Source organism: Arcicella sp. GW822-FHT02H01 (assembly GCF_058802005.1).
Genome location: NZ_JBXANT010000001.1, coordinates 2,605,929 through 2,663,599 on the forward strand (window position 1 = coordinate 2,605,929; position 57,671 = coordinate 2,663,599).

At 35.6% G+C, this 57,671-nt stretch carries 43 protein-coding genes and 1 tRNA gene (1 of these 44 only partly in view); 18 read left to right on the forward strand and 26 right to left on the reverse strand.

What is annotated here, in order from left to right:
- From AC1RNE_RS11175 to AC1RNE_RS11185, 3 genes are all read left to right on the forward strand, one after another.
- Positions 1-212: the final stretch of a 2OG-Fe(II) oxygenase gene (locus AC1RNE_RS11175; RefSeq protein WP_492801047.1), read on the forward strand. Its footprint begins 403 nt before the window's first position; only the last 212 of its 615 coding nucleotides appear in the window; the start codon falls outside the window, past its left edge; its stop codon occupies positions 210-212.
- 287 nt (positions 213-499) lie between these two features.
- Positions 500-1,843: a toll/interleukin-1 receptor domain-containing protein gene (locus tag AC1RNE_RS11180; protein ID WP_492801048.1), complete on the forward strand. Its 1,344-nt coding sequence runs from the start codon at positions 500-502 to the stop codon at positions 1,841-1,843.
- A complete protein-coding gene (locus AC1RNE_RS11185; protein ID WP_492801049.1) occupies positions 1,840-3,615 on the forward strand; it encodes an nSTAND1 domain-containing NTPase in 1,776 nt (591 codons plus the stop codon). Before AC1RNE_RS11180 ends, AC1RNE_RS11185 begins: the two co-directional genes overlap by 4 nt.
- Before the next feature lie 46 nt (positions 3,616-3,661).
- Here AC1RNE_RS11185 and AC1RNE_RS11190 read toward each other — a convergent pair whose 3' ends face one another.
- The 3 genes from AC1RNE_RS11190 to AC1RNE_RS11200 all read right to left on the reverse strand — a co-directional run bounded on the left by AC1RNE_RS11190 (position 3,662) and on the right by AC1RNE_RS11200 (position 6,346).
- Positions 3,662-4,126 (reverse strand): DUF4231 domain-containing protein, encoded by a 465-nt coding sequence (locus tag AC1RNE_RS11190; protein WP_492801050.1) that lies wholly within the window; start codon positions 4,124-4,126, stop codon positions 3,662-3,664.
- A 221-nt stretch (positions 4,127-4,347) separates the two neighbouring features.
- On the reverse strand, positions 4,348-5,082 hold the full coding sequence (locus tag AC1RNE_RS11195) for a tetratricopeptide repeat protein (protein ID WP_492801051.1): 735 nt from the start codon (positions 5,080-5,082) through the stop codon (positions 4,348-4,350).
- A 259-nt stretch (positions 5,083-5,341) separates the two neighbouring features.
- Positions 5,342-6,346, reverse strand: coding sequence for a hypothetical protein (locus tag AC1RNE_RS11200; protein ID WP_492801052.1), 1,005 nt, complete (start codon positions 6,344-6,346; stop codon positions 5,342-5,344).
- Positions 6,347-6,851: 505 nt separating this feature from the next.
- Here AC1RNE_RS11200 and pbpC point away from each other — a divergent pair.
- Positions 6,852-9,179 carry a penicillin-binding protein 1C gene (pbpC, locus tag AC1RNE_RS11205; RefSeq protein WP_492801053.1) on the forward strand — a complete coding sequence of 776 codons (2,328 nt, stop codon included), beginning with the start codon at positions 6,852-6,854 and terminating at the stop codon, positions 9,177-9,179.
- Between the two features lie 388 nt (positions 9,180-9,567).
- Here pbpC and rpsG read toward each other — a convergent pair whose 3' ends face one another.
- The 5 genes from rpsG to rnhB all read right to left on the reverse strand — a co-directional run bounded on the left by rpsG (position 9,568) and on the right by rnhB (position 14,479).
- Entirely contained in the window at positions 9,568-10,038 is a 471-nt protein-coding gene (rpsG, locus tag AC1RNE_RS11210) for a 30S ribosomal protein S7 (RefSeq protein ID WP_309921729.1), read from the reverse strand.
- Between the two features lie 139 nt (positions 10,039-10,177).
- A complete protein-coding gene (gene rpsL / locus AC1RNE_RS11215) occupies positions 10,178-10,600 on the reverse strand; it encodes a 30S ribosomal protein S12 (RefSeq protein ID WP_309921726.1) in 423 nt (140 codons plus the stop codon).
- Positions 10,601-10,762: 162 nt separating this feature from the next.
- A complete protein-coding gene (uxuA, locus tag AC1RNE_RS11220) occupies positions 10,763-11,959 on the reverse strand; it encodes a mannonate dehydratase (RefSeq protein WP_492801054.1) in 1,197 nt (398 codons plus the stop codon).
- Positions 11,960-12,317: 358 nt separating this feature from the next.
- Positions 12,318-13,802, reverse strand: coding sequence for a GH3 auxin-responsive promoter family protein (locus AC1RNE_RS11225; RefSeq protein WP_492801055.1), 1,485 nt, complete (start codon positions 13,800-13,802; stop codon positions 12,318-12,320).
- Positions 13,803-13,906: 104 nt separating this feature from the next.
- Positions 13,907-14,479, reverse strand: coding sequence for a ribonuclease HII (gene rnhB / locus AC1RNE_RS11230; RefSeq protein ID WP_492801056.1), 573 nt, complete (start codon positions 14,477-14,479; stop codon positions 13,907-13,909).
- Between the two features lie 287 nt (positions 14,480-14,766).
- Here rnhB and AC1RNE_RS11235 point away from each other — a divergent pair, with 287 nt between their 5' ends.
- On the forward strand, positions 14,767-17,226 hold the full coding sequence (locus tag AC1RNE_RS11235) for an OmpA family protein (RefSeq protein WP_492801057.1): 2,460 nt from the start codon (positions 14,767-14,769) through the stop codon (positions 17,224-17,226).
- Between the two features lie 85 nt (positions 17,227-17,311).
- Here AC1RNE_RS11235 and AC1RNE_RS11240 read toward each other — a convergent pair whose 3' ends face one another.
- The 4 genes from AC1RNE_RS11240 to AC1RNE_RS11255 form a co-directional block, all read right to left on the reverse strand.
- The gene (locus tag AC1RNE_RS11240; RefSeq protein ID WP_492801058.1) at positions 17,312-18,037 is read right to left on the reverse strand and encodes a head GIN domain-containing protein; all 726 of its coding nucleotides are present in this window, start codon (positions 18,035-18,037) and stop codon (positions 17,312-17,314) included.
- A 250-nt stretch (positions 18,038-18,287) separates the two neighbouring features.
- Complete coding sequence (locus tag AC1RNE_RS11245) at positions 18,288-22,241, reverse strand: S8 family serine peptidase (protein WP_492801059.1); 3,954 nt, start codon at positions 22,239-22,241, stop codon at positions 18,288-18,290.
- 334 nt (positions 22,242-22,575) lie between these two features.
- Positions 22,576-22,821 (reverse strand): hypothetical protein, encoded by a 246-nt coding sequence (locus AC1RNE_RS11250; protein ID WP_492801060.1) that lies wholly within the window; start codon positions 22,819-22,821, stop codon positions 22,576-22,578.
- Positions 22,796-23,398 carry an RNA polymerase sigma factor gene (locus AC1RNE_RS11255; protein ID WP_309921688.1) on the reverse strand — a complete coding sequence of 201 codons (603 nt, stop codon included), beginning with the start codon at positions 23,396-23,398 and terminating at the stop codon, positions 22,796-22,798. Before AC1RNE_RS11255 ends, AC1RNE_RS11250 begins: the two co-directional genes overlap by 26 nt.
- Positions 23,399-23,853: 455 nt before the next feature.
- Between AC1RNE_RS11255 and AC1RNE_RS11260 the strand changes: the two genes are divergently transcribed.
- Both AC1RNE_RS11260 and glyA read left to right on the forward strand, forming a co-directional pair.
- A complete protein-coding gene (locus AC1RNE_RS11260) occupies positions 23,854-26,973 on the forward strand; it encodes a serine hydrolase domain-containing protein (RefSeq protein ID WP_492801061.1) in 3,120 nt (1,039 codons plus the stop codon).
- Positions 26,974-27,353: 380 nt separating this feature from the next.
- A complete protein-coding gene (glyA, locus tag AC1RNE_RS11265) occupies positions 27,354-28,646 on the forward strand; it encodes a serine hydroxymethyltransferase (RefSeq protein WP_184131041.1) in 1,293 nt (430 codons plus the stop codon).
- Between the two features lie 431 nt (positions 28,647-29,077).
- Here the strand turns inward: glyA and AC1RNE_RS11270 are convergent, their stop codons facing one another.
- The 6 genes from AC1RNE_RS11270 to AC1RNE_RS11295 form a co-directional block, all read right to left on the reverse strand.
- On the reverse strand, positions 29,078-30,889 hold the full coding sequence (locus tag AC1RNE_RS11270; protein ID WP_492801062.1) for a hypothetical protein: 1,812 nt from the start codon (positions 30,887-30,889) through the stop codon (positions 29,078-29,080).
- 16 nt (positions 30,890-30,905) lie between these two features.
- Positions 30,906-33,386 carry a sensor histidine kinase gene (locus tag AC1RNE_RS11275; RefSeq protein WP_492801063.1) on the reverse strand — a complete coding sequence of 827 codons (2,481 nt, stop codon included), beginning with the start codon at positions 33,384-33,386 and terminating at the stop codon, positions 30,906-30,908.
- A 20-nt stretch (positions 33,387-33,406) separates the two neighbouring features.
- Entirely contained in the window at positions 33,407-34,801 is a 1,395-nt protein-coding gene (locus AC1RNE_RS11280) for a TRM11 family methyltransferase (RefSeq protein ID WP_492801064.1), read from the reverse strand.
- Positions 34,802-35,065: 264 nt separating this feature from the next.
- A tRNA-Asn gene (locus tag AC1RNE_RS11285) sits at positions 35,066-35,139 on the reverse strand.
- Positions 35,140-35,299: 160 nt separating this feature from the next.
- Positions 35,300-35,935: a 16S rRNA (guanine(527)-N(7))-methyltransferase RsmG gene (rsmG, locus tag AC1RNE_RS11290; protein WP_492801065.1), complete on the reverse strand. Its 636-nt coding sequence runs from the start codon at positions 35,933-35,935 to the stop codon at positions 35,300-35,302.
- 169 nt (positions 35,936-36,104) lie between these two features.
- Positions 36,105-37,166, reverse strand: a complete 1,062-nt coding sequence (locus AC1RNE_RS11295) for a glycosyltransferase (RefSeq protein WP_492801066.1) — start codon at positions 37,164-37,166, stop codon at positions 36,105-36,107.
- 257 nt (positions 37,167-37,423) lie between these two features.
- On the opposite strand from AC1RNE_RS11295, the gene tgt reads away from it, so the two are divergent.
- From tgt to AC1RNE_RS11325, 6 genes are all read left to right on the forward strand, one after another.
- On the forward strand, positions 37,424-38,557 hold the full coding sequence (tgt, locus tag AC1RNE_RS11300; RefSeq protein WP_492801067.1) for a tRNA guanosine(34) transglycosylase Tgt: 1,134 nt from the start codon (positions 37,424-37,426) through the stop codon (positions 38,555-38,557).
- Between the two features lie 7 nt (positions 38,558-38,564).
- A complete protein-coding gene (gene wecB, locus AC1RNE_RS11305) occupies positions 38,565-39,665 on the forward strand; it encodes a non-hydrolyzing UDP-N-acetylglucosamine 2-epimerase (RefSeq protein WP_492801068.1) in 1,101 nt (366 codons plus the stop codon).
- A 268-nt stretch (positions 39,666-39,933) separates the two neighbouring features.
- Positions 39,934-40,635, forward strand: a complete 702-nt coding sequence (locus AC1RNE_RS11310; RefSeq protein WP_492801069.1) for a hypothetical protein — start codon at positions 39,934-39,936, stop codon at positions 40,633-40,635.
- A gap of 33 nt (positions 40,636-40,668) precedes the next feature.
- On the forward strand, positions 40,669-42,399 hold the full coding sequence (locus AC1RNE_RS11315; protein ID WP_492801070.1) for a hypothetical protein: 1,731 nt from the start codon (positions 40,669-40,671) through the stop codon (positions 42,397-42,399).
- Positions 42,400-42,653: 254 nt separating this feature from the next.
- Positions 42,654-43,355, forward strand: a complete 702-nt coding sequence (locus AC1RNE_RS11320; RefSeq protein ID WP_492801071.1) for a hypothetical protein — start codon at positions 42,654-42,656, stop codon at positions 43,353-43,355.
- Between the two features lie 31 nt (positions 43,356-43,386).
- Positions 43,387-45,087: a hypothetical protein gene (locus AC1RNE_RS11325; protein WP_492801072.1), complete on the forward strand. Its 1,701-nt coding sequence runs from the start codon at positions 43,387-43,389 to the stop codon at positions 45,085-45,087.
- A gap of 90 nt (positions 45,088-45,177) precedes the next feature.
- On the opposite strand, the gene AC1RNE_RS11330 is transcribed toward AC1RNE_RS11325, so the two are convergent.
- Positions 45,178-45,903: a pyridoxine 5'-phosphate synthase gene (locus tag AC1RNE_RS11330; RefSeq protein ID WP_492801073.1), complete on the reverse strand. Its 726-nt coding sequence runs from the start codon at positions 45,901-45,903 to the stop codon at positions 45,178-45,180.
- Between the two features lie 213 nt (positions 45,904-46,116).
- Between AC1RNE_RS11330 and AC1RNE_RS11335 the strand changes: the two genes are divergently transcribed.
- The 3 genes from AC1RNE_RS11335 to AC1RNE_RS11345 all read left to right on the forward strand — a co-directional run bounded on the left by AC1RNE_RS11335 (position 46,117) and on the right by AC1RNE_RS11345 (position 48,548).
- Positions 46,117-46,569 carry a GatB/YqeY domain-containing protein gene (locus tag AC1RNE_RS11335; protein WP_492801074.1) on the forward strand — a complete coding sequence of 151 codons (453 nt, stop codon included), beginning with the start codon at positions 46,117-46,119 and terminating at the stop codon, positions 46,567-46,569.
- 112 nt (positions 46,570-46,681) lie between these two features.
- Complete coding sequence (locus tag AC1RNE_RS11340) at positions 46,682-47,191, forward strand: CvpA family protein (RefSeq protein ID WP_492801075.1); 510 nt, start codon at positions 46,682-46,684, stop codon at positions 47,189-47,191.
- A gap of 19 nt (positions 47,192-47,210) precedes the next feature.
- Positions 47,211-48,548 (forward strand): dihydroorotase, encoded by a 1,338-nt coding sequence (locus AC1RNE_RS11345; RefSeq protein ID WP_492801076.1) that lies wholly within the window; start codon positions 47,211-47,213, stop codon positions 48,546-48,548.
- A gap of 124 nt (positions 48,549-48,672) precedes the next feature.
- On the opposite strand, the gene AC1RNE_RS11350 is transcribed toward AC1RNE_RS11345, so the two are convergent.
- From AC1RNE_RS11350 to AC1RNE_RS11370, 5 genes are all read right to left on the reverse strand, one after another.
- A complete protein-coding gene (locus tag AC1RNE_RS11350) occupies positions 48,673-49,350 on the reverse strand; it encodes a hypothetical protein (RefSeq protein WP_492801077.1) in 678 nt (225 codons plus the stop codon).
- A 282-nt stretch (positions 49,351-49,632) separates the two neighbouring features.
- Positions 49,633-50,427, reverse strand: coding sequence for an indole-3-glycerol phosphate synthase TrpC (gene trpC / locus AC1RNE_RS11355; protein WP_492801078.1), 795 nt, complete (start codon positions 50,425-50,427; stop codon positions 49,633-49,635).
- Between the two features lie 15 nt (positions 50,428-50,442).
- Complete coding sequence (trpD, locus tag AC1RNE_RS11360; protein WP_492801079.1) at positions 50,443-51,429, reverse strand: anthranilate phosphoribosyltransferase; 987 nt, start codon at positions 51,427-51,429, stop codon at positions 50,443-50,445.
- Positions 51,430-51,480: 51 nt separating this feature from the next.
- Complete coding sequence (locus AC1RNE_RS11365; protein WP_309921626.1) at positions 51,481-52,047, reverse strand: anthranilate synthase component II; 567 nt, start codon at positions 52,045-52,047, stop codon at positions 51,481-51,483.
- A gap of 212 nt (positions 52,048-52,259) precedes the next feature.
- Positions 52,260-53,684 (reverse strand): anthranilate synthase component I family protein, encoded by a 1,425-nt coding sequence (locus AC1RNE_RS11370; RefSeq protein ID WP_492801080.1) that lies wholly within the window; start codon positions 53,682-53,684, stop codon positions 52,260-52,262.
- Positions 53,685-54,059: 375 nt separating this feature from the next.
- On the opposite strand from AC1RNE_RS11370, the gene AC1RNE_RS11375 reads away from it, so the two are divergent.
- Entirely contained in the window at positions 54,060-54,782 is a 723-nt protein-coding gene (locus AC1RNE_RS11375) for a DoxX family protein (protein WP_492801081.1), read from the forward strand.
- Positions 54,783-54,860: 78 nt separating this feature from the next.
- Here the strand turns inward: AC1RNE_RS11375 and AC1RNE_RS11380 are convergent, their stop codons facing one another.
- Complete coding sequence (locus AC1RNE_RS11380; RefSeq protein ID WP_492801082.1) at positions 54,861-55,211, reverse strand: winged helix-turn-helix transcriptional regulator; 351 nt, start codon at positions 55,209-55,211, stop codon at positions 54,861-54,863.
- 90 nt (positions 55,212-55,301) lie between these two features.
- Here AC1RNE_RS11380 and AC1RNE_RS11385 point away from each other — a divergent pair, with 90 nt between their 5' ends.
- Positions 55,302-56,120, forward strand: coding sequence for an SDR family oxidoreductase (locus AC1RNE_RS11385; RefSeq protein ID WP_492801083.1), 819 nt, complete (start codon positions 55,302-55,304; stop codon positions 56,118-56,120).
- Between the two features lie 64 nt (positions 56,121-56,184).
- Here AC1RNE_RS11385 and purB read toward each other — a convergent pair whose 3' ends face one another.
- A complete protein-coding gene (gene purB, locus AC1RNE_RS11390; RefSeq protein WP_309921614.1) occupies positions 56,185-57,531 on the reverse strand; it encodes an adenylosuccinate lyase in 1,347 nt (448 codons plus the stop codon).
- Between the last annotated feature and the right edge of the window lie 140 nt (positions 57,532-57,671).

Sequence of the window (57,671 nt, forward strand, 5' to 3'; positions counted from 1 at the left end):
TATCAGTAATCTATTATTTAAATATCGATTGGCTTCCTGAAAATGGGGGAAATCTTTTGATTTATACCCAAGAAAATAATCAGGAAAAAATCATCAGTATTGCTCCATTAGCAGGCAGATTAGTCTGTTTTGAAAGCGAAAAACTAGACCATGAAGTTTGTGAAACTTTTAAAGAAAGATTGAGTATTACGGGGTGGTTGTTGAATTGCTAAAACAGATTAGACAACTTTTCCTTCCCAAGGCTGGTCTCCCGACCAGTCCTCTTTTTCTGTAATCTAAAGGACTCTTGTGGACTGGTTAGGAAACCAGCCACGGGGCTAAAACAGATTAGACAACTTTTAAAAAGTTGTCTAATCTTATACACCCTTTCTCATGGTAATCTAGCCAGCTTCTAAATAGCCTACCGCTTACTAAGAATCAATTGTTTTTTTTTGATGTAGCTACGAGTTTTGGTATATTTCTATCAAATTTATTATCAGATGCTTAACTCGTATATTTTATGAATGATTCGCTCGTTTTCGAAGACTGGGACTTGATTATTGAAGACATTCAAACTCAGAAATGTATTGTTATCGTCGGTCCAGACATCATTGAATATACGGGGTATCCAAGTTTCTTTGAAGCTGTTTCTAATGAATTAATTGATAATAAATACATTAGTCAATCTTTCGTGGAAGAACAGCTTTTTCAGATAAAAATCACAAATCCTGTAAGAGCCAAAGCCGAAAAAAATGATGGTATTCGCCATATTGCAAAAGCTATGCAAAGAGTTATTGAAACGAATCAATCAAAACTTGATGCTATTGCTCTTTTACTTAAAAAATTGCCTTCTCAGTTAATTCTTTCTTTGATTCCAGAAGAGGCTACTTTCTCTAGAATTTTACAAACTCCTGTTCGCTATTATCATAAAAATAAAACTTCTGAAAAAGAAGTTCTTCCTCCGCTAAGTCCTGATTCGCCAACGGTATATAATATCTTAGGGTCATTAAGCCAGTCAGAATCCTTGGTTTTTACTTACGACGATTTGTTCGAATATATTTTCAGTATTCTAGGAGACAATCGTTTACCACAAGAATTACAAATTGCGCTGAAAAGTGCTGAACGTTTTATTTTTCTAGGGGTTAATTTCAACAAGTGGTATATGCATTTGTTATTAAAGCTATTGGCTTCTGATAAAAACGTGTTAGCGATAGATGCCCATATCCCTGAGGCATCACGTACATTTATTATGAATAGACTATCATTGGAAATGATGGATTATACTCCTGCTGATTTCTTAGATAAGCTAATTTGTAGTTATTACGATACAACAAAAGGGAAGGAAGGCGATACCCCAATTAATGTGGGGAAACCTATCAATAACATACCCACACAGATACAAAAACCCAAAACCAGTCCTGTAAAGATTTTTCTCTCTTATGCACACGTCGATGAAGAGTTTAAAAAGGAATTGCTCATCACTTTATCCCCTTTAATTAATCAATCGAAAGAAATAGAAATTTGGGAAGACCGACAAATTGTGGCTGGTCAAGAATGGGGTAAATCTATCTCTTCAGAGCTAGAGACCTCAGAATTAATGATTTGTCTGGTTAGTCGTAATTTCCTGAATTCTAAGTATTGTATCGAGCAAGAAGTGGCTAATGCTATCAATCAACAAAAACACGTTTTACCTGTCTTATTAAAATCTTGTGCTTGGAAAGACTTCCCTTTTCTGTCTTCACGACAAGTAATTCCCCGAGATAATAATTCCATTATTAGCTTCAAAGACCAAGATGAGGCCTACCAAAGTATTTATGAAGAAGTAAAACGTTTAGTTACATTGATTAAATCTGAAAGAGCATGACAGTCAGTAAAAATCGTTATCCCGGTCCTAAGCCCTTTAGAACAGACGAAAAAGATATTTTCTTTGGAAGAGATACAGACATTGCAGAATTCTATAAGTATATTTTTTTACACCAAAGCGTAGTGCTATTTGGCAAAAGTGGGTATGGCAAAAGCTCATTAATCAATGCAGGAATCATTCCTTTGTTGGCTGAAAAAAATAAGCAAGTACACTATTTTGAAGTAAAATTTGGCCCTTATGTTTCAGGCTCGGATAGGTCGACACCCATCGAAAGGGTAAATGCTATTATCAAAGAAAAATCGACAGAACGTTCTTCTTTAATTTTAGAGAAATACTTCCAAGCAGATAATTCATTTTGGCATACCCTTAAAAACTATCAGATAAGTCATGAAGCCAACGAAATTATCTTTTTTTTCGACCAGTTTGAAGAGCTTTTTACGTATCCTCAAGAACTAATTTTTGAGTTTAAAGAACAACTAGCAGATGTTTTGTACACCACTGTGCCTGCTTTTTTCAGAAATCAAGAAGATTTGCTTGACGAAGAAGGTATCTCAGAGGAATTTAGGCTCAATTTCTACCAAAAACCAGAGATTAAAGTGGTTTTTGCTATTCGTTCTGACAGACTAGCTCAGTTAGAAGAACTCAAAGATTTTCATCCTGCTATCTTAAAAGACTGTTATGAGCTGAAAGGCTTGGATGAAGAAGGAGCTTTGGCGGCAGTGTTGAAACCTGCTACCCTACCCGACGAACCTTTAGGGACATTTAAAACACCAACTTTTGAAATTAAGCAAGAATTAGCCGAACAATTGGTGAATGAACTAAAGGATAAAAATGGACGTATCGAAACCTCTACACTCCAGATTATCTGTTGGCAAGTAGAAGATAAATTTGTACCCGCTTGGATACAAGGCGAAGAGAAATTTGTATTGACTTTTGAACAAATTGATATTGACCAAGACGGGCAAATAAAAGGCGATATCGAAACGGTTTTTGATAATTATTATAAAGATACTATCGAGACTAAAATCGATGCGCAATTTCGTGAAGCTACGTATAGGCTTGTAGAGGAGGTATTGGTGCAAAATGGACAAAGGATTCCTTTTGAACATCATTATTTAATGTATGTAGTGCTGGTGGAGCAACTCGGTATTCCCAACCGACAAGTTGCACAACAAATTTTGGATGTCTTACGAGAAGCGTCTTTATTGAAAGTAGAACAAGATTCACAAAGACGTTTGATGTATGAATTAGGGCATGATACCTTAGTTGACCCTATCAGTAAAGCCGCTAAACTCCGAGAGGAAAGAGACGAACAAATAAGGATATGGCAAGATGCTGAAGATGCTAGAGAATTGGCAGAGAAAGAAAAAACTAAAGAGCAAACAGCACAACTCTTAGTATTAAAAAGACGTGCCGAAGTACGTTCATTTATAGCTACAATTGGTTTTATCATCGCTTTTGTAGTAGCCATTTATGCTTATTATCTAAAAAGAGAAGCCGACGATTTAACCTATCAACTGCAAGCTGCCTATAACACCACCGAACAAGCCAAAACAAAGGTACAAAGCCAGCTAGATACTGCTTTGACTACTATTGCCCATGATGTTATTGATAAAGGCTTGAAAAAGCCAGTATCAGTAAATGAAAATACCAAATCAGTATCAAAGAAATCAAGTTATGATTCTGCTACTGCCATTTTGGCTAAAATTAAAAATACCACTTTGCGCAAACAAGTAAAGCAGAAACTTCAAAAACCAATAATGCCGAGATGAAAGCATATTACGAAAATGGCCCTAAGATTCATAATAAATCATAATATTAGTTTTTGTGTTCTTTTTCTTCTGGATTAGCCTGATGTGTATTATGCTGCTGTTGATGGTTATTTAAGTTAAACCATTCTGCATTTTCTGTAGACATAATCGCTTCAATATTTACCACGAATTGCTGGAAAGTAGCATTCTCCTGATAAGGTCCTGCTTTGGTTAAATACAAGATTTTTTCTCTTTTTAGTACTTCTCGTATTTTACGATAATTCACCCAGCTTTCATGATAATTAAAGAGGGCATCTAGACCACTCAGAATGGCTATTACGACACCTATCAATCCTATGATTGTTGGAAAAGAAGGTACATTACTATAGTTAGTAGCCAATGGCAAACAGGCAGATAGAATAATCACTAATACCTTAATTTTGATATAGTTATCCTTGTTTTTTCTACTTTTTTGGGCAAAAAAATTCATTTGGTCATCCAACCTTTGTTCGATGTATTCTTGTTCTGTCATAGTTATTTATTGTTTGGAGATATTAAACTTAATTTAAAAATAACTTTATGAAAGAACAAATTTCAAATAACATTTAAGCCTTAAATAGAAAAAAAACTCATGGCATGACTGAGGAATTTTATTGAAAATCTAAGAAAATAGTAGTCATGCCATGAGTAAATAGACAACAAAAAAGCCTCTTCCTTTTACAAAGAAGAGGCTTTTAAAATATTGTTTAATGCCTATTTAAAAACGCCCATGGGGTCTTCTTTTTTGGCAAGTAGTTCTTGTAAGAAATTCATATCTAAAAAGGTTATGTCGAGTGTTCTACATTTATGGAAATACTCCCATGCCTTTTCGTAATGTTCTAATTGAAACTCTGCAATGGCATATTTAAGCCAACCGTTGGCATTGGTTGAATCTATCTTTAAAGATTTATCCAATAATAGCAATGCATCGTCAATGTCATTACATTTCTTCTGGTCTTTAAAACAAGCTAGTTGCACAGTAGCTACATCAATCATCAATGTCGGATTATCAGGAGCCAACACTAACCCTTTGCGTAGTAATTTAGCAGACTCTTCGTAGTTCTTTTTTTGATAACTTACAGAACCTAAACCCCAGTAAGCCTCTACATTGTCAGGGTCAAGTAAAAAACTAAGATTGAAGCGATAAGTAGCGGTATCCAACAAACCTTCGCTCAGGTATTCCCAACCTCTCTCTGCAAAAAACTTGCTAGCCTCAGCACGATTTTTAAAGTTTTGTTCGCACTGAGTAAAGAAATCTTTTGATTTCAGTATTTGTTCATCTACAATCTTTTTACTACCAAAAAGAGGGATATACTTAACGTCTTGGCTATCAACGGCAAGTTCTTTCTTGGTGGCTTCTTTAGTACTCGCCAAAGGAATTGGTTGCACTTGCCCTACTATTGACTGTATGCTCGATGAAAAAATAAATAAATATATTAATTGCTTCATAATGGTGGTAACAATACGAATGTTATAACGATGCTTAAGAATAATTATTGCTCTGTGAAAATCTTCTTTAAAAAATCAAGCTATCTAAACTTTCTTTGAGGTATTTTTTAAGTCATGGATTATAAATATCACAAATTTATACATAGTTTCAACCGAATTGAGATTTTTTTTGTTCAATAGAATATAAAAATAGCACTATTGTACAACAAAAAGGGCTGATTCGTTGAATCAACCCTTTCAAATATTAATTTTTTAATAATTAAGGCAATGCTAACAAAAAGCCAATCGTGAAATTAGCATCCCAGTCGAATACGAATTGTTGGCAACCTGTAGTTTCAGCAATGGCTTTATAAATATTTAAACCAGCTTTTGATTTAGCGTTGTCTAATTGGTAAGCCGAAGGAGCATCTAATACAGTATAGCGTTCTTTGCCTTTTCTTACTTTTTTGGCTAACTCAAAAGGCACACCACCAATGATAAAACAAGTTTTACGATTAGCCTCTGGAATCTTTTTCGACTTTTCGCTTACTTCTTTAGCAACTGTTTCGTCATCTACGCCATTCTGAAAATATTTAGCACCATACGATTCCTCAGATTTTAGCTTTCCGTCTTCTTTCCAAGAAATTTTAGTATTTCCCGAACCAATATCTGCTACGAATGAATTATCAGCATATTCAGCAGGCTGAACACATTGTAAGCCCAAAATTCCTTCTTGCTCTGGCGTTACGGTATTCACAAAGTATTTTAATGATTTCAATACTTTGATTATCTTCTGAGTACCTTCAGCTTTTACCGCTCCCGAACTCACCACAAAGTGAATATCTTTTCCACTTACGCCATAATCAAGCATTCCTCCGATATACTTTTTCAAGCCCGCTCTGATATCATCATCACTTGCCATATTTTCTATTACCAAACTATTGCCAAAATCAGCTTTTTCAAGCTTCCAACGTTTATCAGCATCTATTCTGATAATAAACGAATTAAATCCACTAGCACCTAGTTCAACTACACCCTTTAATTTACCTGCGATTGGTCCAGGAGGAGTATAATCAAAGCTCGACTTCTCACCTTCAGTTGCCGAAGAACTATTTTCTTCAGAAGAAGAGCTATTCGAATCAGCAGTATTACTAGCCGAAGCCGTTGTTTCTGGTGCTAACTTTTTCAGGGCATCTTGTCCCCCGAATTTTGTAAAACCATAATAAATTGCTCCTACAATAATGGCGGCAATCAATAATCGTCCCGCTACAGTTAATCTTTGCATTGTTCTTGAGGTTTTAGTTAAAAAATGTTTTGGTTATTTTTTGCTGTAGGCTTTAGGCTGTAAGCAATAGGCAATAGGCTATCGGTCATCGGCTATCAGCTAACTGATTTTAGTTATAGGCTTTTTTGTCTTCGAAAATCTTTACCCGCTGATTTACGCTGATTCGACACGCTGATTTAGGAGATTTTTTTAGTAATAAAATCATACCATGCACAAATTATAAAGTCTAAAGTCTAATATCTTATGTCTAAAAGTCCTCCACTCTTTTAGTCCTAAAGTCCTCCAGTCCACAGAGTCTAATATCTTATGTCTAAAAGTCTAACGTCTAGTCTCCCGTAAAGATATTTAAACCCACAAACCATCCAATTTCAATTTGGTTATGTGGTAAAACAAACCATTGATTTTGTAAAATTTAAGGATGAAGTTTAGAACAATAAAATTGTTGGGTAATACATTAACGATTAAAGACCGAATCCATATCTTTACAAAAATCTCTTTACGCTACATGTTCAAACAAAAAATCAAAAAAGCCTTTCAACGAATCATCAAAACTAAGTTCTTTAAAGGAATTGCTACACTTTTTATGCTGTTTATTTTGCTAGACCTTTTTTTCCCTTTCAAAATTAACCCCAATTATTCTACCCTTATTACCGATTCAGATGGGAAATTATTGCATGCCTTTTTAAATAAAACCGATAAATGGCGAATGGAAACCGAGTTGACGGAAATAACACCAACACTCGAAAAAGCCATTGTTTTTAAAGAAGACCGTTGGTTTCGTTGGCATTTTGGGGTAAATCCTTTGGCAATAGTACGAGCAGGGGCTAGAAATATCTTTACAGGCAGACGAACATCAGGCGCAAGTACTATTACCATGCAAGTAGTACGCTTATTGCATCCGCAAAAAAGAACATACTTCAATAAATTTATTGAAATCTTTAGAGCTATACAATTAGAATTTCATTATTCAAAAGACGAAATCCTACAGTTCTATATCAATCTTGTACCTTATGGTTCCAATATAGAAGGATTAAAATCGGCCTCAATATTATATTTTCAAAAATCGCCAAATGTATTGAGTTTAGCAGAAGTAACGGCTCTGACGATTATCCCGAATCGCCCTTCAAGCTTGCGACTCGGCACTAATAATGCCTATATTCTTCAAGAAAGAAATCGTTGGTTACAAAATTTTAAGAATGCTGGATTATTTAATAAACAAGATATTGAAGATGCCATCAACGAACCCCTCAATGTCACTCGTCACGAAGCACCCCATTTGGCACCGCATTTATCTTTAAGGCTTAAGCAAGAAAATCCTACACAGTCAATTATCAAAACAGTTTTGGTACGACATAAACAATTGACGATTGAGAACATTGTACAGAATTATGTTAGCCGTTTATACGCTATGAACATCCATAATGCTGCCGTGATGGTGATTAATAACAAAACACATCAAGTAGAAGCTTATATCGGTTCGGCAGATTTTAATAACCCCATAGATGGCGGGCAAGTAGATGGTATTCGTGCTATTCGCTCGCCAGGGAGTACCCTAAAACCTTTATTGTATGCTACGGCTTTTGATAAAGGAATTATTACCCCAAAAACTGCGATTAACGACGTACCCACAAATTTCGGTGGTTTTGAGCCCGAGAATTTCGACAAGCTTTTTCATGGGAAAATCACGATTGAATATGCATTGGCTAATTCCTTGAATATTCCTGCCGTAAAAATGCTGAAAGAAATTTCTACCCCTGTTTTGGTAGACAAGTTAAAGAAAGCAGATTTTCAAACAGTAAAAAAGAATTCGTCCAAGCTTGGACTTTCTTTAGTATTAGGTGGTTGCGGGGTTACGTTAGAAGAATTGACTAATTTATTTACTGCTTTTGCCAATGAGGGAAATTTTCAGAAGGCTTCCTATTTATTAAAGTCGAAACAAGTACCTACCGTAAAAAATGAAATTATTTCTAAAGAATCTAGCTATCTGATTACCCAAATACTCTCGCAAATTACTCGCCCTGATTTACCTAACAACTACGATTATACGTATAGAATGCCCAAAATCGCTTGGAAAACGGGTACTTCTTTTGGTAAAAAAGACGCTTGGAGTATTGGTTATAATGCTCAATATACTATCGGTGTTTGGGTAGGTAACTTTTCGGGAGAAGGCGTTCCTGAACTTTCTGGAGCCAATATCGCTACGCCTTTGTTGTTTGATATTTTTAATACTGTTGACTATAATTCCTCTTCTAAATGGTTTAAAGCCCCTGAAAATATCGCTTATAGAAAAGTTTGTGCAGAAAGTGGCGATGTTCCCAGTGAGTTCTGCACACACCAAATTGTAGATTATTATATTCCGAGTGTCTCTAAAATGACCAAATGTCAGCACGCAAAATATATTTATATCAGTGCCGACCAAAAGATAAGCTATTGTTCGCATTGTTTGCCAGAGGATGGAGCTATCAAAAAAATATATCCTAATTATGCCCCAGAACTATTGAGCTGGTACGAAAGCAAGCATATTCTTTATGAAAAAATACCTCCGCATAATCCCAAGTGCGAACGTGTATTTAATACTGATGCTCCGCAGATTGTCTATCCTGTAGATGATTCTGAATATTTTTTGGCAAAAAACGAAAACCAGAAATTGATGCTAAACTGTCAGGTAGGAAATGAAGTGAAAACGGTTTATTGGTATATCAATGACAAATTATTGCAAAAAGCATCGCCTAATGCGGAGGTATTTTTTACCCCACAAGCAGGCAAAATCAAAATATCATGCAGTGACGACAAGGGGCGTAATGCTGATATTTATGTGAAGGTGAGTTATTGAGTGGTTTAGTTTTAGATTAGACAACTTTTAAAAAGTTGTCTAATCTGGTTTCTCCATATAACCAATTACATAACCTCTAAAAACACAAAAGCGAAAACCTTTCGATTTTAGCTAACTCTAACTCCGTGGTTTGTGTGCCACAAACCACAATACTCACGGTCATTTTTACTCATGGCATGACTACGGAATTATTTGATAATAAACAGACTACTGGAAGTCATGCCATGAATGGATATCCTCTCCCATTATTAGATTAGACAACTTTTAAAAAGTTGTCTAATCTGGTTTCTCCATATAACCAATTACATAACCTCTTAAAAACACAAAAGCGAAAACCTTTCGATTTTCGCTTTTGTGCTGTGTGTATCTCGTTGTTGTTAATAATTGATTAGAATCTGAAGTGAGAGAATGCTTTGTTAGCTTCTGCCATACGGTGCGTATCGTCTTTCTTCTTCACTGCTGCACCTTCACCTTTAGCGGCTGCCATGATTTCGTTAGCAAGACGGTCGATCATCGTTTTATCTCCACGCTTACGAGCATAAAGAATTAACCATTTCATACCTACTGATAACTTACGGTCTGCACGTACTTCCGTTGGAACTTGGAAAGTAGCACCACCTACACGACGGCTTTTTACCTCTACCGATGGCATAACGTTGTTTAATGCTTTTTTGAATAGCTCTAAACCGTTTTTCTCTTTGGTTCTATCTTCTACTTTGTCTAATGCACCGTAAAAAATCGTAAATGCTGTTGATTTTTTACCGTCGTACATCAAGTTATTAACAAACTTGGTTACCATTACATCCCTAAATTTAGGGTCAGGTAATACGTATCTCTTTTTTGGTTTTGACTTTCTCATTGGATTGTTAAGATTTTAAGTTTAGCCCATCTTCTGCCCTTAACTAAAGCATACTGGACTGTTTTGTAATTTGATGATTTGAAAATTTGATGATTTGAAAATGTTATACTTTCAAATTCTTCAATTAACGAATGTCAAATTATTTTTTCTTACCGCCTTTTCCGCCTTTTACTGGAGCTGCAACTTGACCTGGTTTAGGACGTTTAGCACCATATTTAGAACGACGTTGACGACGACCATTTACACCTGCAGTATCTAAAGCACCACGGATGATATGGTAACGTACCCCTGGTAAATCTTTCACACGACCACCACGAATCAATACGATTGAGTGTTCTTGCAAGTTGTGACCTTCACCTGGAATGTAAGCATTTACTTCTTTGCCGTTTGTTAAGCGTACACGGGCTACTTTACGCATAGCCGAGTTAGGCTTCTTAGGCGTAGTAGTATAAACCCTTGTACACACGCCACGACGTTGCGGACAAGAATCAAGAGCAGGAGATTTTGACTTCCAAGTCATTTGCTCCCTGCCATTTCTTACTAACTGTTGTATAGTTGGCATTTTGTGTTGTTTTAATAGAGATACACATGACTGATTATGAAACACTTACACAATCATTAATCATTGAATAAATTCAAAGGGTTAATAATATCGTATAATTACCTCAAAATCAGGGGTGCAAAATTACGCAAAGTATCTGAGATACAAAAGGTTTAAGCAAATTTATTTAGTATCTAAACTTCGCTCAATCCCTAATTCTAATCCTCTTAACTCTGCTAGTCCTCTTAATCGACCAATGGCTGTATAGCCTGGGTTTGTTCTTTTCGCTGGATTTAGGTCGTCTAACATTTTATGACCGTGGTCTGGACGGAACGGCAAGCGATAATCTTCTCGTCCAGCTTCTATTCTTTTACGCTGTTCTGTTACCAAGGCTTTCATTACACCATACATATCTACATCGCCTGCAAGGTGGTCTGCTTCATGGAAATTGCCTTCGGCATCACGCTTAGTAGCTCTTAAATGCACAAAATTGATTCTGTCGCCCATTCTTTCTACCATTCCTACAAGGTCATTGTCCTCTCGAACGCCATAACTTCCTGTACAGAAACATAAGCCATTATTCGGACTGTCGTAAGCTTGAAGTATCTGCTGTGCATCGGCTTCTGTACTTACTACTCTTGGTAAACCTAAAATCGGATATGGAGGGTCGTCAGGGTGAATTGCTAAATTAATCCCTGCTTCTTCGGCTACTGGCGTGATTTCTCTTAAAAACTCATACAAGTTTTCTCTTAATTCTTTATCGCCAACTTCGTTGTAGCCTTCTAGCACTACCAAAAACTCTTCTACTGTAAAACTCTCTTCGCTACCTGGTAAGCCTGCAATGATGTTTTTAACCAATTTTGCACGTTGAGCTTCGCTAGAACTTTCAAACCAAGCTTTCGCTTTTTCTACTTGTTCAGCAGTATAGCTTGCTTCTGCATTGGGTCTTTTTAGAATATATATTTCAAAGGCCGCAAATTCTGTGGCATCAAAACGCAATGCTGTTGAACCGTCGGGCATCGGTGCATCTAAATCAGTACGAGTCCAATCTAACACAGGCATAAAATTATAGCAAACCGTATCAATACCACATTTACCCAGATTGATTAACGATTGCTTATAATTGTCGATGTATTCACGATAATTCCCTGTGCGTTTTTTGATGTCTTCATGAACAGGCACACTTTCAATCACCGATAAGGTTAATCCCGCAGCTTCAATCTCATCTTTACGTTTTTGGATTTCTTCTACCGTCCAGATTACGCCATTTGGTAAATGATGTAACGCAGTTACGATACCAGTGGCTCCTGCTTGACGAATATGTGCTAATGGAACAGGGTCTTTTGTTCCAAACCAGCGAAAAGTTTGTTCTAAAGGCATTTTCTTCAGTTAAATATTATATTGATAGATTTTTACTTATAAAGCTATTGAGGGGTTTTTTTTACCCATTATTGATAGCTATAAGCAGCAAGCTATACGTTATATGCTTTATTTTCAACAAATTATATGTTTAAATCTTATCCGCAATTGTTTGATAGTATTAAAATTTTATTTTGTTCTCTAAAGGAAACTATTCCTTCTGCAAGACCTTACTTTTCTTGTCTTGATACAAGAAAAGTAACCGCGGCGGCGGACCGCAAAAGAAAATCAAGAAATTCTAAACTCGCTAACGCTCAAACAGTAGAATTTCGGAAAATGCTTACGCCAGTATATTGCAAACTGTGATTGTTAATAAAATTTAAATCTTATCTGCAATTGCTCTATCGTTTGATAATCTCGGTACTTTATTTTGTCCACCCAGTTTTCCTTCTGATTTCATGTAATCAATAAAGGCATTTTTGGGCAATACTCTTATTTTCAATGGTTGAAGGATATTACCCGTCATCAAATCATCGTAATACACATTTAGTTCTGCTAATTTCTGATTGATGGCTTGTGAAAAAGCTTTTATATTCTGAGGTACTTTAGCAAATTCTACCAACCATTCGTGATAAGGCAAACCACCTTCAGGGGGCGTTACTTGTGGAGCTACCGTAAATTCTACTAATTCAACCTCTGGATGACGTTGCATGGCATATTGCATGGCTTTTTCTACTTCTTCACCAATTACGTGTTCGCCAAAAGCAGAAATAAAATGTTTTATACGCCCTGAAACGATGATTCTGTAAGGGTCTAAGGAAACAAACTTAACGGTATCGCCAATAGAATATCCCCAAAGCCCTGCATTGGTATTCATTACTACGGCATAATTTACGCCTAATTGTACTTCTCCGATATGTAAACGTCTAGGATTAGGCTTGAAATAATCTTCTACAGGAATAAATTCATAGAATACACCCGAATTCAATAATAATAAAAGTCCTTCGGCCGACTGTGAATCTTGATAAGCAATAAAACCTTCAGATGCTGGGTAAGTTTCGATTGAATCTATTTTCTTACCGATAGAATCATACAATTTAGCACGATAGGGTTCAAAATTTACTCCTCCGTACACAAACAATGAAAACTCAGGGAAAACATCTTTAATTTTCTTTCCTGTTCTGGCTTGAATACGGTCGAAGTACATTTGTACCCACGGTGGAATCCCCGAAATCAACGACATGGGCTTATCGATGGTTTCATCAATAATTTTTTCCAGTTTTGTTTCCCAATCTTCAATACAATTGGTTTCATAGCTTGGCAATTGATTACTTCGTAAATAGCCTGGAACATGATGATTCACAATGCCAGAAAGTCGACCCGTGAAAACACCATTCTTCTGAACCATCTCTGGCGAGCCCGACAAAAAGATGAGGTTTTTATCTAAAAACTTAGCATTACCAGTTTCATGTACATAACTCAACAAAGCATCTCTTGCTCCATTAATATGGAAACCAATGGATTCTTTTGAAATAGGAATATATTTTACGCCAGAGGTTGTTCCCGATGTTTTGGCAAAATAAAGGGGTTTGTCTTTCCAGAGAATATCACTTTCGCCCGCTACTACTTTTTCTATATAAGGTTTCAGATTTTCATAATCTTGTACAGGAATAGCATCTTTGAAGCTCTGATAATCATTGATGTCAGCAAAGCGATGGTCTTTCCCAAAAAGTGTGTGCGAAGCATCAGAAACCAAACTTTTCATCAAAGCCATTTGGGTTTCAACGGCTTGTTTTTCCCACTTTTGGCGGTTTTGTACTACGAATGAGGCAAAGGGTTTTGCCAAAATTGAACGAAAGCCCATAAGGTAAGCATTGCACTCGAAGTGGCACTTCGAGCATTAACTATTGTATATTATCGAAGTGCCACTTCGAATACTGGTAAAGTTAATAACTATTTAATGATGATTTACATTCTGAATGTTAAACGATGATGAATCGTTACACCAAATTCTTTAATCGCTTTTTTGTGTTTGGGTGTTGGGTAACCAGCGTTGTGTTCCCAACCGTATACAGGAAAGTTGAGTGCCAGACTTTCCATCAAATCATCTCTATAAGTTTTTGCTAATATTGAAGCCGCCGCAATGGATAGAAACTTGGCATCTCCTTTTATAATACAAGTATGCGGAATTAAAGGATAAATCGGAAAACGATTACCATCTATCAATAAATGTTCTGGTCGGACAATTAATTTATCCGTAGCCAAATGCATCGCTTTCATACTAGCTTTCAGAATATTTATTTCATCTATTTCTTGGTTAGAAACCTCCGCAATTTCCCAAGCGATGGCATCTTGTAAAATATCTTTCCTAAGAGTTTCTCTTTGACTTTTACTAAGTTGTTTAGAATCGTTTAATAACGAGTGCGTATAGTACTTCGGTAAAATTACCGCTGCGGCTACTACTGGCCCTGCTAAACACCCTCTGCCAGCCTCATCTAAACCAGCCTCGATAAGATTTTCGTTGTAATAACTTTTTAACATTTTCTATATTTCAAGTTTGGGAATCTTTATTAATTCACTATTGGGGCTATTATTTCCAGAAAAAAGTAAACTTCTAATAATCATACTATTAATTTTTTGAAATAATTATCGTTTTAATTAACAAATGATAATTATTTCTAGTTTTATTTGTCATTTTGGCATGATTTATGTGGTTTTTTTAATAGAAAGTACAGTTAAACAGCTTAACGTTTCAAAACAATATTATTGCTTTTATCCAAAATTCTGGAATTATTTGTTGATTTTAAATACCTGCCTTACTAAAAAAAATGCTACAGCTCAAAAAAAGTGGACTTTCATTACTTTTTGTTGTTATGTCAAATTTCTATTTGACTGCTCAGCATTTTAATACTACCCTCACCAATGCTATTCGTTGCTATGATTTACAAGAATATGCTAAGGCAATTAATGGTTTTAATCAGGTTTTGAAAAATGATTTTTCTTCTCTTGTACCCAAAGACCAACTTTCAGTATTACTGAAACTGGCCTATAGTTATAAACAAAACAAAGAAGAAATCACTGCTGAAAAAATTTATCGCCAAGCCTTTACTGATTTTCCTACGCTTATTAACAGTGATGCCAAAGCACATATAAATTTTGCACAGGTATTAGCACATAATGGCAATTATCAGGAGGCGCAAGAATATTTTACCTTATCAGAAACAATACAAAACACAAAAAACCAAACTGCTTTTTCACCACAAAATCCTACGCTTAAAAACCATGATAAACCAGTAAGTATTTTCCCTAATCGTAATACTTACAAAATAGAATACCTTGATTTTAATACATCTGCCCCAGAATTCAGCCCAATCTATTACAAAGATGGGATAGTTTTCTGTTCTCAAAAAGAATCTGCTACCAAATTAATGAATGATAAAGGTAGCTTGCTAGATTTATATTTTCTCAAGAATTCGAATAAAATACAGCAGTCAGAGGAAGTTAGTACCGACAAAAAAAAGAAAAAAAATGCCTCTAAGAATGTAAAATTATTGAGTGATGATTATTCTTCCAGAAGAACCTCTAATGATACTAAGACTTTAAATTATTTTACAGAAGAAGAAGAAAGCTTTCAAGAACAAACGTATTATTCTGATAGATTTGGCAAAACCATCACTTCAAAATTTCAGGAAGGGCCTGCTACATTCAATAAAGACTTTACAAAAATCATCCTTACGCGTAACTGTTCAGGAGACAACACAAAAGGCTTTAGTGAAGATAACAATAGCAAACTCAAACTTTACATTGCTGAAAATATAGGTGGGCGTTGGACAGAAACAATAGAATTACCATTTAACGATGATAAATTCTCGACAGCCCATCCAGCGTGGTCTAAAGATGAAAAAACGCTTTACTTTGCTTCAGACCGCTTCGGTGGTTTTGGTGGAATGGATATTTGGTCTGTCGAATACCACAATGGCAAATGGTCAAATCCTAAAAATCTAGGCAAAAATATTAATTCTAAAGGTGCAGATGTATTCCCTTTTCTTGACGAAAATGGGAATTTGTATTTTTCTTCCAATGGACAAGGCGGAGAAGGAGATTTAGATATTTTCTTTGCCGAAAAAAATGATGAGAGTATTTTTACAAAGCCAATCAATCTAGGCAAACCTTTTAATTCTGCTTTTGATGATTTTGGGATTATTACTGATAAAAATAGGCAAATTGGCTATTTTAGCTCGAATAGAAAACTAGGAGAAGATGGTGATATTTATCGCTTTTCGATAGATAATAGCCTAACAGATTGTAGGAAAATGAATGTCGTTGTCTTCGATGCAGACACTAAGATACCTATCAATAATGTCCTTGTTAAAATATCGTCTTCTGGCCATTTATTAGAAACACTGAAGACTGATGAAGAGGGTTATATAAGTTTTTGTACTAGCCAAGATACTGACTATGCCATAACAATCGAAAAAGAATCTTACGCCGTTAATAATATTGGCTATTCAACAAAAGGTGAAATAGATGATGTAGCCTCAAAACTAGAAGTCCCTCTTGTTAATATAAAGCCCGTAAAACTTGATTTACAGATTTCGCCTTTAACCAATAGTAAACCAATAAGTAATAAATCTAAAAAACCATCGAATTTAAAGGAAAAATCAGCCATTACAGGTTTTGTAAGAAACGAGATTGATAAAAAACCTATGGAGGGCGTATTGGTTTCTTTTATGAATGCTTGTGACAATACAACTCAGCAAGCTATCACTGGAGCAGACGGTAGTTATACTTTTTATATCAACGAAGACTGTGACTATACGATAGAAATATCAAAAAATGGTTATAGCAAGCATGTTAATAAAATCAAAAAAGAGAAAAAAGGGAATACTAAAGTGGTTTCTCAGGATTTGGAGATTTTTAAAGAAGGAGATTTGATTACGATGAATAATATTTATTACAATTCTGGCAGTGCTACTTTACGAGCAGACGCCTTGAAAGAATTGAATAAATTAGTCGCTGTACTTCAAAAAAACCTGACAATGGTGATAGAAATAGGGTCTCACACAGATAGCCGTGGAGATACGCAAGATAATTTGAATTTATCATCCAGAAGAGCACAAACTGCCGTTGATTATATTGTTAGCAAGGGAATTAGCAGAAACAGAGTGTTAGCAAAAGGCTATGGCGAAAGCGAGCTAGTAAATAGTTGTGTAAATGGCGTAAGTTGTACAGAAATTGAACATCAGCAAAACCGCAGAACAACGGTAAAAATTATTAAAATTAGGTAATAGTAAACTTATATAAATTGAAAGAGGTTGTCGTAGTAGATGCGACAACCTCTTTTAATATAGCTTTATAGCAATGTTTTGTCTATTAATTTGAACGAACCTCGCCTCCTAAATTAGACTTCACATTTCTTTCGCTAGGATTTCCTTTGTAGGTAATCGTACCTCCTGTTCCTGCTGAGGCATCTAACATTTTATTAGCACTTACTTGTGCCACCCCACCCGTGTTAGCTCTTATTTCTACTTCGTCGCTTATTAAATTATAAGCAAATAGCTCTCCACCAGTATTTACTTTGGTTTGCTGGAACGTCGCTTTTCCTTCTAGATTTACGATGGCTCCTTGTACGCTTGATAATTCTAAGTTATTAACACTCACTTTCAATGTCACGATGGCTCCTGATGAGGCATCAACAAGTAAACGATTTCCTGTTAATGTTTCCGCTGATACCAATTCTGCTCCTCGGCCTATTTGAAGACTAGCTAATTCGTTGGTATATTCTATTCTTACTTTAAATAACTTCTGAGAATCTGCTTTTCTTTTATTGTTATCCCTATCAGTCAGTTGCTTAAAGATTTTTGTTTTTACCGCCAATTCACCTCCAGAGACCGCTACAGTCAAATCTTCAAGATTTGCTCCGTTCAATGCTTCTGTGGTTATTTTATTAGTTTTACCTTTTACAAGCTCTACCTTCATGATGCCTTGCATATCAATTTTATTGAAGGATTGTAACGTAACTTCTTGGTTTTGTTGTCCTAAAACGATTGACGACACAGAAGTTAATAATAACACGAATAAACTTTTTATTTTTTTCATAATCTTATTTGCTTAATGTAAATGATGTTTGAATACTATCACTTAGATGCATTAAACAACGCTAAGGTTGCATGAATTAGTACTTAATAGCTTATTGATTTGACACTCAATCATTTTTAAACCCGTGTTCTATGTGTCACAGAACACGGGTTTAACCATTTATAAGTGATATTAGCCCAATAAAAAAATCCCAGTTGTGAGTAGTAAGGACTACAAACAACTGGGATTTTTTTATTGAGCTTTGATACCCCTAGTTTCTATTAATTATAATAGGTACTACTTTCACAGATTTATCTGAGTAAATTCTGATAAAGAATGTACCAGCATTTTGTTGTGATACATCAAACTCTGTTTTATAAATACCATCCGTTTTTACCAATTCTTTAGTAGAAACCGTTACTCCTAATAAATTTATCATTTCAGCATAAACATATTTAGGATTTTGTGGTGTTGTATATTCTACTTTAAATGATTGAGGAGCAGGATTTGGATATATTTTAGCTGTTTCCTCTGCATTTACTTCAGCTTCAATCGCAGTTACTGTAAAGGTATATCCCTCAGAAAAAACAGAACAGCCATTGGTATCTGTTACTTTAGCCGAGTAAACTCCTGATTTAGTCGGCGTAATAGTATTTGTAGCGGCATCTGTAATAATGGTTCCACTAAGATACCAAACGGGATTCGAGCCAGAAGTAAGGCTTAATGCACCCGCTTCTAATTTTACTTGTGGAATGATAGGTGTTATAATAGTGCCATTCACAGTTGCTGAGGTAGCAGAACAAAAACCATTTTCAGTAACCTTTACACTATAAGCTCCTGATTTTATAACTGAATACGTTGCTGAGGTAGCTCCAGCAATTGACTGACCATTTAATAACCATTGATAGGTATAATTAGTACCACTACTTGCCGTTAATACCTTAGCGTCATCTTGACAAATACTAAATGCGGATGATGGATTAATTGTTACTTTTGGAGCCGCTTGCGTAGTAATTGGCACTTCTACCCTAGTACTTGGACAACCATAAGATTTTACTTTCATATCATACGTATAGTAGTATCCCGTTTTGATAGTAGCGCCGTTGTATAATGACCCTGTGATGCTTATTACATTAGGAATAGTAAACGGAAAGCCTATCATATCAGCACCAGATACAGTCGAGTTAGCATTTAAGTTACTTCTGTAAATAGATGCTCCGTTGGTACATTCTTGTGCTAATACATAAGTGCCTGCTGTTGGAATAGCCAAATTTAGCGGTAGTACAATTCCTTGGTCAGTCAAATCATCTACTAATTGATTACTTGTACGGGTTGAGTTGGCTGTTGTACGAGTAGGCGTGACATCAAAACTCACTGAAGAAATTGGTGTCGAGTCTGATTGACGGTAAATTGTAAAAGTAATTTTACCTGCTGTTCCAATATATACCCTTGCACTTTCAATCACCAAAGGTGTTTGTGTAACAATGATTGGTTCTGGTCCAAACGATTCGTAATAGCTTCCTCCGCCATAAACATACTTATCTTTTGGTCCAACAGAACCCGAAATATCATTTACCCCAACATATATTTTATCTGTATTGGCTGGTTTATTAAATGACCCTGAGTTCCCTGTGAACAATAAGTTTCCGCCCGTTAGTGCATCATACCAAAGCAAAGTAGATGTTTCGGTACCTTTAACATTTAAAGCGGTAGCTCCTTCACAGACCGCCGCAATGGCCGTTGTTGGTGTTGGAGAAGCCGTAACTTGACGTACAAATGTTTTCGTATCATTCGTCATATCTTGATCATTGGCTAAACCTAGCTTTAATGTAAAAGTATAACTACCACCAACTTTAGCAATGAAATTACCATCTAACAAAAGGGTTCCATCACCAAAAGTGGCTAATTGATTTTTATAAGTACCTGTCAATACAGCAATTACGCCCGTTTCGTCTGATACAGTTACTGTTACAGGGATATTTTGTAAAGTAGTTGTGCCATTATTCCTTAATGAAATGGATACTGAACCTGATGTGGAAGCACAAAAATTACTCACTTCAGGTGTTAACAAATCTAGGACAGCCACATCTATATTCGGACGAACAAAGTCTACTTTATAGTCTTGCGTAATTCCTTTTGCATAAGTTCCACAACTGGTGATATTGGCAGCACCAAGGTCTTCGCCCGTAACTACCCTCATAATAGTACTATTCCCAATGGTTAAGCCAGCTGGCACAGCAATAGTGGCTTTGAAAACACTAGCTCCTACGATATCACCAGAACTTGCAGCTAGTTCTGTCGCTTCTTCAAACGTTCCGTTAGCATTCCAGTCAATATAAACACGTACTTTTTTAGTACTAGTCCCTTTTAAACTAATTTCTAAGGGTAAATTCTGAGAAGAAGATGCTTTATATCCTGCCGTTACATCTCCTAATTTGATACTTTCAATATTATTCAATGAAGTAGTTGGTACTGAGGCACAGTATTCTGCTCCTCCTATTCCACTCAATATCAATGCATAATCTTGTGTACTGTTTTTTAGCGTATTCTTATGGTTGATGGTTATCGTATAGCTTTTACCCGGAACAGCATCAGCAATCAAAATCTGTTCAACGTTATCTCTGATGTTATCTCCTTTAGTGGCTAATGCACTTGGTTGGTCGGGATTAAGAATAAAAGGCAAATAATTATTGGTGCCATCTGAAATCCTGATATCTAAATCGTTAATTAATTTAGGGGTACGATTATTCAAATTTGCAGCAGTGGCACTCGTCACTGTTCCTTCTGGGTCTGTCCAACAAATAGTAGCTGTTAAGGCCCCTTTGCCAGAAGCAATAACTTTTTGAGTGTATGAACCACCAGTCGCTAAAGTTCTTTCTGAAATATCATAAGATTTATCCACATTCTGAATCACTTTCCCTGCTTTTTCCATGTTCAATAACCCCCAACCATAAATATAGTCTGGACCACCATTCCCTGCATCGTCAGCTGTATGAATCACCAAGCCTTTTAACGTAGATGAACGCATCAATAAACCATCGTTTTTTTGAGCATACAATTCTTGTAACAACAAGATACTCCCAGCAGCTTGTGGTGAGGCCATCGACGTTCCACTTAAAATAGTATAGCTAGTCGCAGAAGCATTTGAGCTTGAAAGTAAGTTAACACCAACGGCTACAATATCTGGCTTTATTCTACCATCGTCTGTAGGCCCCCAGCTACTAAAAGATGAAATACTAATATCTGATGACCGTAAAGGCGCTTTACCACTTGTTCCATTTACAGCACCTACTGTCAAAATATTCTTCGCTGTACTAGTAGTCGCTAAGATATCATAGCTATCATTTTTACTTCTTACAACCGAGCTTGTATCACTCGAAGAACCCAAGTAATAATATTCACCTGCTGTAGGCCCTGTTTCTCCTCTGTTATTCCCTGCTGATTTTACGATAAGGTAGTATGGAGCGGTATTAGCAACTTTATCCCAAGACTGTGTGTTGGTGTCATAAAATCCAAATTTATAGTCTTCCGTTTGGCTAATGCTTGTATTACCATACCATGCCCAACGACTACGCGTTTCGTCATAACTCCAACCCGCTAAAAATCCATAAGAGTGATTTGACACTAATAAGTCTGCTGCTCCAGCAGTCATTTCAGAGACATCACTGGTAAAATCCCAAGCTTTTAAACTTGCTCCAAAAGCCATTCCTTTGGCAAGGGGTGATACTCCTTGGGCAATCAATGTTCCTGCTACGTGCGTAGAGTGTAAGTTCGTTCCTGTTACTTTATCTTGTTGAGTTACTCTTGATGTTAGTTCCTGATGCGTTGCCAATACTCCTCCGCCATCCCACACACCTAATTTATTTTTTACAGAAGCACTGCTCCCATTCAATGACACTCCTAATGAGCCTCCAGTATACAATTGATCAGTACGTGTAGTTGTTGCTGCCTGCGCATTACTTTCTGTAGCTACATATAGCGGATGTCCTGTTTCGTCTATTCCGTAAAGTTTAAAGAAACGATTGTTTTTTAAATTTCCATTGAGTTGCCATTTCTTTTCTGTAGCAACTTTAACAGCTTTTTGATAATTATTATCTTGTTGAGTAGAAAACTCAGCCGATAAACTTTGTAGCCTTTTTTGTTGAGAAGTATTATACAATTGTTTCTCTTGAGCAAAAGAAGCGAATCCCCCAAACAAGAGTGTCAGTGTAATCAGTCGTTTCATGCTATGTTTTTTGTTAATGGATAGGGAACGATTTATCGTGTAAGTAAAAAGACCTTGAAAAACAACATTTTTAAAGTAAGGATTATGTGTTGTTAGACAACCTCAATCATCGAAGCGTTGCTTCTATGATTAATTATATTTTTACTTATTCCTATAAACCTACGACTATCAAGCAATTAAGGGTTTATTGATGAAAAATTATAAAATTTGGAAAGTCAAAATACTCTTTTTTATTGTAACCCCAAAGGGCTATAAAAACAAAGCTGTACCAAGAAGCCTCGGTAAGGAGGTTTCTTGGTACAGCTTCACAAATAAAAAAGTCATCAATCCTAGGTTAAACAACTAAGGTTTGATGACTTTCTGTATAGTTTCTCGAATACGCAAGAATGTTGTCTATGCTTCTTTCGGAAGGTTGTTGAAAACTTTTATCTAAACCTGCTTTCACATCAAGCATATCTAAATAAAATTCTAGCATCTCAGTATCATGGACAAGTCCGTCCTGAATCATAAGATTTTCCTCTTCCGTTGTTTCTTGATAGACGTAACGGATAACGTCATGCTGCGTAAAGGTTTGTATCATAGCTCGGAGAATGTTTACTCATCATTTTGCGTAGATTTATCAACGCATAACGCATTCTTCCTAGTGCCGTGTTAATGCTTACGCCTGTGGCGTCTGCAATTTCCTGAAAACTCATATCTTCGTAATGACGCATCACTAGCACTTCTCTTTGCGAGTCTGGAAGACGTTTAATCAGGTCTCTTAGATGAGCATGCGACTCATTACGAATTTGCAAATCTTCATAAGAATCTTCTGCAAAATCTAATGTATTAAACACACTGCTACCATCTTCGAAAACGACATTTGGATAGCGTTTATCACGACGGAAATAGTCAATCGCCATATTGTGAGCAATTCTGAGCACCCATGGCAAAAACTTTCCTTCATCATTGTATTTTCCCGAACGAAGCACGTCAACAGCTTTAATGAAAGTATCTTGCATTAAATCTTCGGCTACGAAGGTGTCTTTAACAATTAAGTAAATCGTTGTGTAAACTTTGGATTTGTATCGGCGAACAAGAGTTTCAAATGCCTTTTCGTCACTGTTTTTTATATAGCGTGATACAAGCTCGCTGTCGTTAACATGGATTTTTTCCATTTTGATAAATCTATTTAGTTAACGTAAAGCTTTATATCATATTATATCTCCTATATTTTTATTTTAGCGATTTTTGTAAACTCTTTTTAGTAGTTATTCTGAAAGGTTGATTCAAAGATAATTGTTGTAATATTAATTCCAAAAAAAATGCTAAAGTTTTTAAAAGCGTTAACAAATATTAACAACCTGTTTTTCGTTTAGCCATATTTCTTGCATTATTCCCTAAATATATACAAAATATATGCATTGTTTTCTGATTTTTAGCAAAATTTTATTCTTTTTCTCAAAATCATGCTATCTACCCTAAGCTAGTATTTCTTAAATATTGTTAAAAAATCTTGCCAGATACTATTCATCAAAACACAAAGAAATCAATCTCTTTCAGAAATAGGCTGTCCTGAACTATCCCTATTTTTTTTTGTGTAAATTGCATAATCAACTAATCAGCATTTTGTATGAAAAAATTCAGCTTCATCACTTTTATACTTTGTACTTTCCTTACTCTCCACACTAAAGCCCAAGATCTTTTCCCAAATGCTAATAAGCGTTGGGTCGATTCTGTTTTCAATACTCTTTCTGTAGATGAAAAAATAGGACAACTTATGATGCCCCGCGGTAATTATAGTTATGATTATGATACTGCACGTTTATATAAAATAGTAAGAGATTATCATGTAGGAGGTTTCGTTTTCTTTAGAAATCGCCCAACAGCACAAGCGTTGATGGTAAACAAGCTACAGGCGATGTCTAAAGTACCTATGTTAATAGGCATGGATTTGGAATGGGGACTTGAAATGCGTTTAGATAGCACAGTGCGTTTCCCCTACCAAATGACCTTGGGAGCTATGCAAGGTAACGAGCAATTATTAGAAGAAATGGGCTTGCAGATTGCCCAACAATGTAAGCGAATGGGCGTGCATATTAATTATGCTCCCGTGGTAGATGTCAACAATAACCCTAATAACCCCGTTATTAACTTCCGTTCTTTTGGCGAAAACCGCGAGAAAGTTACCTCAAAAGCATTGGCTTATATGCGTGGTTTACAAAAAGGGGGTATTATTACTTCTGCGAAGCACTTCCCAGGGCATGGTGATACTGGGGTAGATTCTCACACAGACTTACCCGTAATTCCCCATAACAAAGCCCGACTAGATTCTTTAGAACTTTTCCCGTACCGAGCTTTAATCGAAAATGGTTTGCAGGGTGTGATGGTAGCACATTTAAGCATTCCATCATTGGATACTACCAAAAACTTAGCTTCTACGCTATCCAAAAATATTGTTACAGATTTATTACGAAAAGATTTAGGCTTTAAAGGATTAGTTTTTACGGATGCGATGGATATGCAAGGAGCCGTAAAATTCTTTCCTGAGGGTACTGCCAATGTAAAAGCTATTTTGGCAGGTAATGATGTATTAGAAACTTTTATTGATGTTCCTGCGGCTTTCAATGCCATTAAAAAAGCATTAGTAAAAGGTGAGATTTCGCAAGCGGATATTGATTTAAGGGTAAAAAGAATTTTGACGGCCAAAGCTTGGGCTGGTTTAGATAAATATCAACCTATTGAGCTTAAAAACTTGATTGCTGATTTGAATCCTAAAAAATCAGAAGTATTAAATCGTCAATTTGCAGAGGAAACCATTACGTTGTTGAAAAATGACGAGAATATTATTCCGCTCAAAAATTTAGATACGTTAAAAATTGCTTCCTTAAATATTGGCAATCCTACTTTCGGAAGTAAAAAACCGACCGATTTTCAAAAAATGCTTTCCAACTATACAGATATTCAGCATTTTAATTTAGATGAAAATTCGAGTAATGAAGCTATTCAAGCGGTGAGAGATTCTTTGAAAAATTATAATTTGGTATTGATGGCTGTCAATGGACAATCGGTTCGTCCTGCTAAAAACTACAGTATTCATCCTAAAATACAGGAATTGGTAAAGGAGTTTGCCAATTCGCCTAAAACCATTGTTTCACTTTTCTCAAATGCTTATACTTTATCCAAATTTGAAAATCTTGATAAAGCCAAAGCTTTAATGATTACGTATCAGGAAAGTCCACAGATGCACGAATCTGTAGCAATCGCTGAATTGATTTTTGGTGCTATTGGTGCGAAAGGTAAATTACCAGTAGGTGTAAGCATGGCTTTCAGATACAATGATGGTATTAAAACAGAAGCACTCAAGCGTTTTCAATATGCTGTACCAGAAGCAGTGGGGATTGATACGAAATTCTTAACAAGCAAGGTAGATTCTATTATTAATGAAGCTATCAGACAAAAAGCTACTCCGGGGGCAGTAGTATTGGTGGCAAAAAATGGGAAGGTAATTTTGCATAAAGCCTACGGAAACCAAACTTATGGAGGTGTTGCAGTTACAACCAACGATTTATATGACTTAGCTTCTATTACCAAAATCAGTACTTCGGTACCTTCAATGATGAAAATGGAAGACGAAGGGAAATTTACGTTGAATACGACCATGGGAGAATTGATTCCAGAATGGGCGAGTTCAAACAAAGCACCTTTGGTTTATAAAGATGTATTTACACATCAATCACGCTTAAAAGCGTGGATTCCGTTTTGGATGGATTGTCTGGATTCTACCAAAATGGTATTGGCCAGTAAGGTTTATAAAGAAAAATATGCGGACAAATATGCTATTTCTTTCTGGGATAAATTGTTCCATCGTAAAAAAGCTATGGCTAAAATAGCACAAATTATTCAAACAGATAAAGCTATTTGGAAAGATTGTATCAATCTGGTAAAAGACCCAACCATCTGGAAACCAAAGACTTTTTCATATACTCAATCTGATGATTATTCGATACAAGTAGCCGATACGTTATGGTTGCATAAAGATTATCCTAAAACTGTTTACAAAGCCATTGAGGACTCGCCGCTGAGAGAGAAAAAAGAATATATTTATTCAGATTTATCTTATTATATGTATCCCAAAATCATTCCTCGCCTAACGGGAAAAGATTTTGAATCATTCTTGAAAGATACTTTCTATAAACCTTTGGGGGCTACTACTTTAACTTATAATGCGCGTGAACATTTTCCTTTATCGAGAATTGTTCCTTCTGAGTATGATTCCCTATACCGCAAAACGCTTATTCATGGTCGAGTACACGACGAAGGGGCTTCTATGTTAAATGGTATTTCTGGTCACGCAGGACTTTTTGGTACAGCCCAAGATTTGGCTAAATTGATGCAGATGTATCTTCAAAATGGATATTATGGAGGCAAACAATTTATCAAAGAGTCTACGATGAAAGAATGGACGGCTTATCCTTTTTCAATAGAAGAAAATAGTAGGAGAGGGGTAGGTTTTGATAAACCAGACCGTAAGCGTGCTGGTATAAGTGCAGCCGCAAGTGCTAGTCCCGCAAGTTTTGGGCATTCTGGTTTTACAGGAACTTATACTTGGGTAGACCCAGAACATCAATTGGTATATGTTTTCCTTTGTAATAGGGTATACCCAACCAGAAACAATTCAAAATTGTCTGATTTGAACGTACGCACAAATATCAACGAAGCGATTTATCAGGCTATTAAGAGAGGGATATAGGGGATTTGAAAATTTGAAGATGAGCTGATTTGAAAATGTTGTTCTTCAAATAGAATTATCGTTACAATTGTCACAAGGTATGTCAATTTAAAATATTAATTTTCAAATTGACATACTTTCAAATTTTCAAATTACCGACTTTACTACTAATCACTTATTTTTCATTTATTTACCTTCAATATTCCCCTCAAATTCCAAAGATTTTCCTTTCTGCTAAAGTAAGCTGACTGACATTTGCAAAAATGTTTTTACAATCCATTTTTAAGCAGTATTTTTACCAATAAATTATCACACTGTTGATAAATTTATAACAATTTGTTGATTTTCTTTAACAGAACCAACCATGTACGGCACTTAAACCCGTGCAATCTTCTAATAAAATGGCAACAGCAACTTTCACGCTCGAAAGAGATACCGAAATTTTCAACTTGATTAATCAAGAAGCTCACCGTCAGGAGTACGGTATCGAATTGATTGCTTCAGAAAACTTTACTTCAAAGCAAGTAATGGAAGCTCAAGGCTCAGTTTTGACAAACAAGTATGCAGAAGGACTACCGGGGAAACGCTACTATGGCGGTTGCGAAGTAGTTGATCAAGTAGAAACAATTGCAATCGAGCGTGCTAAAGCATTGTTCGGTGCCACTTGGGCAAACGTTCAACCACACTCTGGTGCACAAGCAAACGCTGCGGTTTTCTTATCTTTCTTGAATCCAGGTGATAAAATTTTAGGTTTCAACCTTTCACATGGTGGTCACCTTTCACATGGTTCTCCAGTAAACTTCTCTGGAAAATATTTCCAAGCATTTTTCTACGGTGTAGAACAAGAAACAGGTTTGATTGATTGGGATAAAGTAGAAGCTACTGCTTTGAAAGAACAACCAAAATTGATTATCTGTGGTGCTTCGGCTTACTCTCGTGACTGGGACTATGTACGTTTACGTGCTATCGCTGACCAAGTAGGCGCTATTTTATTAGCAGATATTTCACACCCATCGGCTTTGATTGCTAAAGGTTTATTAAACAACCCAATGCAACACTGCCATATCGTAACAACAACTACACACAAGACGTTAAGAGGTCCTCGTGGTGGTTTAATTATGATGGGTCAAGATTTTGAAAATCCATTCGGTTTAAAAACCTTGAAAGGCGAATTGAAAACAATGTCAGCTTTATTAGATGGCGGTGTTTTCCCTGGTACACAAGGTGGTCCATTAGAACACGTAATTGCTGCTAAAGCAATTGCTTTTGGAGAAGCCCTTACAGACGATTTCCAAATTTATGCTGAACAATTGCAGAAAAATGCCAAAGTAATGGCACAAGCATTTGTTGACAAAGGATATAAAATTATTTCTGGCGGTACAGATAATCATTTAATGCTTATCGACTTACGTCCAAAAGGATTGACAGGTAAATTGGCTGAAAATACATTGATTAAAGCTGATATTACTATCAACAAAAACATGGTTCCATTTGATGACAAATCTCCATTTGTTACATCAGGTATGCGTGTTGGTACTGCTGCGATGACTACTCGCGGTATGAAAGAAGCAGAAATGTTACATATCGTAGAATTAATTGATAGCGTATTGATGAACCATGATAACGATACTTATTTAGGTTCAGTGAAAACAGAAGTAAACAAATGGATGGAAGCATTTCCATTATATGTTTAATCGTTTTTGATTGTTGACCAAAAGTAAAACCCTGATAATACTCGTGATTATCGGGGTTTTGTGTTTATAGACATCTTGTGTTTCTTTTTAAGTTAGTTGGGTAACAACATATTTCAAGACAGGATAAATTTAATTTATAAGCCTGACATTTTCAATGTCGGGCTTTTTCTTTTAAACAGATTTACGTTTCTGACGGACATTCACCAAAGTGTGTAATACCCGCTTAAAAAGCTGTCCGACCCGTCAGAAAGCCGTTTAAAAGTATATTAATACTGTCTAAGTCAGTTTTAAAAAGTGTCCGACAAAGGTAAAACTTCTTTAAACAGAGAATGATTTCCTTTAAAACTTGATTATTGCTTGTCGGACAAACATTATAATTAATGTAAGTTTTAAGCATATAATAGAGCTGTAAGCATTTCACTTATTATCTCTTACTTTTTAGCAAAATCATGTAACCCAGCACTTCGAGTTAAGTATTCCATATACTTTTCAAGCAAGAACCTTGCATAAGGCTGTCTGAGACGCTTTATGCGCTTGATATTAAAACTGTATTTATCATTTTCTATCCTAATAGGCACTTTTTTATCTCCAATAATCACAAGGTCAGGACTAAGCTTTTCATACAGTTTAACATACCTCTTATCTTCTCTAGATAATCCTTTTAGCAAGTCTTCAAGTTCATTTCGCTTTTGTATTAAACCTTCACTTATAAAAGCCTCCCTAGTTTTTAGAGATGATTGTAGCTTCATCTTTTCTCTATTATTCATAGTTATTTCTGCTATCCCTTGACTATTGAATGTTACTAAATCAAGGAAAAACAAATCTACAGTTAATGGAGAGTTCGTAAAATTTATTATACCAATCTTATTTTTCTCAAAATGCTCTAACTTATATCTAATATCCCAAAAAGCAAATACTCTTCCTATCTTTTCGGCATTTTCAAATGCCTTTTTTTCTTCCTTACAAAGATTGGTAGCTGTTTTCGTACTTAAATATAAAAGAGTACACGTTTTAAGTTTACGAACACCATCACTCCTCAACATTAAGTCACACTCTTGAGCTACTAAAACATAAATATTTGTTCTACCATTCGAGTCAGTAAGTTCAAATATATCACCATTTTCTAATGGTTTATGTAGATTGTTAATTATTTCCCCTACTTCATATATCTCTTTACTTCTGAGCTCTATAGGCTTTTGATAAGGATGTTTATCTATTTCCTCAGTTGAAATTTTAAAACTATTTGAAATATTATGTGCTTTTTCAAACGCTTCATTTGTTTGTAACAAATAATTGGTGTTTATCATCTCTTTCTTGATAAAATCCTCCAAATAGATATTAATAACTCTCAACAGTGTTTCCGCTTCCCAAATACCTTCATTTAGAGATGATTTTAGGATAGCAAAATCAAAGGAGTATGTATCAAGTAGATTAAACTCTTCTATTGTCTTTCTAAATGCCTCTGATGCAAGGTGTAAAGTCTTATTTTTGACATGTTCGCAATACTGATTTAAAAAAAGCTTCTTGATTGCATCCGCAAATAAATCAGGTTTTTCTAGTCTACCTTTGGTAAATACAAAAAAGTCCTCATTTGACAAGTTTTCTCCAGATTGATTATATTTTTCAATAATTTGACCCCTTTTTGGAATCTCCTCTTCAATACCCGTTATCGTATAAGTAAAGAGTGCAGGAAAAATATTAGAATGAAAGCCTTTTTTTTTAATATCTATTATCAGATTTTCTCCTTGTTTTGTTACAAAAGCTCCTTCCGACTTCCTTAAATCTTGATCGAATAATACCAAAATATTTTTACTTTCTGTATGATGGGTCTTAATATATTCTTCCCATTGAATAGGAGAGCATAGAGCAAGAATATCATCATTAAAGAAAGGCTTTAATGATGATGAAACATCTAGACCGGTATAATCACTTCCTAAAGCCTTATATACAACTTCAAAACACATTATTTTCTGAACAGGTGTAAGGTTATCCCAAGTATCATTAATATTATCAATAAATAGGTCTAAATCATCATTAAATTCAACAAAACTTAAACCATCTCGTAAACTACTAATATCTTGTATTGTACGAATTTTACCTATAAAGTCATTAACATTCGGTTCATCATTCAATGAATCATCAACAAAATATACTTTGTCTATTTTCATCAAATCTAATAAAGAAGCTAAATGTTCTTTCGCATTTTCAATGGTGTATAATGTTTGAGGTAAAGGCTGGCTCATACTCGTAGAAATAATTTTATGGATTAACTTTTGCAGACTCTAAATTTATTTGGAATATATATCTCCTATTTTCTGTATTACGCTTGTGTAGTAATGTTATCTCCCCTCCCATTGATTCTATAATTTGCTCAACTATATAAAGACCTAAGCCTCTACCTTCCCCAACTGGTTTTGAAGTAGTAAAAGGTTGAAAGATACTTTCTGCAATAGTTTCATCAATACCACTTGCATTATCCCAAATCTTAATTAAATGAGAATCTACTTCAATGAATACTACAGGTAAAAAACTTTTATCGCTTAGTTGTTTTTTCCTAAGCCAATATTCTGAATTTAAGATAATATTATCAAAAACTTGTGTTAGTTTACCTTTATTAGCCTTAACCTTAAAGTCTTCTGATATAGAAACCTTGATTTCTCCATTTATTTTAGTGAATTTAGAAACAAAAAAAGTTTTCGACTCATCTATAAATTCAGACAATTTTATTTCCTGTTTCTTTTCACGATTATATCTTAACGAAGGAGAAAAATGATTTACTTGAATGCGTAAGTTTTGAACAAAACTCTTGACGTATTCAATATAAATGTAAATCACAGAATCAATATTTTTTAGCATTTTTAGACGCTTTTCAATATCATTTGTTTGACTTGAAATTCGTTCCAACATATTTAAAATTTCATGAGACCATGCTTCTGCTGTCAATCCTAAACCTGCTAATTCTGAAAAATCATGAAGTTGTCTTTTTAACAAATTAATTTGAGGAGCTATAAAATCAGCATTATTATCAAGCTCTGCTGAAGACTTTATAGCTTTTTCAACTTGCATTAAAGTGTTTTCCGCCTTATGTAAAAAAGATACTACTTTTAAATCTGCGGAAGTTGTATTTTGATTATTAAATAAGGGCGAATCAATATTTTGTTTTACTTCTTTGGAAATACTACTTAAATCGGTCTGTAATTCCTCAATAATAGGCAGTGTGTTTTTTGATTGTTCCGCCACTGCATTTACACCTTCAATTGCCTTAGTTGTAGAACCTTGAAATGTTCCTTTACTATCAGCTAACACGCTTTTATATGTATTTAAAGCTCTTTTAGCTCTTTCTAAAACTAAATTAATTTCACTAACAAATTTTTTTGTAATTAAAAAAAAGTTCTGAGAATATGGAGATTCGACAAAACCTTCTCTATCCGTTTTTTCTGTCAATGACAAGTTGTCTTTATTTGAAATACTTATATATCCAATAATATTTCCAGGACGTAAACCGTAAAATGAAGCTCCAGAGGTCTGTCCTGTTGATAATTGTAACCAATCATTGTTATTCAGCCCATAAGGCTTAATGCCAAATCCATCTCTAAAAATTCTCACTCCAACTTGGTTCTTTACTAATCTTTTATACTCACCTACGCTATCAAAATACTCTTCTTCATTCAAATCGACATCTCCTCTAATATCATACTCCAGAATTTCTCCATCAAAAATACCTGGATTGGCTAATATCAGAATATCACCACTGATAACAGAATTCTTTGCAATTTTCTCAAAATGATATTCTGTCTTATACTTAAAAAAATATCCGTTATTAAGTTGTCCTAAATATTCGGTTTGAACTTTATCTAAAAACTCACGCTTATTTCTTTGCTTATCTGTCAAAAACTCAAAAAAAGCTTTACCATTATCAGATATAATAGTTTTCTCATAGAAAGAACTATCATTTCCCCTAAGCTTATTTAATTTTAATAATATTTCGATGTTGAGCTTCTTTCCATCATATCTCAATTTGTATTCTCCGACAGCCTGCTTTCTAAGCTGTTCATTCAATGAATCCAAATCTACTTTTTGTCCAGCTACAGATAATCGAACATTAAATGGTCTGTTCTCCTTAACAGGAAAAATCATTTTGGATAATTCACTTCTAAAAACATCAAATGCTTCGCCTTTCCAAACTGTTGGATTATTAAGGGAAGTTATAGCTACTTTTGTTCCTTTTAAACCTACTTTTTTGGGGAAAGTTCTGTAAACAACTTGTACATCTGATAATTTTCGTGTTCCATCAAAATCATCCCAATTGTATGCCAAAGAATGATATATATCTTCATCGGCTACCCCAGTAACTATTTCAATCTGCTTTCCTATTCTTTGCGTACTTAATCTGCCTAAACCTTTATCTCCTAATGGAATTCTTTTGCCTTCATTGTATGTTCCACTTTCTTTTTGGTCTCTTTTAGCAGAAAACGAAATAACCAACCATCTGCTACTAATATCTGACAATGACATTCCCTCTCCATTATCTTCGAGTAGTATATAACCTTTTACATCATTGAAATGGAAATCATTTGTCAAGCAGTTATTAACATCAATATCAATTTTGACCCAGTCAGCTTCTGCATCATAAGAGTTTTTTATTAACTCCATTATTGCTGTAACTTCATCCGAAATTAGCTGTTCTCCCAACTGTTTAATTACAGAAGTTGAAATATCGAAATGTAGATTTTCTTGCAAGTTTGTCACAATTCAAAGCATTAAAATGTTTTTCTAAAAATCAATATATCTTCGGTGACCATAGTCGTAGTAGAACGATTTCGTTGAGCCATCCTCTTATTCAAAATATCTCGTTTTATTTCAGTAAGCAATTTGATTCCATTATGCTCAAGGAGTTCAATCAAAATTTTATTATTAGGAATTTCTATACCACCAACTCTTCGATTACCAATCGTCCAAACTAGGTAGCCATTTTTTCTTACTGCTTCACAACACTTTTGTAGGACAATATATAAATCATTAGTAAAACAAATAATTTTACTTGTTTTATCTGGATGTGTCACTGTCAATTTTTCAATGACGTTCCTTAATGATGGAGATATTTCAAATAAGTTATCCACAATTTCTTGGGAAGGTAATATAAGTTTTCCTCCAAGGCTTTTTCTATCAATCGCAGAGATAGTAGAAAGCAAATCTTCTGTTATTGATTCATCTATATCTTTTAAGTCTATCCATTGTAAAGGCAAATATGCATGTTGACCATAAGGGACAGTGGTAGAATTATCGCCATAAGGAGGAGAAGACACCAATAAGTCAATACCTCCATTGGGTATAAAAATATACTCTGTAGAGTTCTTAAAAAGAATAGAGATTTTCTTTTTGTATCCATTTTTACCAACAAGCATTTTGGATAAAAGCATTTTATTATGGCTTACAATATCATCAATATTCCTATTAACCAATTTTTCAAATAGTTCAGTTGCTGAAATATTCCTGTGTTGGATTTCTTCTAATGGTCTAATATGCAACTTAAAAGTACTTGTCCTATCGTTTGATGAAAGTCGAACTGTTTCAGCTAAAGTAATCCAGAATAAGCGTCTTATCTCAATGTCTTCACATTTTCTTATACCTCTTACAATTTTTGATAATTCTAATGAAACAGATATTTTAAACCATTTGTCAATACCTTTGAAATTTTTCTCAATACACAATCTTTCATCAGAATTAATTGATTTGATTAGTTCAATTGACCTTTTAGAGACTTTCTCAATATCAAAATAGTGAGTTTTTACTTTGGAAAGCAGAATAGATAATGGGTTTATATCCTGACCATAGCACGATAATCCATTCATCATTCCAGCAACAATTGATGTAGCAGAACCCATAAAAGGGTCTAAAATTGTAGTTACAGAATTGTCAACGGTAGTAATGCTTTCGATTAGAGTTTGTTGCACAATCGGAACCATCATCGCTGGATATTGAAAAAAGCGATGAACATTTTTACTTCTATCGTACTTGGGAGAAGTCCATATTTTACTATCGTTAATAGTTAATGATGCTATTTTTTTAATAATGAGATTATCAATATCCTCTTGTTTCCTTATAGAGGATACTTTTGAAGAACCATTATTATATGATGCAATATTCAGTGTCATTATTGTGAGTATTCTGAAGCAATTTTGGGGGCTTATAGGATGTAAAAATCATAGATAGCTATAAAGATTGAATAACTAATTGGCAGGTTTATAGCATCAGATTGTCATTATCCAATAATTAAAACATCTATCTATTTTAATTGCCTAAAGTTATAAGAAAAAATCAACATTCCTACTGTTCCAAGCATAAGGAACAGAATTAAAATGTGTTCCAACAAAAAAGCCTTCATACGCAACGTATGAAGGCTTTCTTGTGATTAATTGCTCCCTCTCCTGGGCTCGAACCAGGGACCCCATGATTAACAGTCATGTGCTCTAACCGGCTGAGCTAAGAAGGATTGTTGTTAATCGTGATGCAAAAGTAGTCCGTTTTTGAATATCATGCAAGTGTTTTCTATGAAAAAAAAACAAGATTTTAAATAAAATTGATTATTCCTTGATTTTCAGATTATTACAAAAAACATTTTTTTTCATTTTTATCGATTTAAAACCCACTTTTTACTTCATCGGAACATGAACTACCATCTTTGTCTCAAAAAATTCTTCTTCAAAATAATCAGACAATTCAAATACTCTTGTCTTTTTTCCTAATTCTTTTAATTCTTCTTTCATATCGCCACCTTTCAAGTAAAGAATGCCGTTATTCAATTTATTATAATTATTGATGTTTATCTTCCCTTTTACCCATCCGTAAAATGGTAAAAGGCGCGTAACGGCACGACTTACAATAAAGTCATATTCTCCATCTATTTCTTCTGCTCTTATTTGCTCTGCACGAACGTTTTCTAACCCTAACGCTTTTGCTACTTCATTGACTACTTTTATCTTCTTGCCAATACTATCTACCAAATGAAATTGGCAATGAGGAAACATTATCGCTAAAGGAATACCGGGGAAACCTCCGCCTGTGCCAACGTCTAGTATTTCACTGAAATCTTTAAAAGTTATTACTTTTGCAATAGCCAATGAATGTAAGATATGTTTTTCATAAAGATTGTCCATATCTGTTCTCGAAATCAAGTTGATTTGAGCATTCCAATGCGTGTATAATTCTCCCAACTGAGCAAACTGTTGTTTTTGCTTTTCAGTAAGTTGTGGAAAATACTTTTCTATTAATGTATGGTTGTTTGTCATATTCATCATTATTGTGTGATTGAGCGAATTGATTTTTACCCGCTGATTTTCAGAGATTTGTACGCAGATTTTCGCAGACAAACAGTTTCAGCGAAAATCTGCGATATTAATCTGTCAGATCTGCGGGTAAAAAATAATTTAATCAAAAAACTCATCATTCAAAACTCTTTCATTTCCATCTCATTTTTTTCTTTCTAGGAATCAAATTATTGGTTCCCATTATTAAAAAATAGCTGGTAAATATAAAATCCCAAAAGGGTAATGTCGCCGTATTGAGTGTTTTATCTAAACGATTGTTGGCTTTGGCAAATACAATCCACTGTGCTAATAATCTTATGCCAAAAACACCTAATACGCCATATAAAAGCACTGATTGAAATGTAAATGGAATTAATACCGCTAATAAAACCCAAGAAAATATTTGGGTAGAAGCTAAGCTTCCTAACACTAATTTGTTTTCAAAACGATAATATTTACTCACAGATAGATGTCTTGTTTTTTGTCGGTACCATGTTTCCCAAGTTGTTTTGGGTACGGAATACATAAATGTATCAGCGTTCAAACAAATAGCCGTATTTTCAGCCGTTGCTACATCGTTCATAAACAAATCATCATCACCGCCTACTATATTGGTATGTTTTGCAAAGCCTTTGTTTTCAAGAAACAGTGACTTGCGGTACATCAAATTTCGCCCAACACCCATATAAGGCTGTCCTTTTAAGGCTAATGAAAAATATTGTACAGCCGTAATAAAGGTTTCGTAACGAATCAGCTTATTCAAGAAAGATTTTTCGGAATAATAAGGTGAAAAACCTAATACAATCTGTTTTTCTGGCAACAAACATTCCGCCATTCCTTTAATCCAATATTCATTCTGTGGACGACAATCAGCATCTGTTAGCAACAATACATCATATTTGGCTGATTTGATGCCTAATGTCAATGCATACTTTTTGGCTGAAAGGTGGTCGGGCGTTTTTTCTATTTGAATAAACCTTATGTGTTGGTAGGCTCCACATTCATGCATTAAATATTCGTGTGTTCCATCCCAAGAACGATCATCCATGATGATTACTTCAAAAGTAGGATAAGCCTGATTATTCAATAGTGGAATTAATGCTTTCAAATTTTCTAATTCATTCCATGCGCAAACAATTACTGATACGCCTTCTGAAATGTTTGCTTCCTGAATTGGTGTTTCGTGCGTATTGACTTTGGCAAAAACGAACAAAATAAAAAATAGTTGAAGGCCAACAGAAAATATGTATATGCTAAATAGAAAGGGTATCAAGGTATTAAATATCAGTTGGTTAATCTTTTGGGAGTGCAAAGATAAGTAAAAGCCTAAAGGCTATGAGTAAAAGAAGAAAGATTTGTTGAGAAAACTCGTAATTTTGTAATCTTTTCGGTAAAATAAATTCAGAAAGGATCATTAAATACATAATCAATCTGTTTTAAGTCTTTTAAAAAATCCTTTTTGTTCAGCAAATGACTTTCGATATACTTAACAATGACCCTAATTCTAAAGCCCGTGCAGGCGTTCTTCAAACTGATCACGGACAAATAGAAACACCTATATTTATGCCTGTGGGTACAGCAGGTTCGGTAAAAGCTGTTCACCAACGTGAACTAAAAGAGGATATCAATGCCCAAATCATTTTGGGTAATACCTATCATCTATACCTCCGCCCTGGCTTGGATATTATTGAAAAAGCAGGTGGTTTGCATAAATTCAATGGCTGGGACAGACCGATTTTGACCGACTCAGGAGGATATCAGGTATATTCTTTGGCTGATACTGGTCGTAAAATCAAAGAGGAGGGTGTTACCTTCAAATCTCATATTGATGGGTCTAAACACTTTTTTAGTCCAGAAGGTGTAATGGATATTCAAAGAACGATTGGAGCAGACATTATCATGGCTTTTGACGAATGTACGCCGTATCCTTGCGAATATGGTTACGCACGCGAGTCGATGGAAATGACGCACCGCTGGCTAAAACGCTGTTGTGACCATTTCGACCGTACCGAACCAAAATATGGTTATAGCCAAACGCTTTTCCCAATTGTTCAAGGCAGTGTTTACAAAGATTTAAGAGTAAAATCGGCAGAGGTAATCGCTAGTTTCGAACGTGAAGGAAATGCCATTGGCGGGCTTTCGGTAGGTGAACCTGCTGAAATGATGTACGAAATGACAGAATTGGTAACGGATATTTTGCCAAAAGACAAACCTCGTTATTTGATGGGAGTGGGTACACCAGCCAATATTTTAGAGAGCATAGCTTTGGGCATAGATATGTTCGACTGTGTAATGCCTACTCGTAATGCCCGCAACGGTATGTTGTTCACTACTGAGGGGACTATTAATATGAAGAATGAGAAATGGAAAGATGATTTCTCGCCTATCGATACGGGGTTAGACTGTTATGCCAGTAATTTTTATACAAAGGCGTATGTTCGCCATTTGTTGAAAGCGGATGAAATGCTAGGAGCGATGATAGCGAGCGTGCATAACTTAAGTTTTTACTTATGGTTGGTAAAACAAGCCAGAGAACACATTATCGCTGGTACTTTCAAGCCTTGGAAAGACACTATGGTCGTGAAATTAATGCAACGTTTATAATAACATTATGATAAAAATATTAAACATCGTTGGTGCAAGACCAAACTTTATGAAAGTAGCACCTTTGCACCGTGCTTTTGAACAACGCCCAGAGATTGAATCGAAAATTGTACACACGGGTCAGCATTTTGATGCCAAGATGAGTGATGTTTTCTTCGAGCAACTTCAAATGCCAAAGCCTCATTATTTTTTGGGCGTTGGTGGTGGTTCCCATACAGAAGTAACAGCCAAAACGATGCTTGAATTTGAGAAGGTTTTATTAGCAGAAAAACCCGATTTAGTATTGGTAGTAGGTGATGTCAACGCAACATTGGCTTGTACGTTAGTGGCTATAAAATCACATATTCCTGTAGCCCACGTAGAAGCAGGTTTAAGAAGTGGCGACCGTGCGATGCCTGAGGAACTCAACAGAATCTTAACCGATAGCGTATCAGAATATTTATTTATTACTGAGCAGTCGGGTGTGGATAATTTAAAGCATGAAGGCGTACCCGACGAAAAAGTATTTTTTGTAGGCAACGTGATGATTGATTCGTTGGTGCATTATCTAGAAAAAGCGAAGCAAACGAGCGTGCTGGATGATTTGAATCTGCAAAAAGATAGTTATGCAGTAGTGACCATGCACCGCCCTGCGAATGTGGATACACCAGAGGGCTTAGAAGCGATTTTGAATGTTATCGAAGATACTACTCGTTATAAAAAAGTGGTGTTGCCAATTCACCCACGTACGGCTAATAATTTCAAGAAATTTGGTCTGTCTGAAAGACTTGAAGCTATTGAAGGCTTAGTTTTAACTGAACCACAGGGATATTTAGAGTTTTTGCAGTTGATGCAAAATGCCACCATTATTATTACAGATTCGGGAGGTATTCAAGAAGAAACTACTTTCTTACAAATCCCTTGTTTGACTTTTAGGGATTCTACCGAAAGACCTATTACGGTTGAAATCGGTACGAACCAACTTTTAGCAGATTTAAATCCTGTAACAGTTCATGAAAAGTTATTAGAAATTTTAGCAGGAAAAACTAAAAAAGGACAAATTCCTCCCCTTTGGGACGGACATACTTCTGAAAGAATTGCCGATATTTTAATTGAGAAATTAGCGTAAAAATAAGTGCTTTAGTGAATTGGTTGTAACACACCTAATTCACTAAAGCACCATTTATTATCAATCCGTTTTTATTATCAAATCACTTCTCTTCTTCCTATCACTCAACTTAGGAATTATTGTCATCAAATACCTAGCACTAGGTATTTTTTTCCTTAAAGGAAAGCTCTTATCTACCATATAATAAAAAAAATCAGCAACATATTGCCAAAGAATAAAAACAAATTATCTTTATCATTATTCTTAAACTCCATAAAAATTCACTTTAATGAAATCAAAAACTACTGCTAGTTTTTTGCTTTTTTGTTTGTGTTTAATCAGTAATGCTGTCTTTAGTCAAGATGTTACTACTAACCCTCCAAAAGCAAAAAAAACACTTCACAAACTAGGTCTATCATTAAACCTTGGTACAACACCAGGTATTGATTTAGCCTACGCATTAAGTCCAAAAGTAACTGCCCGACTAGGCTTTGCTTATTTCAAATACAATGTCAATACTACTGCTAAAACTTCTGAAGAAGAAGTAAAATTAGGCGGAGATGCAGACCTTGCAATGGCGGGATTATCTTTTGAATACCATCCTTTCAAAAAAAGTAGCTTCAAACTGTTTGGCGGAGCATCTTATATTGATAAAGGAAAAGTTTCGGTGGTCGTAACGCCAACAGGTACATATACTTTTGGTAGTACAACATTTACTCCTGATGAAATTGGCAATGTTAAATTCTCTGTTGATTATGGAAAAAACATTGCGCCATTTGCAGGAATAGGCTTTGGACGTACTATTCCAAAAAGTAGAGTAGGCTTTGGATTCGAGTTGGGTACTTATTATACAAAGACTCCTGTGGTAACACTGACAGGTGAAAAAAGATTGAGTAGCATGAGCGAACAACAAGCTAAAGTGCAAGAAAACATGAAAGATTGGCATTATTGGCCAGTTATCAACTTAAGATTGGCTGTTAGATTAGACTAATCGAAATCATTTAAACTTTATTATTTTAATAAAATGAAAACAACCTTTACCTCTGTTTTTCGTCCAATATTATATATTTTGTTTGGACTTACTATAACTCTTGCTTGCCAAAAAATCAATCCATTAGATGGCGTTGAGTTGACAGTGAATGAAGAAATCGCAGTTTCTCCTATTCTAGTGCAATTTGCCAATGCCAATAGTAGTGGTACACAATTACCTGATTTTAATGTAACTATAAGTGGAGCAAATGCCAACTTAGTTCGTATGGACGGAGGAGCGACATCATTTCGTTCTCAAGGAGGTTTTTTACCATTATATCTTACATCAGATGCACACCCTTCTGCTTCAAACCCATTGAAGTTCAATATCTATGCAGAAATCCCTGGTTTTTCTCCTATTTCTCAGTTAGTAACAATCACTTCTGATTCTGTAAAAACTGTTGATATAACAGCTATTGAGATGTCAAAACCTGCTGATGGTACTTCTGTTTCAACAGCAACTATTGCTGTAACAGGTGGAACTGTAACTACTCCGCAGACAATAAAAACTGCAAGTACTGCTACAATGGCAGAAACAACTACTATCACCTTGCCAGCTGGTACACAAATTCAGGATGCTAATGGCACCCCTATTAATGCAAATCAGGTTTCAACTGCCGTAGTTTATTATGACCCTAGCTCGCCTACCTCTTATAGTGCTTTCCCAGGTGGGTACAGCCCGACCAATGTAGTAGATGCAAACGGACAACAAATTAATAATGGTCAGGGTGTACAGTTTATGTCTGCTGGCTTGGTTTCAATTAATATGAATGCAGGAAATACGGCTGTAAAAAAATTCTCTCAGCCAATCACTGTATCAATGGAACTTGACCCTAATACTACTAATGCTGTAACTGGCGATAATATAAAAGCAGGAGACATAATACCATTATGGAGCTTAAATGAACAAACAGGACAATGGAAAAGTGAAGGAAATGTTACTGTAAAAAGTGTAAATGGAAAACTAATTACCGATTTCCAAACTACACACTTGTCTTGTTTTAACTTAGACTGGGATATATTCTATGGTATACCAAGTTGTAATAACTCATTAAAAGTTACTCTTAATATTGGTGCTGGGAAATCAGGTGTATATGATGTTGCTTTAGTAACCCCTAACAATCAATATTTAGCGGCAGCCCACTATGTAAACATTAATCAGGAAAAAGTGATAACTTTTCCTAGAGTTCCTAATATCAAACAAGCGAAAGTTGTCATTTCAGCATTTAACCTTTACTTATATCCTAAACTTCCTATATTAGCAGAAACACCATTGTTTGCTCCATGCTCACAAGGCGCTATAACGCTAAACTATGGTGCACCAGCTCCTCCTACGTATATTAACCTAAATGTTACTATAAAAGGAAGTTGTTCTAATAAAAATGTAACCGTTTTACCAACAGGTTGGTACAATATTATTGACAAAACCAATAAGGATGCTGGTTTACCAAGCACCATTAACGTTTACATAGCAAATGGTCAAGTTACTCAAATCATAGGTGGTACATTCACTAAAACGGGTTCTGTATATAGTACTAAACTTGTTAGTGGTCATACTTATTATATTCAAAATAATTATAATAACAAACTTTATACCTCGCCAACATTTGTTATCTCTAATGCCAATATTACATTAACAGGTAGTGATGCTTCTGGTAAGGGTGTTTATAATTCTCAAACAAATACAATAGATCTTGCTGTATCACTCAATATAAATTGTAATTAATTCAGGTTTTCGGATTATCTTATTTACATACATAAAAAAACCACTCAAAATATGAGTGGTTTTTTTATGTATGTAAATAAGTATAGCTATCCGTATTTTATCTAAAAAACAACACATATTTATGCACGTACCTCAAATATAAATCTCTTTAAATCAATCAGATAACAAATAATAAAATATACGAAAAGTTTTATGCTTATAAAAATAAAAGTACCTTTACTATTATTATCTCTCCTTAACAAATAATACCTATCATGCAAACAAAAACTACCGCTAGTTTTTTGCTTCTTTTGTTGTGTTTAATCAGTAATGTTGTCTTTAGTCAAGATGCCACCACTAACCCTCCCAAAGAAAAAAAGACTCTTCACAAGCTAGGGCTATCATTAAACCTTGGTACAACACCAGGTATTGATTTAGCCTACGGACTAAGTCCAAAAGTAACTGCTCGACTAGGCTTTGCTTATTTCAAATACAATGTCAATACTACTACTAATGCTTCTGATGAAGAAGTGAAATTAGGTGGTGATGCAGACATCGCAATGGCGGGACTGTCTTTTGAATACTTCCCCTTCAAAAAAAGTAGTTTTAAACTGTTTGGTGGGGCATCGTATATCGACAAAGGGAAAGTTTCTGTAGTTGTAACACCTACTGGGACTTACACCTTTGGTAGTACAACCTTTACTCCTGATGAAATTGGCAATGTTAAATTCTCTGTTGATTATGGAAAAAACATCGCCCCTTTTGCAGGAATAGGCTTTGGACGTACTATTCCAAAAAGTAGAGTAGGCTTCGGCTTTGAGCTAGGCACTTATTACACAAAGGCTCCTGTGGTAACCTTAACAGGTGAGAAAAGACTCAGTAGTATGAGTGAACAACAAGCCAAAGTACAAGAAAACATGAAAGATTGGCATTATTGGCCAGTTATCAATTTGAGACTAGCCATTAGACTCGACTAATCGAACATTATTAAACCTTATTCTTAAAGAAATGAAAACACTACTTACCTCTTTATTTCGTCCAATAATATATATATCACTTGGACTTACACTCGTATTTGCTTGTAAGCAAATCAACCCATTTGAAGGCGTAGATTTAACAGTAAATAGCAATATCTATAAAGCTCCTATCTTGATTGAGTTTGTTGATGCCAACAGCAATAGTACAACTTTGCCAAAGGATTTAACAGTGACTATTTTAGGCCCCAACAAAGACCTTGTTTTGACCGACCAAGGAGGAAAGGATTTCAAGGTTGCAGGAAATTTACTTTCTTTGGTTCTAGCTAAAAATGCAAATCCTACAGAAAATGCTCCTATTGAATTTACGGTGTCGGTAAAAGGTACGAATTATGCCCCGACTAATTACACAATTACCATTATAGATTTTTCAAGTTCTACCTATACTGTGCCACTTACCAACCTTTCAGCACTACCTGATGGTGTAAAATCTGTTGCCAAAACAACATCATTGGCTACAGGTGAAACGATTGTGATTCCTGCAAGTATCGATAAACCTGAAGTTGCCAAAATTACCATTGCTCCGGGCACACAAGTACTAGATGAAAATGGAGCGGTAATCAATGCAACAAGTGTAAACAGTAATATCATTCAGTACGGAACTGGTACGGAAGACGCTTTTAATGGTTTTCCTAATGAAGGCGAAGCAAATACCGTTAAATTTAAAGATGGCACTACAGACCAAGCTTCATTTATCACAGCTGGTTTTGTTGATATCGAAATGACAGCAGGCGGGAAAAGTGTAAAAAGCTTTTCAAAACCTTTAGATATGTCACTTTCTATACATCCTGATTTGATAAATCCAGATACCGATGAACTTGTAAAAGTAGGAGACCAAATTCCAGTATTTAGCTATAATAGAGACAAAGACGAATGGACAGAAGAAGGTGATGCAACTATTACTAAAGATGCGAGTGGAAATTTAATTGCAAATTTTAAAGTACCTCATTTATCTAGTTGGAGCATCTCTTGGAGGTTCAAAGGTAAGAGTTGCGGAAGTAAAACTTATACTGTAGCCTTTAAATCTAATGTCAGATATCTGTCATCAACGTATTATATTAGGGTATCTATTACGAAAGCAGGCAAAACTGTCTATACCAAGAAGTATTCTCAGTTTCCAATACGTTATGATACACAACTAAAGTTTAAAGCCAAAAATGTAGCAAAAGGGTATAAAACAATTATGCGTTTATACAGCAGGTCAGGTAGTTTAATTTATACCAGTAGTTTTGATGCTTGTACTGAGAAAAAAGTTACGATGGTTATAGTTATAAAGGTTCCTAATATAGTAATACCTCCAAATCAACCGAATCCTGATGATTATGTTGCTACAACTGAATCAGATGCTATTAAAGTTAATCTAGATTTTACAGCCGCTTGTACTGACAAAAGTGTAAATATAAAACCAACGGTCTGGGTGAAGTTTGTTGATGCGGCAGGAGGAGAACAGTTAGTGAATGTAGTAGAAGGTAAGGCCACACTTGGTATGAAAAAAAATGAGAAATACCAGATAACGGCAACTTACGATGGAACTAACTATTCTGGTGAAATTACCCTTAATAATGGTACGGCAACTATAGTATCGCAGGCTGGCTTAACAGGTTCTTTCCCAATTAACCCAACTACAGGAGAAATAGATGCTACGCTTGTTTATCCTTTAAATAGTTGCAAATAGCCAATAGATTTTAATAAGTTTATTCATACAAAAAGCGTTTCGAGAGATTAGTTTCGAAACGCTTTTTATATTTTAAATAAGTACCAACCCTTAATCCACCGCCTTCGTCTCTCTCAAGTACAACTGCACAGTATTCTCTAAACCAAGATAAAGGGCATCGCAAACTAATGCGTGACCGATGGATACTTCTAAAAGGTTGGGGATATTTTGCTGGAAGTATCGTAGATTATCTAAACTTAAATCATGTCCTGCGTTTAGTCCTAAGCCCAACTCATTGGCTCTAATGGCAGCAGTGACAAAATCACGGATAGCCGATTCTCTGTTGTTGAAATAATGTTCTGCATAAGGTTCAGTATAAAGTTCGATTCGGTCTGTACCTGTTTCTTTTGCCCCTTCTACCATCCTGACATCAGCATCTACAAAGATGGAAGTTCTGATACCTGCTTCTTTGAATTGAGCAACTAAATCAATCAACTGACTTTTGTATTTTACAGTATCCCAACCTGCATTAGATGTCACTGCCCCTAAAGCATCAGGTACTAAAGTTACTTGAGTTGGTTTATTGGCTAACACCAATTCTACAAACTTTTTCTCAGACGGATTTCCTTCAATATTAAATTCCGTAGTTACCACTTCCTTTAAATCGAATACATCACGATAACGGATATGGCGTTCGTCTGGGCGTGGGTGTACTGTAATACCTTCTGCACCAAAACGTTCGCAATCTAAGGCTACTTTTACTACATTTGGATTATCGCCTCCTCTTGAATTTCTTAAAGTAGCAATCTTATTGATATTAACACTTAATTTAGTCATACTGAAAAATGATAAAAGCTCCGTATTTGTTTATTTTACCTCCATCATAGATAAAATACTGATACACGAAGCCAAATAACTGATAACTGTTTTAGTACCTTTGTAAAAAGAACATTTATCCAAATAATAATGTTCTGTGAATGGGCCAAAGATACGTATTTTGAAAAAGAAACATTTTCAAAATTACATATTTTCAAAATCTCAAATAAAATCATGTCATTAAAAACCAATATTGAAAGCGGCATTAAAGATGCCATGCGTGCAAAAGACCAAGACCGTCTTCGCACTTTACGTGCTTTAAAAGCATTAATTCTGTTAGAAGAAACTTCTGGAAACAATGTCAGTGGTGACTTATCAGCAGACGTTGAATTAAAATTATTGACAAAAGCTGCTAAACAGAGAAGAGATTCTTTAGATATATTTACAACACAAGGACGTGCGGATTTGGCTGAAAAGGAACAAATTGAGCTTACAATTATCGAGGAATTCTTACCAAAGCAATTAACAGAAGACGAACTTCGTGCTAAATTAGAGGAAATCAAAGTACGTGTTGGTGCTTCTGCGCCGTCTGATATGGGTAAAATCATGGGCGTAGCTACGAAAGAATTAGCAGGTTTAGCTGACGGTAAAGTAATTTCTGCGATGGTGAAAGCCATTTTGAGTTAGTTTTTGCATAACCTCATCCCCCAACCCCTTCTCCTTCAGAGAAGGGGAGCAGACTTTAAGCTCCCCTCTCTGAAGGAGAGGGGTTGGGGGTGAGGTAACATATCTCGTATCTATGCAACCAATCGATATTTTCATACTTCTTCCAACCCTCTGGGGAGCTTACATTGGTTATCAACGAGGCATTATCATTGAAATCATTTCTATCATCGCTTTCGTAATTTCTGTCATCATTGGTTTTCGTACATTAGGGTTTGCTAGCGACCTTGCTTCGCCTTATATGAGCAATAGCGTAACTAGCAAAATCATGCCTTATATTGGTTTTGGGGCAGTTTTCTTTCCTATTGTTTATCTCATTAATAAGCTAGGCTGGACCTTACGAAAATCTATCCGTTATACCGTTTTAGGAAATTTCGATTCTTTTGCGGGTGCTGTTGTCGGAGCCTTCACATGGGCTTTTGGTATCAGTATCTTCATCTGGTTAATTACAGCCATTGGCATTAAAATTCCCGCAAGTGATGCTGAAAAAGTTTATCTTTACCCACTGGTACAGCCACTTGCTCCAAAAGTAGTGGAAAAAGCCATCGATATAGTACCCAAACAAATTGATAAATTAAGCAAGTAAATTTGAGCCTGATTTAAGGATGAACACAATACTTATTTTGAATGCCCAAGTAGTTAACGAAGGCAAAATTCAATCAGCAGACGTTTTTGTAAAAGACGGATTCATTGAAAAAATTGATAAAAATCTATCTGGTTTAACTGCCGATACTGTCATTGATGCTAAAGGCAAATATCTTTTCCCTGGCGTAATTGATGACCAAGTACATTTTCGTGAACCAGGACTTACCCACAAAGCCTGTATTCATTCAGAAGCACGTGCTGGTGTAGCAGGCGGTGTTACATCCTTTATGGAAATGCCTAATACTGTTCCCAATGCTTTGAACCAAGATTTATTGGCTGATAAATACGATATTGCTACTCGTACGTCTTTGGCGAATTACTCATTTTACATGGGGGCATCTAATGATAATATTGAAGAAGTACTGAAAACCAATATCCAGAATGTTTGTGGCATTAAGGTTTTTATGGGTTCTTCAACAGGCAATATGTTGGTAGATAATGAGAAAACATTGGAAAATATTTTCTCTAAAAGTCCAATGTTGATTGCTACCCACTGCGAAGACGAAGCAACGGTTCGTGCTAATACAGAGATTTACAAACAACGCTTTGGCGATAATCCACATCCGAGAGTTCACCCCGAAATCAGAAATGTGGAGGCTTGTTATAAATCGTCATCAATGGCCGTTGAATTAGCCAAACGTCATAATGCTCGTTTGCATATTTTACACATTACTACTGGTGAGGAAACAGCATTATTTACGAATGATATTCCTTTAAAAGAGAAAAAAATTACAGCGGAGGTTTGCGTACATCACCTTTGGTTTGATGCCCGCGACTATGAAACCTTGGGTAATCAAATAAAATGTAACCCTGCCGTAAAAGCCGACGGACATAAGCAGCAATTGTTAAAAGCGTTGCTAGACGATAGAATAGACGTAATTGCTACCGACCATGCACCGCATACGTGGGCAGAAAAACAACATCCTTATTGGTCATCGCCATCAGGTTTACCTTTGGTACAACATCCTTTGAATTTGATGTTGGAGTTTTATAAAGAAGGTAAAATTTCGTTAGAGAAAATCGCAGAAAAGATGTCGCACGCTGTGGCAGACTGTTTTCAGATTGCAAAAAGGGGTTATATCCGCGAAGGCTATTGGGCTGATTTAGTGTTAGTAGATTTGAATGAAAGTACTACAGTTACCAAAGAAAATGTTTACTACCAATGTGGATGGTCACCATTAGAAGGACAGACTTTACATTCAAAAATTACCCATACAATCGTTTCAGGACATTTAGCTTTCCAAGACGGTACATTTGACGAAAGTGTTACTGGTAAAAGAATGTTGTTTGAAAGGTAATATTTGCTTTAGGCAATAGGCTATAAGCTTTAGGCATTTTGCTTGGGGCTTACTGCTAAGATTACATTATTTAAGAGTATTCCCAAATGTCGTTATCATGGCTATAATGCTTATAGCCTATTGCCTAAAGCTTCTTATTAGCCTTCTCCATATAATATCTACGAGTTCTTCCGATAATTATTCCACCTATTACACCTGGGGCAATCCAAACGACTAAACTTGGAATATAAGGAGGATTGTTTACTACCAAAAATGCCGTTACGGTAGCAATATAAGCACCACCCATTCTGGAAATATGGTTTTGAAACCAATATCTTGCTTGTACAGCTCCCGTATTATTTACGATTTTCTTACCTGAGAATACCCTTAAATCTTCCGTTGCCATCAATAAAGAAAATACCCCGAAAAGATTAAATAAAATGGCATAGAAAGTAATTCCTTTTTGATAAGCCATTATGCCAAAAGCCATCATTCCGAAAGCACTGATAACGGTTAAGATAGCACCAAACCAGTCAACAAATTCAGGTTGTAGGTTTTTCTTCATACGTATTAGTCTCGCTCCCGTGAAAGTATTATAAAAACTAAAAACGGCAATACCTGTCAAGAAAATTAGGCGAAATTCCATTTTAAAGCGCATCAAAGCAGTTAACGCTACCAAGAACATCGCCCAGTAAAATACATTGCCCCAAAACACATGAGCCTTTCCTCCTTTTTTGGCAAACATGGGTACTAAACCAGTTGTTAAAGCCGTAAACCCTGCAACGATATGAACATACAATGCCATTTTTAAAACTATTTCCATTTTAGTATTCGGTTTGTGTTAAATGCTTGTTTTTTGATTGGTTCAAAATTAGCGCTTACAAGCAAACCGATAAAATTCTTGGGAAAACGAACAAGATAATGGGATATTTGGCAATAATAGGGAAGTTTTAAGCCTGTTTGGGACATTTGACAAAGCTTAATGGGAGTATAATAAGGGAGAAAAGCCGACTTTTCTATTAGCGGGTGACTTAAGTCACCCGCTAATAGAAAGGGATTTTGAGGAAATATTATTTTAACAACATTGCATCAGAGAGAAAAGATTTTAAGCCCTTACTTCGTCAATCAATGTTTTCAAAGCCTCCGCAGGATTATCGGTTTTCATAAAAGTTTCACCGATTAAAAATCCTTTGTAGCCTACTGTCTTTAATAATTTAATCGTTTCTGCCTGTGAAATACAGCTTTCAGAAATCTTGATACATTCAGCAGGAATTTTTTCGGCTAATTCCAATGATGCATTTACATTTTGTTCTGCAAAATTTTTGAGGTTACGGTTATTGACACCTACTACATCAATATACTGATTCAAACTACGATTTAATTCTTCTTCGTCATGGATTTCTAATAATGTTTCCATGCCTAATTCTTTCGTCAGTTTTCCTAAGTCTTGTATACGTTGGGGTGTCAAATTTGCCGCAATCAAAAGGATTACATCTGCCCCTAAAGATTTTGCTTCGATGATTTGGTATTCATCTATCATAAAATCTTTACGAATCATCGGAATTGTCGGATTGGTACGACGAGCTTTGAGAAAATCTTCGCTAGTACCTCCAAAAAATTCAAAGTCTGTCAATACCGATAAGCAAGCCGCACCCACTTTTACATAACCTGCTGTTACGTCCTCTACCGTTACATTTCCATTGATGATACCTTTTGAAGGCGATTTTCTTTTAAATTCAGCAATGATTCCTGAAGATGCAGGATTAAGCAAACTTGTTTTTAAGGAATTATTCGTTTTGGCAAAAAAGCCACTTTTTTCTAATTCTTGAATAGAAACTTGCTCTTTGCGTTGGGCTACTTCCTGTGCTTTATGGGCGATAATTTTATCTAAAATAGTCATTTGTATCTAAATATTTTACTGAATAAATTGCTTAAAACCCGCCAAGGCTTTACCACTTTCTAATGATTCTTTGGCCTTCAAAATAGCATCTGGTAAGCTCAACATATTATCTGCACAATATAAAGCCGTAGCTGCGTTGGCAATTACAGCTTCTGTTTGGGCTTTAGTGCCTTTGTTTTCAAGAATATTGATTAATATTTTAGCCGATTCTTCTACCGTACTTCCTCCATGTAAATCTTCTTGCTTACATCTTGTAAAGCCCAACTGTTCGGGTGAAAAAGTTTCTTCTCCTTTTATAGTAATCAATTTAAAATCTGATGTCAACGACACTTCATCGTAGCCATCTAAGGCATAAATTACCCCATAATTTTTATAAGATTTTTGAAGTAATTCCCCATACAATTTCAATACATCTAAATTATAAACGCCTGTGATTTGCTTTTGCACTAAAGCAGGATTCAAGATTGGCCCAAGCATATTAAAGAACGTTTTCATGCCTAACTCTTTGCGAATAGGGCCAACAAAACGCATCGCTGGATGAAACAATGGCGCATGTAAAAAGCAAATCCTTGTAGTTTCTATTTTCTGACGAAGATAATCGATGTCATTACTGAATTTTACCCCAAGATATTCTAAGACTGTTGAAGAACCGACTGAGGAAGACACGCCATGATTACCATGTTTTGCCACGCTCTGACCAGCCCCTGCTACTACAAAAGATGCCGTAGTAGAGATATTAAAGGTATCTTTTCCGTCACCACCAGTTCCGCAAACATCCATAGGGTCGTAAGCAGAAAGGTCTATTGTAAGGGCTAATGCTAACATGGCATCACGAAAACCCGCTAATTCTCCTGAAGTAATGGGATTCATCATATAGGTAGTCAGAAAAGCTGCAATATGGCTATTATTGGCTTCGCCTCTGGCTATGATTCCCAAAGCGGTTTGGGCTTCTTCTTGGGTTAGAGCGTTACCTTCTGTTCTTTTTTGTAAGTAAATTTTCATACTAATTCGCTGTTAGCAATGGGTAATCAGCTATGGTTTATTTTTTTCGTATTAGATTTTGACCCAATTCTCTACCATTTTCACCCCATATTCGGTCAGGTAAGCTTCGGGGTGAAACTGTACACCTCTTACATCATAAAGCGAGTGTGCTTCCGCCATTACATAACCTTGTTCATCTAGTGCTGTTACTTTTAATTCAGCAGGCATGGTCTCCTTTACGACCGTCCATGAGTGATAGCGACAAACGTTTACTTCATTTGGTACTCCTTGGAAAAGAATCTCTGATGGCTCTGTAATGATACATTTAGTCGTTACACCATGCAATACATCGCCCATGTTGTGCAATTTTGCACCAAAGGCTTCTCCAATGGCTTGATGCCCAAGACACACTCCAAAAATAGATTTTGTGGGTGCATATTCACGTATGACATCTAATAAAATACCTGCTTCTTCGGGAATACCAGGGCCAGGTGAAAGCAATATTTTATCGTATTTACCTACCTCTTCTAATGAAATCTTATCGTTGCGGAATACATCCACTTGATTGCCTAAATCTTTTAAGATATAGACTAAGTTATATACGAAAGAATCGTAATTATCAAGGACTAATATTTTCATGGTTGTATTTTTTAGCTATCAGCTTTGAGCTATGAGCCTTGAGCTTTAAGTTGCATTTTTATTTTAGAATAAATATTGTTAGCTAGCAGAAATCGGCTATCAGTCGTCGGCTGTGTGCTTTTTTGCTTTTTATAACAAGAAGTGTTCTTTTATTTGAATTGTAATTTTTAAAACCCGACGACCGAAATCCGACTGCCGAAATCCAAAATCTATTAAATTCCCTCCGCCATATCCAAGGCTTTTCTTAATGCGCCTAATTTTAATTTGATTTCTTGCATTTCGTTTTCAATCACCGATTTGGCTACTACACCCATTCCTGCCTGATAATAAAGTGTATTGTTTTTACTCATGAAAGTACGAATAGCGATAGCATGATTAAAGTTTCCTACAAAATCCATGTAGCCAATTGCTCCACCATAAATATGACGATTCACGTTTTCTAAGCGGTTAATAATACTCATGGCATTGTGTTTAGGAGAACCAGAAAGTGTTCCCGCTGGGAAAGTATCTGCTACTAATTGTAGTGGATTTGTACCCACAGTCATTTTGCCTGTTACCTTAGAAACCAAGTGGATAACGTGTGAATAAAACTGTACTTCTTTAAAAGTTTCTACCTTTACTACGTCAGAGCTTCTTGATAAATCATTTCTTGCTAAATCTACCAACATTACGTGTTCAGCAGATTCCTTAGGGTCAGCTAATAATTCACGTGCCAATTCTGCATCTTTTTCATCATCGCCCGTTCTTCTAAAAGTACCTGCAATAGGATGAATTTCTGCCATTCCATTTTTTATGCCGATTTGTTTTTCGGGCGATGCACCAAAAATTCTATATTTTTCATAATCGAAATAGAACATATACGGCGACGGGTTGATAGAACGCAAAGCACGGTAAACTTGAAAATCGTCTCCTTCAAAAGTACGACTAAAACGACGAGAAGGTACTATTTGAAAAACATCTCCACGCAAACAGTGTTTGATACACTCTTGGATAATTACCCGCATTTCATCATCCGTATAATTGGTAATTTCCTCTCCCGTTAATTTGAATGACTTTGTAGCATAATGAGGCATACTTAAAAGCATTTCCAGTGATTCAAGCCCTTTTACACTATCCGTATTTTTTCTTTTCTCTCCTTCATATTCATGTTCGTATAGGAACATCTCATCTTTAAAATGATTGATGGCTATTACATAACGATAAACATAGTAAATGATAGAAGGCATTTCTGTGTTTTCGTTTTTCTCCTGTATTTCAATATCTTCGAAATATTCTACGGCATCATAAGCAATATGTCCAAACATACCATTAGCCATTGGGGCATAATCAGGTTGACGTTCCCATTGAAAACGATTGGCAAAATCCATCAAGGCTTTTACGGCATCCTTGCGGTGATTCAGTCTGAAAGTTTCCGTTGTACCATCTGGAAAAGTTTGGGTAACTACATCATTATCGACAATAATACTTGCTACAGGGTCGCAAGCAATATGGCTATAACCATGTTCTTTCCCGTGATAGTCGGCACTTTCTAAAATAACCGAATTCTTGAACTTATTACGCAATTTCAGAAAGATTCCAACGGGCGTAATGGTATCGGCTAAACGTTTCTTTTGGGTTGTTTTTACTGAAAAAGTCATGCTTAATTAGTGATTGTTTGAAAGAGCAAAACAAAAAAGGCTTACTGGTTGAACAGTAAGCCTTTCGTGAAGAAAAATATCTTTATCGAAAATACATTATGATTCTGTTCAACGGACGTTTGCCAGTTGCCACCACCATGAAGTATTTTTGAATGTTGTTGTCATTTTTGTGCATTTGATTTCACAAACTTAGTATTTAAAAATTAGATTCAAAAAATATTGTAGAAAAAATTATGGAAATGAGATTTCAGAAAGCTTAATGTATTGTTTTTCTTCACACATTTGAGTCATAAAAACATCTTTGTTCACACAAAAGTAATTGGGAGCAATTAAAAATAAGTACATTTGAAAGCTAACTAAAACGTTTAAATACACATGAATATCTCTGCAAAAATTGACCAACTACATTATCAGGCAAAGACAAATAAATGGCTTCGGTATTTTACTATTTTTAATCGCATTGCCTTGGCTGCGGGGTTTATTCCTTCGGGTTTTGTGAAAATTATAGGGGAGAGATTTACGTCATTATCTGTGAATCACCCAATGGGAAATTATTTGGAGGCACTACATCATACAGGTTATTATTACACATTTATTGGCGTTGTGCAGGTAACGGCTGCCTTCTTATTGCTAATTCCACGAACCGCAACCCTCGGCGCTGTACTTTATTTTCCCATCATTTTAAATATTACTATTTTATCATTTGCCGTGCGTTTTGATGGCTCTCTTTTCTCTTCTCCCTTAATGGTATTGGCTAACTTGTATTTGCTTTGCTGGGATTACGACAAATTAAAATACATCCTTCCTTTCAAACACCCAACTACAATACCAAGTAACCTGTCCAAAGACTATACTGTGAACAATAAGTTTCCAATTGGCTTTTTTGCAGGTGCTTTTACTACTGTTGTGGTATTAGGATTAATATTGTTTAATCTTTATGAGATAAGACCTTTCAACACATTAGGAGATTGTCAGAACCAATGCAAGGATAGTAGTAATCCCGAGGCGTGTGAAAAATTTTGTGATTGTATTCATACGCAAGGACAGCCCCTTGAAAAATGTTTAGAAGAATATAATAGCGCTAAGGCAAAGCTGTGAGCCGTAAGCTATGAGCAGTGAGCTTTGAGCTAAAATTAAACCTCCGTTGTTCTTGGTTTTACCCTTCTCCTTATATCATTAATCCTTCATGATATATGCTCGGTGTTGTTTGCCCCATTTTATCATTTCTAGAATGATTGGCCCAAACGATTTACAATAGTCTGTCGATTCATATTTAACAGAAGTTGCTGAATCCTCAGATACTGTTCTTTTGATAAGTTTGTTCAATTCCATTTCTCGCAATTCCCTCGACAACATCCTTGTGGTAATATTCGGAATACTCCGTTGAATTTCCCGATAACGGTTGTTACCATTGCAAATAGCATTAATGATGGGCAAGCGCCATTTTCCACCCAGTACGTATATAGTATCTTGTAGTGCCTGTATTTCTTCTTTAGCGTTTCTTCCTCCTTGCTGTGCTGTTGCCATGATTATTTGTATTGGTATACTCTATTATACTGGTTACAAAGTTATACCAAATGGTGATTACTTTTGCGATGTAAACAAAAAAATAAAGCAATGACTAAAACAATTTTTATTACGGGAACAAGCTCAGGTTTGGGCAAAGCAAGTGCCATATATTTTGCTGAACAAGGATGGAATGTAGCCGCAACAATGCGCACGCCAGAAAAAGAGACGTTACTCACGCAATACGATAATATTCAACTATTCAAGCTTGACGTAACTAACCTTGAACAAGTAAAAACATCTACAGAACAAGCCATAGAAGCCTTTGGAAAAATAGATGTGGTAGTAAACAATGCTGGGATGGGCACTTATGGGGCTTTGGAACTAGCCAAAGAAGAAGATATTGACTGGCAGTTTGCCGTAAATACAAGAGGGCCAATCAATGTTATCAGAGCATTTTTACCGCATTTCAGACAACAAGGAGAAGGAATGTTTATTAATGTAAGTTCGTTTATGGGTATCACTACCGCCTTACCGCTAGGGTCGTTATATAATATGTCAAAATTTGCTTTAGAGGGTCTAAGCGAAGGGTTGTATTATGAATTAAAATCACTGAATATTGATTTACGTTTGATTGAACAAGGAGGGTCTACCGACAATAATTTTGTTGAAAACATTAGATGGAATAATAACCCTGAAATTACAGCTTATGATGCTTTAACAAAAAAATTAAATAATGCTTTTGCCAATGTAGATGATAGCATGAAAGACAAAACGTCGGACATCGTAAAAGTAATTGCAGGGCTTGCCAACCGAGAAAACAATGCCTTTAGAAATGTAATAGGGAATGTTGGAAATGGTTTGATGGCTTTAAGAAACTCCATACCAATTGAAGAGTATCTTGAAAAAATATATGCCCCTTTTGCATAGATTTTATAGAATCGCAGATTTGACAACTTTCAAAAAAGTTGTCAAATCTATTTACTTGTTTAGATTATTCCAATACACCCACATAGTTGAATGGCGTAATTCTTCTTAATTCATATTTTACTTTATCACTGATTTCTAAACTATCGATAAATTCAGAAATCGTTTTTTCTGTGATTTTATCATTCTTACGTGTCAATGCTTTCAAGGCTTCGTAAGGTTGTGGATAGCTTTCTCTTCTCAAAATCGTTTGAATTGCCTCTGCAACAACCGCCCAATTGTCTTCCAAATCAGCATTGATGGCTTCTTGATTCAATTCTAATTTATTCAAACCACGTAGTAAAGCCGTCAAAGCAATTAATTGATGACCAATAGGTACACCCAAATTTCTTAATACCGTTGAGTCTGTTAAATCTCTTTGTAAACGAGAAACTGGCAATTTTGCGGCTAAAAACTCATACAGTGCATTAGCAATGCCCACATTTCCTTCAGAGTTTTCAAAATCAATCGGGTTTACTTTATGTGGCATTGCTGACGAGCCTACTTCCCCCGCTTTGATTTTTTGTTTGAAATAGCCCATCGAAACATACGTCCAAACGTCACGGTCTAAGTCTAACACGATGTTGTTCAATCGTTTTAAGTTATCCATTAAGGCCGCTAGGTTATCATAATGCTCTATTTGCGTCGTGTATTTACTGCGAACTAAACCTAATGAGCTTACAAATGAATTACCGAATGCAATCCAATTGTTTTCTGGGTAAGCTACGTTGTGTGCATTGAAATTTCCTGTTGCTCCGCCGAATTTTGCCGAATATGGAATCGTTTTCAATAAATCCATCTGGCGTTCCATTCTTTCTACAAACACCATAAACTCTTTACCCAAGCGTGTAGGCGAAGCAGGTTGTCCGTGTGTATGTGCTAACAATGGTACATTTTTCCATTCTTCAGCCAAGGCCTCAATCTTAGCAATTACTTCTTCTAATTTTGGCACTAATACTTCGTTCATTGCTTCTAACAAAGACAATGGAATGGCTGTATTGTTAACATCCTGAGAGGTAAGTCCAAAGTGAATAAATTCTAGGTATTCGTTGATACCGAATTTATCTAGTTTATGCTTGATAAAATATTCAACCGCCTTTACATCATGGTTCGTTACTTTCTCGGTTTCCTTAATCCAAAGGGCATCTTCTTCAGAAAAATTAAGATAGATGTCGCGCAAGGCAGAAAATAAATCTTTATTGATTGATTCTAATTGAGGCAAAGGTATTTCGCAAAGTGCAATAAAGTATTCAATTTCAATACGAACACGATATTTGATCAATCCAAATTCAGAGAAAAAAGGAGCAAGGCTTTCTACTTGCTTGCGGTAACGCCCATCGATGGGAGAGATTGCGGTTAATTGATTGAGTTGCATTTTTAATGAGTGATTGAGTGATTGAGCCATTGAGTGACGATTCCAACTCAAAATTCAATCCCCTCAAGATGTTTAAGGAAAAGGCAAAGGTACAAAAGAATTATTGAGCTACGATTTAGGAAATCATTTTCGTATTCATT

Coding starts and splice junctions, on each gene's coding strand:
- purB (WP_309921614.1), bottom strand. CDS start 57,531: ATGCAACTCAATCAATTAACCGCAATCTCTCCCATCGATGGGCGTTAC.
- AC1RNE_RS11370 (WP_492801080.1), bottom strand. CDS start 53,684: ATGACTTTTTCAGTAAAAACAACCCAAAAGAAACGTTTAGCCGATACC.
- AC1RNE_RS11250 (WP_492801060.1), bottom strand. CDS start 22,821: ATGATACAAACCTTTACGCAGCATGACGTTATCCGTTACGTCTATCAA.
- AC1RNE_RS11240 (WP_492801058.1), bottom strand. CDS start 18,037: ATGAAAAAAATAAAAAGTTTATTCGTGTTATTATTAACTTCTGTGTCG.
- AC1RNE_RS11375 (WP_492801081.1), top strand. CDS start 54,060: ATGAATATCTCTGCAAAAATTGACCAACTACATTATCAGGCAAAGACA.
- AC1RNE_RS11195 (WP_492801051.1), bottom strand. CDS start 5,082: ATGAAGCAATTAATATATTTATTTATTTTTTCATCGAGCATACAGTCA.
- rpsL (WP_309921726.1), bottom strand. CDS start 10,600: ATGCCAACTATACAACAGTTAGTAAGAAATGGCAGGGAGCAAATGACT.
- AC1RNE_RS11190 (WP_492801050.1), bottom strand. CDS start 4,126: ATGACAGAACAAGAATACATCGAACAAAGGTTGGATGACCAAATGAAT.
- rsmG (WP_492801065.1), bottom strand. CDS start 35,935: ATGACAAACAACCATACATTAATAGAAAAGTATTTTCCACAACTTACT.
- AC1RNE_RS11350 (WP_492801077.1), bottom strand. CDS start 49,350: ATGGAAATAGTTTTAAAAATGGCATTGTATGTTCATATCGTTGCAGGG.
- pbpC (WP_492801053.1), top strand. CDS start 6,852: ATGTTCAAACAAAAAATCAAAAAAGCCTTTCAACGAATCATCAAAACT.
- AC1RNE_RS11340 (WP_492801075.1), top strand. CDS start 46,682: ATGCAACCAATCGATATTTTCATACTTCTTCCAACCCTCTGGGGAGCT.
- AC1RNE_RS11255 (WP_309921688.1), bottom strand. CDS start 23,398: ATGGAAAAAATCCATGTTAACGACAGCGAGCTTGTATCACGCTATATA.
- AC1RNE_RS11225 (WP_492801055.1), bottom strand. CDS start 13,802: ATGGGCTTTCGTTCAATTTTGGCAAAACCCTTTGCCTCATTCGTAGTA.
- AC1RNE_RS11315 (WP_492801070.1), top strand. CDS start 40,669: ATGAAAACAACCTTTACCTCTGTTTTTCGTCCAATATTATATATTTTG.
- AC1RNE_RS11310 (WP_492801069.1), top strand. CDS start 39,934: ATGAAATCAAAAACTACTGCTAGTTTTTTGCTTTTTTGTTTGTGTTTA.
- AC1RNE_RS11245 (WP_492801059.1), bottom strand. CDS start 22,241: ATGAAACGACTGATTACACTGACACTCTTGTTTGGGGGATTCGCTTCT.
- AC1RNE_RS11345 (WP_492801076.1), top strand. CDS start 47,211: ATGAACACAATACTTATTTTGAATGCCCAAGTAGTTAACGAAGGCAAA.
- uxuA (WP_492801054.1), bottom strand. CDS start 11,959: ATGCCTTTAGAACAAACTTTTCGCTGGTTTGGAACAAAAGACCCTGTT.
- glyA (WP_184131041.1), top strand. CDS start 27,354: ATGGCAACAGCAACTTTCACGCTCGAAAGAGATACCGAAATTTTCAAC.
- AC1RNE_RS11260 (WP_492801061.1), top strand. CDS start 23,854: ATGAAAAAATTCAGCTTCATCACTTTTATACTTTGTACTTTCCTTACT.
- AC1RNE_RS11385 (WP_492801083.1), top strand. CDS start 55,302: ATGACTAAAACAATTTTTATTACGGGAACAAGCTCAGGTTTGGGCAAA.
- trpC (WP_492801078.1), bottom strand. CDS start 50,427: ATGACTATTTTAGATAAAATTATCGCCCATAAAGCACAGGAAGTAGCC.
- AC1RNE_RS11280 (WP_492801064.1), bottom strand. CDS start 34,801: ATGACACTGAATATTGCATCATATAATAATGGTTCTTCAAAAGTATCC.
- AC1RNE_RS11330 (WP_492801073.1), bottom strand. CDS start 45,903: ATGACTAAATTAAGTGTTAATATCAATAAGATTGCTACTTTAAGAAAT.
- AC1RNE_RS11335 (WP_492801074.1), top strand. CDS start 46,117: ATGTCATTAAAAACCAATATTGAAAGCGGCATTAAAGATGCCATGCGT.
- rnhB (WP_492801056.1), bottom strand. CDS start 14,479: ATGTTAAAAAGTTATTACAACGAAAATCTTATCGAGGCTGGTTTAGAT.
- AC1RNE_RS11180 (WP_492801048.1), top strand. CDS start 500: ATGAATGATTCGCTCGTTTTCGAAGACTGGGACTTGATTATTGAAGAC.
- tgt (WP_492801067.1), top strand. CDS start 37,424: ATGACTTTCGATATACTTAACAATGACCCTAATTCTAAAGCCCGTGCA.
- wecB (WP_492801068.1), top strand. CDS start 38,565: ATGATAAAAATATTAAACATCGTTGGTGCAAGACCAAACTTTATGAAA.
- AC1RNE_RS11325 (WP_492801072.1), top strand. CDS start 43,387: ATGAAAACACTACTTACCTCTTTATTTCGTCCAATAATATATATATCA.
- trpD (WP_492801079.1), bottom strand. CDS start 51,429: ATGAAAATTTACTTACAAAAAAGAACAGAAGGTAACGCTCTAACCCAA.
- AC1RNE_RS11185 (WP_492801049.1), top strand. CDS start 1,840: ATGACAGTCAGTAAAAATCGTTATCCCGGTCCTAAGCCCTTTAGAACA.
- AC1RNE_RS11320 (WP_492801071.1), top strand. CDS start 42,654: ATGCAAACAAAAACTACCGCTAGTTTTTTGCTTCTTTTGTTGTGTTTA.
- AC1RNE_RS11270 (WP_492801062.1), bottom strand. CDS start 30,889: ATGAGCCAGCCTTTACCTCAAACATTATACACCATTGAAAATGCGAAA.
- AC1RNE_RS11200 (WP_492801052.1), bottom strand. CDS start 6,346: ATGCAAAGATTAACTGTAGCGGGACGATTATTGATTGCCGCCATTATT.
- AC1RNE_RS11365 (WP_309921626.1), bottom strand. CDS start 52,047: ATGAAAATATTAGTCCTTGATAATTACGATTCTTTCGTATATAACTTA.
- AC1RNE_RS11235 (WP_492801057.1), top strand. CDS start 14,767: ATGCTACAGCTCAAAAAAAGTGGACTTTCATTACTTTTTGTTGTTATG.
- AC1RNE_RS11380 (WP_492801082.1), bottom strand. CDS start 55,211: ATGGCAACAGCACAGCAAGGAGGAAGAAACGCTAAAGAAGAAATACAG.
- rpsG (WP_309921729.1), bottom strand. CDS start 10,038: ATGAGAAAGTCAAAACCAAAAAAGAGATACGTATTACCTGACCCTAAA.